Here is a 55,468-nt window from a genome sequence, read left to right as displayed (position 1 = left end):
AGCAACAATGGCAGCAGGCCAATATTGCTTTTATGGCATTGCAAACTATGTATGGCGGGCGCAGGATTTACACGCTCTATCTTGAGCGCATCAACCATTTCAGCCGCCATGCGCCAGAAGCGGATTGGGATGGCGTATTCAACTTTGGAAGCAAGCGGGGGGAAGCATGATTGTCCAGGTATTGGGCTGCAGCGGCGGCATAGGCCAGGGCCTGCGTACGACATCTTTGCTTGTGGATGAAGATATCCTGGTCGATGCCGGCACTGGCGTGGGCGACCTCACCCTCGAGCAAATGTCGGCGATCGACCATGTGTTCCTCACCCATTCCCACCTCGACCATGTCGCTTTCCTGCCATTGCTGCTGGACGCCGTGCTGGGCAGGCGCGAACGGCCCGTGACAGTGCATGCGTTGCCGGAGACCATCGCCAGCCTCAAGACGCATATCTTCAATGGGCAAATCTGGCCCGACTTCAACCGGATTCCCACTCCCGAGCAACCGTTGCTGCAATATGCGCCTATAACGGTGAGAGACGAGGTTGAGATTGCCCGCCGCCGCATTGTGGCGCTCCCTGCCAACCATAGCGTGCCGGCAGTCGGCTATTTGCTCGATAGCGGCTCGGGCAGCCTTGCATTTACCGGCGATACCACCAGTTGCGACGAGTTCTGGCAAGTGCTGAACCAAGTAGACAATTTACGTCACCTGATCATCGAAGTGTCATTTACCGATGCCGAGATTGCCCTAGCTTTGATATCCCATCATTATTGCCCGGCATTGCTGCTGAATGGTTTAGATCGACTAAAGCCTCGTCCAGAAGTATGGGTTACGCACCTGAAGCCGGGCGAAGGGGAAGCTATCATGCAGGAGATTAGTGCAGTAATGCATGAACTGACACCACAAATGCTACAGCATGGACAAGTTCTAGAAGTTGATGCTTGATGCTGATGAAGATACGTAATTGTTGTGATTGGGACGAGTGAATTTTGAGACGTTAATGTTTTCGCACCATCATGAGTATGGGGTTAACCAATTCTTTTACATAAGCTAATGGAGAGTCTCCTTTAGCTGTAGTGGTTCCGAGGTCGCTAGTGCAAGGGCCGGGTAAGTAGTAAGTGCCAAACATCAAATCAAAAAAGGCAAACAAAGTAGCAAAATTGCTATTCATTCCCTTGCCATCCAAAGCATGATGCCAACGGTGCATTGCTGGCGAAACCAATACTTTTCCTAGTACAGGTCCAAATGTCCATGGCAGGTCTGCATGAATGAACATACCGTAGTAATGGCGTATCAGTCCATTGATGATCAATGCCCATGCAGGAAATCCTAGAACTAGCAGGAATGCATTATCAATAATTAAGGTGTTAAGTCGATTGGCTGGGTGAAAGCGAAAAATGGTCATCCAGTTCATGTGCTTATCGCTATGATGCATGACATGAATTGGCCATAGGGCTCGATGGTGTTCAATGCGATGACGACAATAGCCGATAAAGTCTCCAAGAATCAAGATGACGAATATCGTTACATATTCGGGTAACGTTGAAAAAATCGTAGATGAAGGTAGCATAATCTGGTGGGTGGTAATGCTGTTATGCAGCCACTGATAAATAACTACCAAGATGGGCGCAACCAGAAGCGCGTCCATGAAATAAGATGAGAGGTTAAAACCGAGGTTGCGGGGAAAGCATTTTTCTAACACCACAATAGGATACCGATAATGTAGAAATATCGAGACGATGAGAAAAATAAGGGCGGGAACGGAAAGCCCGGTCAAGGTGTTATATAGTAATTCAATCATCCGGATTGGATCTTATTTGTAAAAAAAGCTTACTGAGATCAGTAAGCTTTTTTATTACGCAATATTGCTTATTTTTGAATAATTAGGGTGTTGTAGGAGCAGTAGCACCTTGACAAGATTTTGGTGAATATTTAGTTTTTGCATCACCGGTTAAATCACTATCACAACTCCAAACACCTGTTGCTGATGCACGGGTAAGTGTGATTTTTTTACCATTTACTTGGGACGGAGCGTTAAGAATGGTACATTCGAGGCCAGTTGCAGCAACGGCAATAGTGCAGTTAGATGTGGTTGTCGCTGGAATGTTCAAGTTAGCTGTAGAAGGTGTTTCACCGTCATTTGAAACAAGCTCAAATGCAGTTTTATACCCTGATATTTCGGATAAACCAGCAGTAAATTTTGCTTTTGCTTGATAGTCAGAATAAGCCGGAATCGCCACTGCCGCCAAAATACCAATGATCGCCACTACGATCATCAGTTCGATCAACGTAAAACCTTGTTGTACTTTTTTCATCATGAACCCCTTTAGTTGAGTTGAGTGTTTGCTGCGGTTGGAGGAGTACCGCATGCATTGCTTATTGCAATGGCTGTGCCAGCTTTAGGTGATGATGGGTTATGTATTGAATTTTAAGGATTTTGTCAGATGGAAAATAAAAAAGCGGAGTTGTTGCTCCGCTTTTTGTTCACCTTTAACTGACAATTTTTGTCACGATGTGACAAGCATTGTTAGGTTTGCAAGTAAATTACTTGCCTTCGGCAACCTTTTTCAGGTTGGCAAGGCCGGCGTCATATACGCCATTGATCGCATCCAGAGCGGACTTGTCATCCTGGCCTGGAGGGATGGGCGGGTTGAGCTTGTACACGCGGTAGAAGCGGCCCATCCACTTGACTTCGGTCTTGCCGCCTTCGGCTTCCTTCACGGTGATGGTGGAGTAGTAGTCGGAGACGGGCAGCGCGCCTTCAATGATGCCGTACTTGAGCTGCTTGCTGTCCTCGTCGATGCTCTTGAGGTTTTCCAGGATGGTGCCGCCGCCCTTGAGGGTGAGCAGGCGTACGGTTTCTTCCGTACCGTCTACCGTGCGCTTGTCGAGCTTGGTGCTTTCAACCGCGGGGTGCCATTTCTGCATGTTGCCGAAGTCCTTGACCAAGGCCCAGACTTTGTCCGGGCTGGCGTCGATGACGACAGTCTTTTCAACTTTCTGCGGTGAAGGGCCGTGGGCGGCGGCAGTGAGCGGCAGCAGGCCGATGGCAAGTAATGCGAGGATTTTCTTCATCTATGTTTCTCCATGTTTTTGCAAGTTATAAAAGTGGAACCGTCAATGTGCTGTCCTGCTGCTAGGTTGTAGCGGGACAGCATACCTGGAAACCTCAGAACAAATCACCGTGCCGCAAGCATCTGCGGAATCGGGTGGGCTGCTTCGTTGCAAATCCTCGCGATAGCTATGGCTATCACTGTGGTTTGCGCCTCGCATCACATCCCGATCCGCAGTGCTTGCTGGCTACTCGATTTGTTTTGAGGTTCCCGGCAGCTCCCAATCAATGCGACGTCTTGTTGAGTATAAACTGTCCGAACGCCCGGCTTTGCTTGCCGGTGGAAATGTCCTGGATATGTTTATGGCTGCTGGCGTCTATCACTGAAACCGAGTTGTCAAACCAATTGGCAACGTAAATTTTGTTGGTGGAAGCATCGTAGTTGATGCCTTCCGGGAAACCGCCGACGCGGATCTTGGCGGTTTCCTTGTTCTGTTCGAGGTCGATCACGGAGACCGTGTCCGCCTGGGTGTTGGTGACGTAGGCGTAACGGCTGTCCGGGCTCACCGTAACGCAATATGGGTGTTCCCCCACGGCAATGGTGCGTGTTTCAAGGCTTTCCAAATTGATGACCGACAGGCTGTTGGCATAGACATTGACGGCAAAAATCTGCTTGCCATCCGGCCCGAGGGTGATACCGAACGGGTGCTCGCCGGTGGCGATGCGCTGCAGCACTTTGAGGGAGTGCGTGTCGATCACCGCCAAATCGTTGCTGTCGCGATTGGCGACATAAAGCTTGCTGCCGTCGTGGCTGACGATGAGCCCCGCAGGCGCTTTGCCGATGCTGACTTCGCGGCGCTGGCTGGGATCGGCAGTATCGATTGCCAGGACGCGGTCATCGCCCCAGTCTGCAACGTAGAGTGTTTTGCTGTCCGGCGAGAGGGCAATGCCGACTGGCGAGCCGGATATCTCGATGGTGTCGATGACTTCATGTTTTTTGCTGTCTATCACCGATACCGAGTGGCTATCGACATTGCTGATATAGACTTTGCCCAGGCTGGCGGAGGCGGCAACGCCTACGGGGGCCTTGCCTACGGCAATGGTGGCGATGACGCTCTGATCGGCAAGGTTGAGAACGGAAACGGTGTTTTCACCCTGGTTGGTGATGTAGGCCTCATCTGCCAGAGCCGGGAAGACAAATGCCAGAAGAAGCAGGAAGCTGCTGAGGATACGGATGTTGTGTTTCACTGTCGATGACGTTTTTGCGATCGGGTTTTGCCAGTTGGTTAAGGTAACGCGTCAACGTTGCTGCAGGTTGACCCGGCAGTATACGGGGGCGTTGCAAACAGCGTCAAGGCTGGATTTCTCCTGTGTTTTCCGGGATTTTGATCGTGGCGTTGCAGCTTGCCCAGCTTTCAATATCTGGCGAAATATGGAAAAATGACGACAAACTATAGAGGTATGTTGTCATGATAGATCGGGATGGATATCGCCCGAATGTCGGCATTATTTTATGTAATGCCCGCAATCAGGTGTTTTGGGGTAAGCGCATCCGCGAACACTCTTGGCAGTTTCCGCAAGGCGGGATTAAATATGGCGAGAGCCCTGAGCAAGCCATGTACCGCGAATTGATGGAGGAGGTTGGGCTGCGTCCCGAGCATGTCAAAATCCTGGGCCGCACCCGGGATTGGCTGCGTTACGACGTGCCCACCAACTGGATCAAGCGCGAATGGCGTGGCAGTTACAAGGGGCAGAAGCAGATATGGTTCCTGCTCCGGCTGGTAGGACGTGATAGCGACGTGTCATTGCGTGCCAGCACGCATCCGGAATTCGATGCCTGGCGCTGGAGCGATTACTGGGTAGCGATGGATTCCGTCATTGAGTTCAAGCGCGATGTCTATCGCCTGGCGTTGAAGGAGCTGTCCTCCCATTTGGCGGATCGCCGGCGCGCACGCGCGGCGGAGAAGCTGGATCAGCCAGTGCGTTGATTTTCCTATGGAGATTCCGGCGTCGGGCCGGAATCTCCTTTTCAGTTTCATTTCAATCTTGTTGCGCCATTGCCTCGCCCAGGGATACGGCCTTCAATGGATGCCAGCCGGCCTGGAACTTAAGTCCTGCCGCTTCCGGGTAGAGTAGCACCACTGTCGACCCTAGCAGGAAGCGTCCCATTTCCTCACCTTGTTTCAAGTGAATGTCCTGGTCATGATAGTGCCAGGCCTGGATTTTCCCCGGACGCGGCGGGTTGACGATGCCGTGCCATACGGTCGCCATGCTGCCCACAATGGTGGCGCCCACCAGTACCAGCACGAACTTGCCTTCGCCATGCGCGAATTCGCATACCACCCGCTCATTGCGGGCGAATAGCCCGGGGACGTGCTCGGCAGTCACGGGGTTGACGGAAAACAGGTCGCCGGGCACATAGGTCATGGAAAGCAGTTTGCCGTCGCAGGGCATATGAATACGGTGGTAGTCGCGGGGGCTGAGATAGATGGTGGCGAAGTAGCCGTTTTCATAATGCTGTGCCATCGAAGCATTGCCGGCCAGTAGGGCGGTGGTGGAGTACTGGTGGCCTTTGGCCTGGAAAATCTGGTCCTTGTCTATGCGGCCGAACTGGCTGATGGCGCCATCGACAGGGCAGATTTGCGCCGCATCGGCCAGCGGCCGTGCACCGGGCTTCAATGCACGGGTAAAGAAGTCGTTGAAGCTGGCATAGCTGGCAATGTCGGGATTCACCGCTTCCAGCATGTTGACCCGGTAATGCTTGGCAAACCAGCGGATGACGGCGGTGGTCAACCGGCCTGCCCGCAAGTGGGCGAGTTTGCCCGCCAATGCGGTCAGTGCGATTTTTGGGGTCAGGTATTGCAGTTTGACGGAACAGGGTTTTGACACACAAACCTCTTCATAGGGGACTGGATGTAAAAAAGAGGCTGGACGACGTCCAGCCTCTTTCTATTTTAACGTAGACTTTGATCGCTTAGTTCTTGGATTGAGACTAAGTGCGATCAATCTACCAAAAACTAATTAGTTCTTGGATTGATCTACCAGCTTGTTCTTGGCAATCCAAGGCATCATGGCGCGCAGTTGGCTGCCGACTTGCTCAATCGGGTGGGCGGCGGTCAGGCGGCGGCGTGCAGTCATGGATGGATAGTTGGTACGGCCTTCCAGGATGAATTGCTTGGCGTAATCGCCGTTCTGGATGTTGGTCAGGCATTCCTTCATCGCGGCGCGGGCTTGGTCGGCAATCACGCGCGGGCCGGTGACGTACTCGCCGTACTCGGCATTGTTGGAAATGGAGTAGTTCATGTTGGCGATGCCGCCTTCGTACATGAGGTCCACGATCAGCTTCAGTTCGTGCAGGCACTCGAAGTAGGCCATTTCCGGGGCGTAGCCAGCTTCGACCAGTGTCTCGAAGCCTGCTTTGACCAGTTCGACCGCGCCTCCACAGAGCACGGCCTGTTCGCCGAACAAATCGGTTTCGGTTTCTTCGCGGAAGTTGGTCTCGATCACGCCGCCCTTGGTGCCGCCGTTGGCTGCAGCGTAGGACAGTGCAATGTCCTTGGCCTTGCCGGAGGCGTCTTGGTAAACCGCGATCAGGGATGGCACGCCGCCGCCCTTGAGGTATTCGGAACGCACGGTGTGGCCTGGGCCCTTAGGCGCGATCATGATCACGTCCAGGTCCTTGCTCGGCACGATCTGGTTGTAATGCACGTTGAAACCGTGAGCAAAGGCCAGCGCAGCGCCCTTCTTCAGGTTGGGCTCGATTTCAGCGTGATAGATTTCTGCCATGGTTTCGTCAGGCAGCAAGACCATGACGACATCCGCGCCAGTGACGGCATCCTTGATTTCCTTGACGTCATGGCCTGCGTTCACGGCCTTGGCAAAGGAGCTGCCGTCCTTGCGGGCGCCGATGGTGACGGTCACGCCGGAGTCCTTCAGGTTTTGCGCGTGGGCATGGCCTTGGGAGCCGTAGCCGACGATGGTCACCTTCAGTTTCTTGATCAGGGATAGGTCAGCGTCCTTGTCGTAATAGACTTTCATTTTTTACCTTTCAATACAAATGGATTCTGTTGCCCGGTGCGATGGGCAACTTGAGTGTTTAAAGTTTGAGTATCCTGTCGCCGCGGCCTATGCCGGAAGCGCCGGTGCGCACGGTTTCCAGGATGACGGCCTTGTCCAGCGCTTCCAGGAAGGCGTCCAGCTTGGAGCCGGAGCCGGTCAACTCAATGGTGTAGCTGCCGTCTGCTACATCGATGATGCGGCCGCGGAAAATGTCGCACATGCGCTTCATTTCGTCGCGGAAGGAGCCGGTAGCCTTTACCTTCACCAACATCAGCTCGCGCTCGATAAAGCGGCCATCGTTGAGGTCCAGTACCTTGACCACATCAATCAGCTTGTTGAGCTGCTTGATGATCTGCTCGATCACATCATCCGATCCGGAGGTGACGATGGTCATGCGTGACAGCGTGGCGTCCTCGGTGGGCGCCACGGTCAGGGATTCGATATTGTATGCACGCGCGGAAAACAGGCCGGCAACGCGGGAGAGGGCGCCGGCTTCGTTTTCCATCAATATGGAGATGATATGTTTCATGGTTCTTCTTACAGGTCTTCAGCCAGGATGATTTCAGACAACCCCTTGCCGTTCGGCACCATCGGGAACACGTTTTCGTTCTGGTCGGTGATGAAGTTCATGAAGACGAACCTGTCGGTGAGGTTGAACGCCTCGGTCAAGGCGCCTTCAACGTCAGCGGGCTTTTCGATGTTCATGCCGACATGGCCGTACGACTCCGCGAGCTTGACGAAATCCGGCAGGCTGTCCATATAGGATTCGGAGTAACGGTTTTCATAGAAGAACTGCTGCCACTGGCGCACCATGCCCAGATAGCGGTTGTTGAGCAGGATCACCTTGATCGGCAGGTGGAACTGCTTACAGGTGGACAGCTCCTGGATGTTCATCTGGATGCTGCCCTCGCCGGTGATGCAGGCCACCTTGGCCTTGGGGTCGGCAAACTGCACGCCCATGGCATAGGGCAGGCCGACGCCCATGGTGCCCAGGCCGCCGGAGTTGATCCAGCGGCGCGGCTTGTCGAACTTGTAGTATTGCGCGGCCCACATCTGGTGCTGGCCGACGTCGGAGGTCACATAGGCTTCGCCCTTGGTGACTTCCCAGAGCTTCTCGATGACGAACTGCGGCTTGATGATCTCGCTGTTGCGGTTGTAGCCGAGACAGTTGCGTCCGCGCCATTCCTCGATCTGCGTCCACCAGGCCTTGAGCGCGGCAGCGTCCGGCGTGCGGGTTTCCGCATCGAGTAACTCGTTCATCTCGGCGAGCACGGACTGCACATGGCCGACGATGGGTACGTCCACCTTGACGCGCTTGGAGATAGAGGAAGGATCGACGTCGATATGGACGATGGTGCGGTCCTTGTTGTAGAAATGCTGCGGGTTGCCGATCACGCGGTCGTCAAAACGCGCGCCTACGGCCACCAGCACGTCACAGTTCTGCATCGCCATATTGGCTTCCAGCGTGCCGTGCATGCCGAGCATGCCGACAAACTGCCTGTCCGTCGCAGGATAGCCTCCCAGGCCCATCAGGGTGTTGGTCACAGGGAAGCCCAGCCTGTGGGCGAGCTTGATCAATTGATCTGCCGCATCGCCCAACACCACGCCGCCGCCGGTATACAGCATGGGGCGCTTGGCTTCGAGCATGAGCTTGATGGCCTTCTTGATCTGGCCGGAGTGTCCTTTGAGGATAGGCGTGTAGGAGCGCATCTCCACGCTTTTCGGGTATTCGTAATGGCCGAGGTGCGCGGTAATGTCCTTGGGGATATCGACGACCACGGGGCCGGGGCGTCCGGTCGCGGCGATGAAGAACGCTTTCTTGATGGTGGGCGCTATGTCCTTGACATCCTTGACCAGGAAGTTGTGCTTCACGCAGGGGCGCGAGATGCCGATCATGTCCACTTCCTGGAAAGCATCCAGGCCGATGGCAGGCGTCGGCGCCTGGCCGCTGATGACGACCATGGGGATGGAATCCATGTGGGCGGTGGCAATGCCGGTAATGGCGTTGGTGGCGCCCGGGCCGGACGTCACCAGGGCGACCCCGACTTCACCTGTGGCGCGGGAATAGGCGTCCGCTGCATGGACAGCAGCTTGCTCATGACGGACCAGGATATGCTTGAACTTATCCTGTTTGAATATTTCATCGTAAATATTGAGCACTGCGCCGCCAGGATAGCCGAAAACGTATTTGACGTTCTCTTCCTGCAAACAGCGAATGACGATTTCTGCGCCAGATAATTCCATAGATATTGCTTGTTATGCCGAGAATTTGGGAAACTTAGAACACTAACGGTTTGCGCCATTTTGGTCAAGGAAGATTACGTGAGCCTCGGCTTTAAGCCAGTGATTTTAAGTGGCTTGTGGCAAAGCCTGCTGGGCAGTTTGCCGGTGTTCTGCATCGTTATTCAAACGGCGGCGGCGCGACCTTGAGCAGTTCTTCTATGGTGGTCAGGCCCGCGGCAATTTTCTCGGCGCCGTTGATCAATAATGGCTGCATGCCTTGCTGGTAAGCCAGCTTTTTGATGCTGGCGAGATCGGCGTCGTGAGTAATGAGTTTCTTGAGTTCCGGCGTCAGAGACAGCATCTCGTAAATGCCGCTGCGGCCGCGATAGCCGGTCATGCGGCATTCCAGGCAGCCGTTGGCGGCATAGATTTGCGCGGGCTTGGGCAGTTTCCATGCGCCCACCAGTTCACTCCACTGCTCCTGGCTGATATCGGCAGGCGTCTTGCAGTGCGGGCACAAGGTGCGCACCAGCCGCTGCGCCATGATGCCGATCAGCGAGGAGTGGATCAGGTACGGTGGAATGCCCAGGTCCAGCAGGCGGGTTACCGCGGCAGGCGCGTCATTGGTATGCAGGGTCGAGAGTACCAGGTGGCCGGTCAATGCGGCCTGGATCGCCATTTCACCGGTTTCCACGTCGCGGATTTCGCCCACCATGATGATGTCCGGGTCCTGGCGCAGCAGGGTGCGTACGCCGTCGGCGAACGTCAGCCCGATGTTGTGCTGCACCTGCATCTGGTTGAAGGCGGGTTCCACCATCTCGATGGGGTCTTCCACGGTGCAGACGTTGACTTCCGGCGTTGCGAGCAGCTTAAGCGTGGAATAGAGCGTGGTAGTTTTGCCGGAACCGGTCGGCCCGGTGACGAGGACGATGCCGTTCGGGCTTTGCGTCCACTGCGTCCATTTTTGCGCCTGCTCGCTGGAAAACCCCAGCTCGACGAAATCCTTGACCAGGATTTCCGGCGTGAAAATACGCATCACCAGTTTTTCGCCGAATGCCGTGGGCATGGTGGACAGGCGCAGCTCGATTTCCTCGCCCTCGTCCGTCAGCGTCTTGATGCGGCCATCCTGGGGGCGGCGCTTCTCCACCATGTCCATGCGGCCCAGCAGCTTGATGCGGTTGGTGATCGCATTCATGATGGCGCTGGGCAGTTGATACACCTGGTGCAGCACGCCGTCGATGCGGAAGCGCAAGATGCCCATATTGCGGCGCGGCTCGAGATGGATGTCGCTCGCGCGCTGCTCGAAGGCGTACTTGAACAGCCAGTCGACGATGTTGACGACATGCTGCTCGTTGGCATCGAGATTCTTGTTCTTGCCTAATTCAACTAGTTGTTCCAGGTTTTGCACGCCAATGACCTGGCCGGCTTTTGCCGTGTTGGCGAGATTGATGGAGTTGGCGAGGTTGTAGACTTCCGGCAGGTAGCGGCTGATTTCGCGCGGGTTCGCGACCACGAGCCGGATGCTGAGCTTCAGGATGCGTTCGAGGTCGGGTATCCAGTCGGTGAAGAACGGCTCGGCGGTCGCGATGACGGCTTCCTGGCCGCTGACCTTGACCGGCATGATCTTCAGGCGCTCGGCATAAGCCTTGGAAATGACCTGGGCCACGGCGCTGAAATCCAGCTTGAGCGGGTCTACATGAAAGTGTTCCAGGTTGGCCCGTTTCGCCAGCCAGGCGGTGAGCATTTCGAGGGAAAGCTGCTTGTTCGGGGACTGCAGGCTTTTCCATTTCTGCTCGCTGATGATGATCAGCGGATGCAGGTTGGAGCTGTCCAGTCTGCGGTCCTTGAACAATTGCTCCGCCTGCAGCTTGTGCACCAGCCCGTCATTGACCAGCATGCGCAAGGTATCGCCCAGTGACAGGCGGCCGGGAGCAGGGTGGAAAATGGCGCTAGGTTGACTCATGTGAGGAATACTAAAGATTCGCGCAGCAAAAGTCGATGCAATGCAACGTGTCCGTCAAGCCGTTTCCGGCTGGAAGCGCATGGAAAGGTCGATCGCGTGCACATGCTTGGTCAGGCTGCCGATGGAAATGCGGTCGACCCCGGTCAGGGCGATTTCGCGCACATTGTGGATGTCGATGCCGCCGGACGCTTCGAGGATGGCTTGTCCGCGGTTGATCCTGACGGCTTCGGCAAGTGCCGGAATATCGAAATTGTCGAGCAGGATCAGCTTGGCGCGTGCTTTCAGCGCGATCCTCAGTTGTTCGAGGGTTTCCACCTCGATCTGGATAGGCACGCCCGCATCCAGTGCGCGGGCGTTTGTTAACACGGCCTCGATACTCCCGGCGGCGGCGATGTGGTTTTCCTTGATTAATATTCCGTCGTAAAGCCCGATGCGCTGGTTGAGCCCGCCGCCGATGCGCACGGCGTATTTTTGCGCGATGCGCAGCCCGGGCAATGTCTTGCGCGTGTCGAGGATATGGGCGCTTGTCCCGGCGATGGCGTCGACGTATTGCCGCGTGGCGGTTGCGGTCGCTGAAAGCGTCTGCAGGAAGTTGAGCGCGCAACGTTCGGCGGTCAGCAAGGCGCGGGCGGGGCCGGATAAGGTGCAGATCGTGCTGCCGGCCTTGACCAGGTCGCCTTCCTGAACCAGCCATTCGATCGCAATCTCCCTGGAGACGTGGCGGAACGCTGCGCTTGCCCAGGGGATGCCGCAAACTACGGCATCTTCGCGTGAGAGGATGGTGGCGGTTGCCAATTGGCCTGCGGGCACCAGCTGGGCAGTGATGTCTCCGGCGCCGACATCCTCTTCCAATGCGCGCAGGATATCCGCCTCGATGACTTTTTGCAGGGCGTTGGGGAGCAGTGCTTGCTGTGATGTGGAGTCCATGATTTACATTATAATGCAGTCATCCATCTCTCAAGTCTTATTCAAGATGAAGCTCCTATACTCCAACACCAGCCCATATGCGCGCAAGGTGCGCGTGGTGGCCGCAGAAAAGCGCATCGACGTGGATATGGTGCAGGTTGTGCTCGCCGACCCGGACTGTCCGGTCAACGACCATAATCCGCTGGGCAAGATCCCGGTGCTGATCCTGCCGGATGGCGACAGCCTCTATGACTCGCGCGTGATCGTGGAATACCTGGATCATCGCACGCCGGTGGCGCACCTGATTCCGCAAGACCATACGGCCAAGATTGCTGTCCGGCGATGGGAGGCGCTGGCTGACGGCGTGACGGATGCGGCCATCGCGGCCGTGATCGAGGGACGCCGCCCGGAAGAGGCGCAGGACCCGGCAGTGATTGTCAAGCAGCTAGGCAAGGTGGAGCGCGGCCTCAAGACCCTGGATCAAGACCTTGAAAAGAAAAAATGGTGCGTCAATGAAAGCTTCAGCCTCGCTGACATTGCCGTGGGATGCATGCTGGGCTATCTGGAGCTGCGCTACCAGCATCTGGACTGGAAGCAGCAGTATCCCAGCCTGGCCAAGCACTATGCGGCCATGATGAAGCGGGCTTCATTCAAGGATACTGCGCCAGCCGCGACCTGATTGGAGGCGGCAGGAAGCGAATATAGACAGCCCTGAAGCCGAGCGCGTTAAAGGGCTGACGTGATGATGCCGCCGCCCAGGCAGACATTGCTTTCATAGACCACGACCGACTGCCCCGGCGTGATGGCCCATTGCTTCTGGCCGAAGCGGATGTCCGCGCTCTCGCTTGTCAGCTTGTCGATTTCGCAAGGCGCATCCGGCTGGCGGTAGCGTGTCTTGGCGGCATAGACCCAATGGGTTTTCGGCTCTTCTCCCGCGATCCAGTGCAGGTTGCCTGCGACCAATCCGTCATTGAGCAGCAACGGGTGGTCGTGCCCCTGTACCACGACCAGCACGTTGTGCTGCATGTCCTTGCCCGCGACGAACCAAGGCTCGCCGTTGCTTTCCTTCGAGCCGCCGATTCCCAACCCCTGGCGCTGCCCCATGGTGTAGTACATCAGGCCGTTGTGCTGGCCGACGACCTTGCCTTCCGGCGTCTGGATTTCCCCGGGCGCGCGCGGCAGGTAGCGGCTGAGGAATTCCTGGAACGGGCGTTCGCCGATGAAGCAGATGCCGGTGGAATCCTTCTTCTCGCTGGTGGGCAGGCCGGCGCGGCGCGCAATCTCGCGGATTTCGCGCTTGAGCAGGTGGCCTAGCGGGAACAGGGTCTTGGAGAGCTGCGCCTGGTTGAGGCGGTAAAGAAAATAGCTCTGGTCCTTGGTGCCGTCGTCCGCCTTCATGAGTTGGAACAGGCCATTCTTCTCGCGCACCTGGGCATAATGGCCCGTAGCCATGAGGTCGCCGCCCAGCGCCATGGCATGGTCGAGGAAGGCCTTGAACTTGATCTCGGAATTGCAAAGGATATCCGGGTTGGGAGTGCGGCCGGCGCTGTACTCTTCCAGGAAATTGGCGAACACGCGCTCCTTGTATTCCTTGCTGAAGTTCACTGCCTCGATCTCGATGCCGATCTTGTCGGCGACGGCGGCTGCATCGATCAAGTCCTGCTTGGCCGGGCAGTATTCGTCGGTATCGTCGTCCTCCCAATTCTTCATGAACAGGCCGACGACTTCGTAGCCTTGTTCCTTGAGCAATAGTGCTGCGACGGAGGAGTCGACGCCGCCGGACATGCCGACGATGACTTTTTTCTTCATGATGGATGTTCTATCTGCTAAATGGCAACGCTATAAATGGGTAATCACATTGAGCGGGAAACGCTGTCCCGCCAGGTAGTGCTCGACGCAAGTGAGTACTTGCGGGCTGCGGTGCCTTGCCTGGCTGGCGCGGATCTCGTCCGGGGTCATCCAGATTGCGCGGATGATGCCGTCGTCCAAGGGCAAGCCTGGCTGATGGTCGTCAACATGGCCGATAAAGGCGAACCGCAGGTAGGTAATGTCCTTGAGCGGGTGGCGCCAATGGTAGATGCCCAGCAGGCTTTGCGGCGTGAAACGGTAGGCGGTTTCCTCGCGGGCTTCCCTGACGACGGCTTCCAGCAGGCTTTCGCCATTCTCCACATGCCCGGCAGGCTGGTTGAGGCGGATGCCGTCCGCGGTTTCTTCCTCCACCAGGAGGAAACGGCCGTCCTGCTCTACGATGGCGGCGACAGTGGTATGGGGTTTCCAGATCATGGACTTCTTCACCAGGCGACTGGCCACATCCGCAGCCAGATAACGTAAACCCATAATTTTACAGCGGGATTGATCGTGAAGCCAGCATTGCCGTCGGCGTGCTGCTGTAACTTTCTTGTTGGAGGCGAAGGCTATCGGGTAGTATCGTCGCCCAATATCAACCTATTACAGGCCATGTGCATCAAATATGACACGCATTTATCTCGCTTCCCGCTCACCTAGGCGCGCAGAGCTGTTGCAGCAAATCGGCGTGGAGTTTGTCGTCATCCCTTCCGATATAGACGAGTCTGTATATAATGCGGAGTCGGCTGCCGATTACGTCTTGCGTCTCGCGCGCGAGAAAGCCCATGCCGGCGCGGCCAGCCTGCAAACGCTGGATATGCCGGTGCTGGCTGCGGATACCACGGTATGCGTCGATGGCGCCATTCTCGGCAAGCCGGCAAGCGACGAGGAAGCCTATGCCATGCTGGCGTCCATGTCGGGCCGCTGGCATGAGGTGCATACGGGGGTCGCGCTGGCAAGCAACCGCGGCGTGGAGGTCGCGTTGTCAACGACGCGCGTGAAGATGGCGACATTGAGTCATGACCTGATCGCTGCCTATGTGTCCAGCGGTGAGCCGCGGGACAAGGCTGGCGCTTACGGCATACAAGGCCTGGGGGGGACATTGATAGAACGCATTGAGGGTAGCTATACCGGCGTGATGGGATTGCCATTGTTCGAGACGGCGAACCTGCTGAGAAATTGCGGATTTGCCATTCCACGCCAGGCAGCCTGAGTTGAAACCGGCCTAGGTTAACCATCCAGAGATCGAGAATCCAAGAACAATCAACATGAGTGAAGAAATACTGATCAATGTCACCCCGCAGGAAACCCGCGTTGCGATCGTCGAACAGGGTGTATTGCAGGAGCTGCACGTAGAGCGCGCCACCTCGCTGGGGCTGGTGGGCAACATCTATCGCGGCAAAGTGTGCCGCGTACTGCCGGGAATGCAGTCGGCCTTCGTCGAGATCGGCCTGCAGCGTGCCGCCTTCCTGCATGTGGCAGATATCCTGGAGTGCTGTAGCCCGGAGAAGGAAAAAGCCATCCAGGAAGTGCTGCATGAAGGCCAGCCGGTCATGGTGCAGGTGATCAAGGAGCCGATCGGCACCAAGGGCGCGCGCCTGACCACGCAGATCAGCATTGCGGGCCGCTTCCTCGTGTATCTGCCGCAACAGCAGCATATCGGCGTATCGCAGCGTATCGAGGACGAGGCTGAGCGCGAACTGCTGCGCGAGCGCCTGCTGCGCCTGCTGCCGGAAAAGCGCGAGGGCGGCTACATCATCCGCACCATGTCGGAAGCGGCGACCGATGAAGAGCTGTTGGCGGATATCGATTACCTGCAAAAGGTCTGGAGCAATATCCAGGCGGCCAGCCATGGGGCTGCCGACCGTTCCTTGGTGTTCCAGGACCTGGATTTGCCCATGCGCGTGCTGCGCGACGTGGTCAATGAAGAAACGGAGCGCATCCTGGTGGATTCGCGCGAGACTTATCAAAAGCTGCTGGATTTCGCCAGCCACTATGCGGTGGGGGCGGTGAAGCGCATCGAGCATTACCAAGGCGCCCGCCCGTTGTTCGACATGTACAACGTCGAGCACGAGATCAACAAGGCCATGTCGCGCAAGGTGGAGCTCAAGTCGGGCGGCTACCTGATCTTCGACCAGACCGAGGCGCTGACCACCGTGGACGTGAACACGGGCGGCTTCGTCACCGGGCGCAGCCTGTCAGACACTATCTTCAAGACCAATCTCGAGGCCGCGCAATGCATCGCGCGCCAGCTGCGCGTGCGCAACCTCGGCGGCATCATCATCATCGACTTCATCGACATGGATGAGGAAGAGCAGCAAAACGCCGTGCTCGCCGAGCTGAAAAAGACCGTGGCCAAGGACAGGGCGCGTACCGGCGTGAACGGGTTTTCCACGCTCGGCTTGGTCGAGATGACGCGCAAGCGCACGCGCGAAAGCCTGGCGCACCTGCTGTGCGAGCCTTGCCCGTCCTGCAAGGGGCGCGGCGAGGTCAAAACCGCGCAAACCGTTTGCTATGAAATTTTCCGCGAACTGCTGCGCAACGCCAAGCAGTTCACCGCCCGCGAGTTCCGCATCCTGGCCGCGCCCAAGGTGATTGACCTGCTGCTGGACGAGGAGTCCCAGAGCCTGGCCAATCTCTCGGATTTCATCGGCAAGCCGATTTCGCTGCAGGCGGAAACGCATTATGCGCAGGAAACCTACGATATCGTGCTGATGTAGGTTTAGAGCCTGTTCATGATCTTTTCATAGGACACGTTGTCCCGGCAGGGTAGCCGCTGCTGCGTTACGTATCGGCTCTGAGTACGGGCATCCGCGCCCATGCCGGCTTACTTCCGCTTACATTCTTTTGCGCAAGCTTTACCTTGAGCTTTGTCATGGTCTTGTTTCTGGATTTATACTCGAATAGGACCATGTTTTGATCAAGGAGAAATGCCATGCGCAACATATCCCGAAGACAGCTCCTGCAGCTTGGAGGAGGCCTGGGCCTGTTGGCCGTTCTGCCCTTAGTTGGACATGCCGCCTTCGCGGCTGAAGGGCAGCCCCTGAAAATCGGCACTATCGGCGCCGGGAACCTGGGTGGCGCGGTCGGTGCTTTATGGGTGAAGGCAGGGCACGAAGTTCTGTTTTCCTCACGTGATCCTTCAAGCCTGAAATCGTTGGTCGATAGATTGGGTCCCAAGGCGCGCGCCGGCACTGTGGAAGAGGCGATTGCATTCGGCGATGCCATTTTGCTGGCCGTGCCTTATGAGGCTTATCCGCAAATCGGCCGCGACTACGGCGCAGCGCTTAAGGGCAAGATTGTGATCGACGCAGGCAACGCCAACCGTAGTTCGCTATATCCAGAGACGCAAGCCAACGGCATCGGCGTGACCACGGCCAAATACCTGCCCGGCGCACGCATCGTGCGCGCCTTCAATGCCGCAAACAACCGCGTATTCACCGACAATGCGGGCCACACGCCGCGCATCGCCATCCCGATTGCCGGCGACGACCAGCAGGCGCTGGAGGTTGCCAAGGCATTGATCTCCTTGGCCGGTTTCGATCCCCTGGTCGTAGGCGGGTTGAAGGATGCGGACAAGTTCGCCATGGGAACCGATGGCTTCGGGCATATCCTGACGGCTGACGAACTGGCAAAAAAGCTCGGCGTTGCACGTTGATCCTTGCAGGACCGAAGACCCCAAACAGCTGGCTGTTTGGGGTGAGTCTTAGGCAGTTTGGAATACGCTCTTAGAACAAGCGCAGCAATTGCTGCTCCATCGGCGTGACGAATACGATCAGGACCAGTTGCGCGACGATGAACACGACCAAAGGGCTTAGGTCGAAACCGCCGGCTGTGGGGATGCGGTTGCGCAATGGGCGCAACAGCGGCCGGGTAAGCGCATCCAGCACAGGCGTAAGGATGGTGTGGGGATTGATCCAGCTGAGAATGGCTTGAAGCAGCACTGCATAAAGGAAGATGTAGATGCTGAGCTTCAACAAGCCGACAAATGCCAGGCCCAGCAAGGCGATCCAGATGGTGTTGTCCGCCACGAGCAAGGGAAAGTCGCGTATCCACAACGAGCCCACTTGCAGCAGGAACTGCGCAATGAATGCCAGCAGCAGGGTAGAAGTGTCGAGGCCGCCGATTCCCGGGATAAAGCGCCGGACGGGCCTGACCGCGAAGTTGGTCACTGCGACCATGGCCTGGGAAACGGGATTGTGGAAAGGCGCGCGGGTCAGCTGCAGGTAAAAGCGCAGCAACAATGCCAAGGTAAACAAACCGAGGATGGTATGCAGCAGAAACTGCAAGGCGTTATTGATCATGCAAGCCCCCGGCATGAAATAGTATTGAGCATGGTTAGTCCTTTCCTAGCTGTTCGCCCAGTTCGCGAGCGCGCTCAGCGGCGGCATGCGCTGCCTGGATAATGGCTTGTTTGATGTTGGCCTGCTCCATGGAGAGGATCGCGCGTTCGGTAGTGCCGCCCTTGGAGGTCACCTGGGCGCGCAGCGCAGCGGCGGGCGTATCGCTCTGGCTGGCCAGCCGGCTGGCTCCCAGGAAAGTCTGCAGGCTTAAGGCGCGCGCCTGGTCGGGAGCGAAGCCCAGGTCCAGGGCCGCCTGTTCCAAAGCCTCGATGAAATAAAATACATAGGCCGGGCCGCTGCCTGAAATCGCGGTCACCGCATCTATCTTGCCCTCGTCATCGACCCATAATGTGCTGCCCGCCGCAGACAACAGCAGGTCGGCCTGTTCGCGCTGTTCTATGCTGACGCCATCCGTCGCATAAAGGCCGGATACGCCGGCCTGGATCTGGGCCGGCGTATTGGGCATGACGCGCACGATGGCGCTGTAGCCGTTCAGCCAGCGGCTGAGCGCGTCGCAGGTGATGCCGGCCGCAATCGAGATGACGAGCTGCTGGTTGAGGAAGCTGGCGAGAAAGATCGCCATGTCGCGTAATTGCTGTGGCTTGACAGCCAGCACGATGATGTCTGAGTTGGCGACGCTGGGCAGGTGCTCGGTGGCGTGAATGCCGAATTCTTCCGTCAATTGCTCCCGCTTTGCAGCATCAAGCTCAATGACATTGATGGCGGCCATGTTGTAGCCTTTTTGCTTGAGGCCGCCGATAATCGCGCGCGCCATGTTGCCGCCGCCGATAAAGCTGATTTTCATGTTGATTGTTCTGTGGTTGGTTTGATCCGGGCCCCGAAAATGGCGGAGCCCACTCTCACTATTGTCGCACCCTCTTGAACGGCTGCGGGAAAATCTTCGGACATGCCCATGGATAACGTATCCAAGTGGTGTCCGGCCGATTGCAGGCTGTCGTAGATGTCACGTACGGCGCGAAACTGCGACTGTTGTTCCTGCGGGTCATGGGTAGGGGCCGGAATCGCCATCAGCCCGCGCAGGCGCAGTTTGGGCAATTGCCTGATATGGTCTGCCAGGGCAATCGCGTCGGCAGCGCTGGTGCCGCTTTTGCTGTCTTCGCCGCTGACGTTGACCTGGATGCACACCTGCAGCGCCGCTTGGCCGGGGCCGCGGGCGGCATTGAGCCTGTCTGCGATCTTGGCGCGGTCCACGCTGTGCACCCAGTCGAAATGCCTGGCGATTGGCTGCGTCTTGTTGCTCTGGATCGGGCCGATGAAATGCCACTCTATCGCTAGGTCCTGGAGTTCCTCCTGCTTGGCGAGCGCTTCCTGCAGGTAGTTCTCGCCAAACTGGCGTTGCCCAAGCGTATAAACTTCGCGGATGGCGCTGGCAGGATGCGCCTTGCTCACCGCGAGCAGGCGGACGGAATCCGGCGCCCGGCCGGCATCAAGCGCAGCGGCCCCGATACGGGCCTTGATTGCTTGCCAGCGCTTGCCAATTGTGTCCATAATCCGTCCATTCTTCATGATTGCAACCATCCCGGCACCTGCGTGCCAGGTGCGGAATTATAACAGGAGCCTGTTTTGGATATTTCTGATTTGCTGGCGTTCTCGGTCAAAAACAAGGCTTCCGACTTGCACCTTTCGGCGGGTATGCCGCCATTGATCCGGGTGCATGGCGACGTGCGCAAGATCAACGTGCCGCCGCTGGACCACAGCGCAGTGCACGACATGGTGTACGACATCATGAACGACGGCCAGCGCAAGGTGTACGAGGAAACGCTGGAGTGCGATTTTTCCTTCGAGATTCCCAACCTCGCGCGTTTCCGCGTCAATGCCTTCAACCAGAACCGCGGCGCGGGCGCGGTATTCCGTACCATTCCCTCCAAGGTGCTGACCATGGAGCAGCTCGGCTGTCCGCCTATCTTCCGCGAGATTGCGCAGAACCCGCGCGGCATCGTGCTGGTGACCGGGCCGACCGGTTCCGGCAAATCCACCACGCTGGCGGCGATGATCGACTTCATCAATGAAAACGAGTTCGGCCATATCCTCACCGTGGAAGACCCGATCGAATTCGTGCATACCTCGAAAAAATGCCTGATCAACCAGCGCGAGGTCGGGCCGCACACCCTGTCTTTCGCCAATGCCTTGCGTTCCGCCCTGCGCGAGGACCCGGACGTGATCCTGGTCGGCGAAATGCGCGACCTGGAAACCATCCGCCTCGCACTCAGCGCCGCCGAGACCGGCCACTTGGTGTTCGGCACTTTGCATACCAGTTCCGCGGCCAAGACCATAGACCGTATCGTCGACGTGTTTCCCGCGGCGGAGAAGGAAATGGTGCGCTCCATGCTCTCCGAGTCGCTGCGCGCCGTGATCTCGCAGACCCTGTGCAAGACCAAGGATGAGCAAGGCCGCGTGGCGGCGCACGAGATCATGATCGGCACGCCCGCGATCCGCAACCTGATCCGCGAGAACAAGATCGCGCAGATGTATTCCGCGATCCAGACCGGGCAGAACGTCGGCATGCAGACACTGGACCAGAATCTGCAGGACCTGGTGCGACGCAACGTGATTTCCCTGGCCGAGGCAAGAACCAAGGCTGCCAACAAGGATGCCTTCGTCGGCTAACCGGGATTAAGGAATAGCATGGATCAGGGGCAAGCGGAGAAGTTTGTATTCGACCTGTTGCGGTTGATGCTGGGCAAGAAGGCATCCGACCTTTTCATTACGGCCGCCTATCCGCCCGCGATGAAGATCGACGGCAAGATGACGCCGGTGACGCAGCAGGCATTGACGCCGCAGCAGGCGCGCGAGATCGCGCGTGCGATCATGAACGACAAGCAGGCTGCGGAATTCGAGGCGACGCGCGAGTGCAACTTCGCCATCGGCATGCCCGGCGTGGCGCGTTTCCGCGTCAATGCCTTCGTGCAGCGCGGCAGCGTCGGGCTGGTGTTCCGCACCATCACCACCAAGATTCCGCGCCTTGAGGAACTGGGGCTGCCCGAAGTGCTCAAGGACGTGGCGCAGTCCAAGCGCGGGCTGGTGATCTTCGTCGGCGGCACCGGTTCGGGCAAGTCCACATCGCTGGCCGCGATGGTCGGTTACCGCAATGAAAACAGCCACGGCCACATCATCACCATCGAAGACCCGATCGAGTTCGTGCACGAGCACAAGAACTGCATCATCACCCAGCGCGAGATCGGCGTCGACACCGACAACTGGCATACCGCGCTCAAGAACACCTTGCGCCAGGCGCCCGACGTGATCCTGATCGGCGAAATCCGCGACCGCGAAACCATGGATTACGCGATCGCCTTCGCCGAGACCGGCCACCTATGCATGGCGACTCTGCATGCGAACAGCACCAACCAGGCGCTGGACCGCATCATCAACTTTTTCCCCGAGGAGCGTCGGCACCAGCTGCTCATGGATTTGTCGCTCAACGTGAAGGCTTTTGTCTCCCAGCGCCTGATTGCCCGAAAAGACAGCACGGGGCGGGTGGCTGCCATGGAAATCATGATCAACTCGCCCCTGATTTCCGACCTGATCTTCAAGGGGGATGTGCACGAGATCAAGGACATTATCGCCAAGTCTCGCGAACTGGGCATGCAGACGTTCGACCAGTCGCTGTTCGACCTGCACGAGGCTGGCCTCATCACCTATGAGGATGCCTTGCGCAATGCGGATTCGGTCAACGACCTCAGGCTCAGGATCAAGCTGGAAGGCAAGGATGCAAAAGACCGTGACCTCTCCGCAGGATTGGATAATCTCGGTATAGTGTAACCTGCCATGCCGGCATGGTTGCTGGCAATTCACAATTTCTTTTCTGAAAGCTTGATATGCTGGAATGGTTGGCAAGCCCCGAAGCCTGGATCGCACTCGCAACGTTGACCGCCCTGGAAATCGTCCTAGGCATAGACAATATCATCTTCATCTCCATCCTGGTCGGCCGCCTGCCGGAAAAGCAGCGCAATACCGCCAGGCGGCTCGGGCTCAGCCTGGCGATGATCGCGCGCCTGGCGCTCCTGTTCTCCATTTCCTGGGTCATGGGGCTGACCAAGCCCTGGTTCGAGATCGCGGGCGTGGAAATTTCAGGCCGCGACTTGATCCTGATCGGCGGCGGCTTGTTCCTGCTCGCCAAGGCCACCCACGAAATCCATAACAGCCTCGAGGGCATGGATGGGCATGGGGACGGCCATGTCGCGGTCAACAGCATGGGCATGGTGCTGGTGCAGATCGCGGTGCTGGATATCGTCTTTTCACTGGATTCCGTGATTACCGCGGTCGGGCTTGCCGACCATGTCGGCATCATGGCGACGGCCATCATCATCGCGGTCGGCGTGATGCTGTTTGCCGCCAAGTCGATCGGCGATTTCGTCGACAACCATCCCACCATCAAGATTCTTGCCTTGTCGTTCCTGATCCTCGTGGGCGTCACGCTGATGGTGGAGGGGTTCGACGTTCACGTGCCCAAGGGCTACATCTATTTCGCGATGGCGTTCTCGGTGGCGGTGGAAATGCTCAACATCCGCATGCGCAAGCGCGTGAGTGAAAGAAAGCCGGTAAAGCTGCGCAAGAAACCGATGCAATAATGATTTGCCATGTGCCGCAATAGTGCACGGCGTTAAATCATGGTGCGCGGAGCAATATAAGAAAGCAAATTTATTTCAGCCTATCTTGCTGAGTAATATGTAATTTTATACATACACTCATTTGGTATCCATATTGCTTTGGCTCCTAATGATCTTTTCAATATCATGGGAGTTGGCCAAATGAGTGAGCATGTCTGTCAGCAAGGGTGCCGTCATCATTCACATGCAGCGGATAACCCGGAAATCCAGCAGGAGTTTCAGGAAGGCAGGCGCGATTTCATGCGCGACTTTGCCGTTGGCGGCGTGCTCGCCTCTGCGGCAAGCATGGGTATCAGTGCCAGTGCTTTTGGCCAGACTACGCCCAAGTCTGGTTCTTCCACAGGGCATGCTACCCATTACTATATTCCCGCCAACGATAAAACCGTGAATTGGGGGTTCTTCAGTAAATCCTTGAAACCCCTTGTGGAGCTTGAGTCGGGTGACTTCGCCACCATGGAGACATTGACCCACCATTCCAATGACGATGCATCGCTCATGGTCAAGGGCGACCCTGGCGCCGAAAGCGTGTTTTATTGGGACAGCAAGCGCAAGAATGTGGATCGGCGCGGCATAGGGCCGATGGACCACAAGCTGGGGGCCGGCGGCGGCCTGGGCGTGCATATCTGTACCGGGCCGGTTGCGGTCAAGGGCGCGCAGCCGGGTGACGTGCTGGAAGTGCGGATTGTCGATGTGGCCTTGCGCCCGAGCGCCAACCCCGAATTCAAGGGCAAGGCTTTCGGCTCCAATGTTGCCGCCAACTGGGGTTTTCATTATAACGACCTGATAGAAGAGCCGAAGAAGCGCGAAGTGGTGACGATCTATGAACTGGATGCCACAGGCGAGCGCAACTGGGCCCGGGCATTCTATAACTACCGCTGGACGCCGCAGACCGATCCTTTCGGCGTGGTGCACCCGATTGTCGATTACCCAGGCGTGCCTGTGGATCACAGCACCATCAGCAAGAATTACGACGTGCTGAAAAATATCCGCGTCCCGGTACGCCCGCATTTTGGCACCATGGGGTTGGCGCCAGTGGAAGCCGACATGGTGAACTCCATCCCGCCGAGCTATACCGGCGGCAATATCGACAATTGGCGCATCGGCAAGGGCGCGACCATGTATTACCCGGTTTCAGTGCCGGGCGGCATGTTCTCTGTAGGCGACCCGCATGCCTCGCAGGGCGATTCCGAAATGTGCGGCACCGCGATCGAGTGCTCCTTGACCGGCACCTTCCAGTTCATCCTGCACAAGAAGGCCGACTTGGCGGGGACCGCACTGGAAAGCCTGCAGTATCCGTTGCTGGAAACCCAGGATGAATGGGTGCTGCACGGCTTCAGTTATGCCAACTACCTGGCCGAGCTTGGCGCTGACGCGCAAAACAGCATCTTCTCCAAATCCTCGCTGGATCTCGCGCTCAAGGACGCATTCCGCAAGATGCGGCATTTCCTCATGCATACCCAGCATTTGAGCGAGGACGAGGCGGTTTCACTGATGTCGATCGGCGTCGATTTCGGCGTCACCCAGGTGGTGGATGGCAACTGGGGCGTGCATGCCGTGGTGAAGAAAGGTATTTTCCCGGCACGCGATGTCTAAGTTTGGCTCGCTGGCGTGAGGCGTCCTGCTTGAGGCGGGGCGCCTGATGCTAGTCCTTGTAGGCAATCTCGCCCTTAACCAGCGTATAGCGTACCTTGCCTGCCAGCTCCAAGCCGTTAAATGGCGTGTTCTTTCCCTGGCTCAGCAGGTTTGCCGCTTTCACGTTCCAGTATTGCTGCGGGTCGAAAATGCAAATATCGGCTTGAGCGCCCAATTCCAGATGGCCTTGGCTGATCCCCAGGCTGGTGGCTGGCGCGCTGGTGATGCGCGCCAATGCGTCGACCAGGGCAACCTTCTGTTCCTCGGCCCATTTCAGCGTCAGCGGCAGCAGCAGTTCCAGACCTGTCGCGCCGGCCTCCGCTTCGCCGAACGGCACCAGCTTGGCGTCTTCATCTACCGGCGCATGGTCCGAGCATGCGAGGTCGATGGTGCCGTCGGCCAGGCCCTGGCGCAGGGCATCGCGGTCGCGCTGGCTGCGCAATGGAGGCCTCAGGTGGCAATTGGCGTCGAAGAAGCCGATGTCATGCTCAGTGAGGTGCAGGTGGTTGACGCTGACGTCGCAACTGATCTGCAGGCCTTGCTGCTTGGCTTCGCGCACCATGGCGACGCCTTCGGCGCTGGAAAGCCGGCACAGGTGCACCTTGGCCCCGGTTTCACGGACGATGTGCAGGATGGTGGCGAGCGCCAGGGTTTCAGCAGCCACTGGGATAGTCTTGAGGCCCAGGCGTGCGGCAACCTCTCCGTCATGCGCGACCCCGCCTTGCGCCAGGTAGGGCTCCTGCGGGCGCAGCCAGACGGTAAAGCCGAATGTGGCGGCGTACTGCAGGGCGCGCCATAGCACCAGGGTATCGACGATCGGCTCGTCTGCCTGGGAAAAGCCGACACAGCCTGCCTCGGTGAGCTCGCTCATTTCCGTGAGCTGCTTGCCGGCGAGTTGGCGGGTGAGCGCGCCCAAGGGATAGACATTGCTCAAATGGAGCTGCTTGGCGCGGTGCTTCAGCATTTCGACCAGGCCGGATTCGTCGAGCACCGGGTCGGTATCCGGCGGGCAGGCCACGCTGGTGACGCCGCCCGCAACCGCAGCATGAAGTTCGCTCTTCAGCGACGCCTTGTATTCGTTGCCGGGCTCGCGCAGGCGGACCGAGACGTCCACCAGGCCCGGGCAGACGATCAGCCCGTCGGCATCGATCACCTGGTCTGCCTTGAAGTCCGCCGGCATATCGCCCGTGCCTGCGATCTTGCCATTGCTGACGTAAAGGTCTTGTACCGCATCGACATGATGTCTTGGGTCGATCAGCCGCCCCTGCTTGATATGGATGTTCATTCGGAGTTTCCTGCGAGGATGCTCATGACGGCCATGCGTACCGCAATGCCGTAGGTAACCTGGGGAAGAATCACGGATTGCTTGCCATCGGCCACTGCGGAATCGATTTCCACGCCGCGGTTCATGGGACCCGGGTGCATGACGATGGCATCCGGCTTGGCAAAGGCAAGTTTTTCCGGCGTGAGCCCGTAACACTTGAAGTATTCCTGAGCGCTGGGCAGCAAGGCGCCGTTCATGCGTTCGTTCTGCAAGCGCAGCATCATGACGACGTCCACGTCTTTCAGGCCTTCGCGCATGTCATGGTGAACCTGCACTCCTAGTTTTTCCACGTGTTGCGGCAATAGCGTCTTGGGGGCGATGACGCGAACCTCGGGCACGCCCAGCGTAGTGAGCGCATGGATTTCGGAGCGTGCCACGCGCGAGTGCAGCACATCGCCTACCAGGGCCACGCGCAGGTTGTGCATGTCCGGCTTGTAGCGGCGGATGGTGAAGACATCGAGCAGGCCCTGGGTCGGGTGCGCATGTCGGCCGTCGCCGGCATTGATGACATGGATATGCGGGGCGACATGCTGCGCGATGAAATGGGCCGCGCCGGATTCCGCATGGCGTACGACGAACATGTCGGCATGCATGGCGGTCAGGTTGTCGATGGTATCGAGGATGGTTTCGCCCTTGGATTGCGAGGAAGTACCCACATTCAGCGTGATGACGTCCGCCGAAAGGCGCTTGGCTGCGATTTCGAATGTCGTCCGGGTGCGCGTGCTGTTCTCGAAGAAGATGTTACAGACGGTCTTGCCGCGCAGCAAAGGCACTTTCTTGACTTCGCGCTCGGCAACGCCGACGAAGGATTCGGCGGTATCCAGTATCTGGTTGAGGATGGTGCGGGGCAACCCTTCCGTCGTGAGCAGGTGCTTGAGCTTGCCGTCCTTGGTCAGTTGAGGGTTATGCATCAGGCACTGGCCTCCAGGCTGAATTGGAGTTGATGGTGTTCATCGCGGGATAATTGTAATTTCTGATCGGGTGGAATATCCAGTTGCAGCGCAGCCACCTGCGGGCAGATCGGCAATTCGCGGCCGCCGCGGTCCACCAGTACGGCCAGGCTGATGCTGGCGGGCCTGCCGTAATCAAACAGCTCGTTCATGGCGGCGCGAATGGTGCGTCCGGTGTAGAACACGTCGTCGAGCAGGATGATGTGGCGCTCTTCCACGTCGAATGGGATTTGCGATGGGCGCGTGTCCGCGTGCAGGCCGCGCTGGCTGTAATCGTCCCGGTAGAAAGAGCTGTCGAGCATGCCTAATTCCAGCGAGCAGCCGGGATGGGATGACTGCAGCCGGGGGAACAGGCGCTCCGCAATCCACGCGCCGCCGCTGTGGATGCCCACGATGGCGGTTTTCGGCTGGATGAATGGGGCGAGTTTCTGCTCCAGAGTCAGGAGGAGCACTTCTGCATCGGGTAATTGAATGTTCAATGTCATGGGGCAATTCCGTCAAAATAGGATTGCAGTATATGTTGCGCAGCCACCTGGTCCAGCATGGGTTTCTGCCTGCGGCCGGTGATGCCGCTTTGCTTGAGCGACTGGCTGGCTTCCGCTGAGCTTAAGCGCTCGTCGACCAATGCGACAGGCAGGTTGAAGCGACCCTCCAGGCGGCGTGCAAACCTGCGGCATAGCTGGGTCAACGCATGCTCGTCGCCATTGAGGTAGCTTGGCAGCCCGACCACCAGCGCCACCGGTTGCCATTCCTCGATGAGGTCGGCAATGGCGGCAAAACGTTTGTCATTGGCTTCGGTATCGATGGTCGCGAGCGGATGGGCAATGCCGAGCAGGTGTTCGCCGATTGCCACGCCGATGCGTTTTTCGCCGAAGTCGAATCCGAGCACGCAGCCTTGGTGGCCGGCTACCGGCTCAGGCATGCCCGGCTTCCTCCGCAAAGCGGGCGAAATCAAGCCCCAGCAGTGCCATGGTGGCCTGTACCTTTTCTTCCGCGGGCAAGCCGAACAATAAGTGATTGCGCTGTTCCGGCGTCGCCTCGACCGTCAGCCAGGCATTCTGCGCAAGCTCCTGTTCCAGTTGGCCTGCCGACCAGCCGGCATAGCCGAGACTGACCAGGAAGTTGTGCGGAATGTGGCCTTCGGCAACGGCTTGCAGGATGTCCTTGGAAGTGGTGAGGCCGGTATCGCCGTCGATGCTGAGGGTGGAGTCCCAGTCTTCCAGCGGTTGATGCAGGACGAAGCCGCGATCCAACTGTACCGGTCCGCCGAAATAGACGGGCTTATCCGTCAGTGGGCTGGAGAGCGGCAGGTTCAGTTGCTTGAACAATGCCTGCAGGGTCATGTCGATAGGACGATTGATGACGATGCCCATGGCGCCGTCGGCATTGTGTTCGCAGATGAAGGTCACCGACTTTGCAAAATAGGGGTCGGTCATGGCGGGCATGGCAACCAGAAACTGACCAGTGAGATTAACGTTTTCCACGCTGCTATTATCTCACATAACGATTCTCACATCATGGCTTGCATCAGCCGGTCAGGGCGTCTCGACGTAGCCGGTAATTTCCAGGCCGAAACCGACAATGCTCGGCATCTTGCGCGGCGCAGCCAATAGCTTCATTTTCTTCACGCCGAGATCCAGCAGGATTTGCGAGCCTATGCCGTAGTTGCGCAGGTCCTGGCGGGTGCGCACCGGCTCGTCGGCAAACTTGATGCGTTCCACCAGGTCTTCCGCATTCTCGCCATTGTGCAGCAAGACGACGACGCCAGCGTCGGCCTCCTGGATCTTGCGCATTGCCTGCAAGGTGTTCCACGAATGTGAGCGGCTACTTTCGTCGATGAGGTCAAACACGGAAAGCGGCTCATGAACGCGTACCAGGATTTCCTTGTTGGGAGTGATCTCACCCTTGACCAGCGCCAGGTGGGTTTCCTTGGCGATCATGTCGGCATAGGCAATCAGGCGCATCGGGCCGTACGGCGTAGTGACTTCACGTTCTGCGGCGCGCTTGACCAGGCACTCGTTCTCGTTGCGGTATTGGATCAGGTCGGCGATGGTGCCGATCTTGAGGTTGTGCTGCTTGGCGAACTTAATCAGGTCCGGCAGCCTGGCCATGCTGCCATCTTCCTTGAGAATCTCGCAGATGACGGACGCAGGGGTGAGGCCGGCCAGGGCAGAGAGGTCGCATCCTGCCTCGGTGTGGCCGGCACGCACCAGCACGCCGCCATTCTGCGCCGCCACCGGGAATATGTGACCAGGGCTGACAATGTCGGCGGGTTTCGCATTGGGCGCTACTGCGGCCTGTATCGTCCTGGCCCGGTCGCTGGCGGAGATCCCCGTCGTCACGCCCGTGGCGGCCTCGATGGATACCGTGAAATTGGTGCCCATGCCGCTGCCGTTCTTCTGCACCATTGCGGGCAGGTTGAGTTGCTTGCAGCGCTCTTCCGTCAAGGTCAGGCAGATCAGCCCGCGGCCATGCTTCGCCATGAAGTTGATATGTTCGGCAGTGGTGAACTGGGCGGCAAGCACGAGGTCGCCTTCGTTTTCGCGGTCTTCTTCGTCAACGAGGATTACCATGCGCCCCTGGCGCATTTCTTCAATGATTTCTATGGTTGGGCTGATCATGATGTGTGTAAGTGATGAATGCCGATGCGGAAAGTTCAGGCCGGAATGTCGCTCCATTGCGTCATACGGTCCACATAACGGGCAATGAGGTCTATTTCAAGATTGACCCGGCTGCCCACGCCCAGCCCTTTCAAGGTCGTGACTTCGACCGTGTGCGGAATGAGGTTGACGTTGAAGTCGTCGCCATCTACATGGTTGACAGTCAGGCTGACGCCGTCGACCGTGATGGAGCCCTTCACTGCAATGTAGCGCGACAATGGGTTCGGCGCCCGCACGGCCAGCAGCATACTTTCGCCGACCGGTTCAAAGCGGATGACCTGGCCTACGCCGTCTACATGCCCGCTGACCAGATGGCCGCCCAGGCGGTCGGAAAGCCGCAAGGCTTTTTCCAGGTTGACCTCGCGCAGGGTATCCAATCCAACGGTGCATGACAGGGTTTCCTTGGAAACATCCGCCTCAAACGTGTCCGTCCCCAATGTGACGACGGTCAGGCATACGCCATTGACCGCGATGCTGTCGCCAATCGCGACATCCTGCAGGTCGAGGTTGCCTGTATCGATCACGAGCCTGGCATCGTCGCCATGGGGGGTGATGGTCTTGATGTGGCCTTGGGCCTGAATAATGCCGGTAAACATAAGTGTGAATTCTAGCAGACCCACGGGCGGTGTTGGCGGAATTCTGTTCGGGAGCTAAACGCTTTTCATGTGCTGATTTTGAATTGTAAAGTCTCAATAAAATTAACTGCTTAATTTGATGAGCCGGAGATTAGTCCGATGGTACTAATTAGTCCAGATGTACTAAATGCAAAAAATGAAATCGACCGTATACTGCGCTCCAGTATCAAACGGGACAAATAAGTCCGTATCCATTTTCAAGAAGACTGTTTGTCGATTGCGGCGCAGTAAAAAATTTAGAGAAGGATGTAAGAATGTTGAATTTCAAGGGGACGATTGTAAGCGCACTGCTGATTGGTGCATCCATTATCAGTCAGGCTGCATTTGCAACACCATCTGCCGGTATTGAAGCTACGCTCACCGGCTACGAGTTTTCCAGCAAGAAGGACGTGGTTGACGTAAACGTCGACCTCAAGGGCTCAGGCTTGTTTGGCTGGTGGGGCCGCGCGTCGGGCGATGTGGCCGCAGGTGCGTATTCCGGTACCTGGAGCAATGGCGATTCTTTTGCCGCGTTCTGCGTCGAGTTGACGCAGAACTTCAGGGCGTTCGGCAAGTCCGCGACCTATACCGAAGGCACTTTCAGCTCGACTATAGAAAGCAGCCTGACCAACCTGGCCAACAAGTATTATTCCTTTGTCGATGACGCGATTTCTTCTGCTGCCTTCCAGGTGGCTGTATGGGAAATCGTCAGCGAAAAATCGAATAACCTCAACCTGGACAAAGGCAAGTTCGAGGCTGATCCGGTATGGAACGGCTTCTTGTGGTTCGGCAGCTACGATGCGGACTCGAAGGCAGCGATTGATCTTGCCAAGACCTGGCTCGCTGGCGTCAATGATGACAGCGTGCTGGCTACCGGCGACTATAGCCTGACCTATCTGAAGAACAAGAACTACCAGGATCTGGTTGTGTTCACTTCAATTGCGGCAGTACCTGAGCCAGCAACATATGGCATGCTGCTGCTTGGCATGGGCGTGGTAGCGTTCGTTGCGCGCCGCCGCCGTGCCAATACCATCCGCTTCTAAACAGCACTAGGCATCAACAAGAGCCCTTCCAATATGGAAGGGCTTTTTTATTGGCTTCAATCATGGTCAATGCTGTACTTGAGTCCCTTTCACGCTAGAATGCGGCATGGCATTTTTCAGACAACTTCCCTTCGAGCTTTTTGTCGGCTTGCGCTATACGCGGGCAAAAAGGCGTAATCACTTCATTTCCTTTATTTCCCTCACCAGCATGGTCGGCATCGGGCTGGGCGTGGCGGCCTTGATCGTGGTGCTCTCGGTCATGAATGGCTTCCAGGAAGAGTTGCGCAGCCGCATCCTCGGCGTGGCTTCGCATTTGCAGATCACGGGTTCGAACAATGTGCTGGAGGATTGGCGCGGTCTGGAGCAGAAGGTGGACGGGGCTCCGCATGTGCAGGCCGCAGCGCCATACGTCATGGCGCAGGGCATGCTCTCGTTCGGCCAGGCCGTGCAAGGGGCGATTATCCGCGGGGTGCTTCCCGATGCCGAGGATAAGGTGGCCGAGCTGGGCAGCCATATGCGGGCTGGGCGGTTAAGCGACCTCAAGCCCGGCGAGTTCGGCGTGGTGCTAGGCTCCGAGCTGGCCCAGTCCCTGGGCGTGGTGTTGGGCGACAAGGTAGTATTGATGGCGCCGCAGGGCCAGTTCACGCCGACCGGCGTAGTGCCGCGCATCAAGCAGTTCAAGGTGGTCGGCCTGTTCGAGATCGGCATGTTCGAATACGACTCCGGGCTGGCGCTGATCCATCTCGACGATGCGGCCAAGCTGTATCGCATGGGCGAGAATGTTTCCGGCGTGCGCCTCAAGCTGGACGATTTGTTTAACGCCCCCGCCGTCGCCCGGCAGCTGGGGGATCGCCTGATGGGGACCGGCAACTATTACATCAGCGATTGGACGCAGCAGCATGCGAACTTCTTCCGCGCCATCCAGATGGAAAAGCGCGTGATGTTCATCATCCTTGCCCTGATTGTCGCGGTCGCCGCCTTCAATATTGTGTCCACTCTGGTGATGGCGGTGACGGACAAGCGCGCGGATATCGCCATCATGCGCACCTTCGGCGCCAGCCCGCGCAGCATCATGCAAATATTTATCGTGCAGGGCGCGCTGATCGGCGTGATCGGGACAGTGGTCGGCGCATTCTTCGGCGTATTGATCGCATTCAATATCGACACGATCGTGCCATTTATCGAGCGCATGCTCGGGGTGCAGTTCCTGGCCAAAGATGTGTACTACATCAGCGACCTGCCATCCAGGCTGCTATGGTCCGACGTTATGGTGATCGTGGTCTTGTCTTTCGTGCTGAGCCTGCTGGCGACGCTTTACCCAAGCTGGCGCGCTGCCAGGGTCAACCCGGCGGAGGCGCTGCGTTATGAGTAATCCCACCATCCTGCAATGCGTTGATTTGCAGAAAACCTATACCGGCCTCGATGTCGCCGTGCTCAACGGCATCAGCCTGCAAGTGGATGCCGGGGAGCAGATCGCCATTGTCGGCACTTCAGGTTCCGGCAAAAGCACCTTGCTGCACTTGCTTGGCGGACTGGATGAACCAAGCGCGGGCAGCGTGCAGGTGATGGGCAAGCCGCTGGCGGCACTGAGCGAAGCCGAGCGGGGAGAGTTGCGCAATCAGGCGTTGGGCTTCGTCTACCAGTTCCACCACCTGTTGCCGGAATTCACCGCCCTGGAGAATGTGGCGCTGCCATTGATGATTCGCCGTCTGCCGCGGGATGAGGCATTGGAGCAGGCAAGGGACGTGCTGGTGAAGGTCGGGCTGGGCCACAGGCTGGAACACATGCCGGGCGAGCTTTCCGGCGGCGAGCGGCAGCGTGCCGCCGTGGCGCGTGCATTGGTGACGAATCCGCGATGCGTGCTTGCCGACGAGCCTACCGGCAACCTCGACCGGCATACGGCTGAGGGCGTGTTTGATCTTTTGCTGGAATTGAACCGCGAGCAGGGCGTGGGCCTGATCGTCGTCACCCACGATCTGGAACTGGCTGCGCGCATGCAGCGGCAATATCGTCTTCAAGATGGCAGGTTGCACGCCATCTGACTAGGTGACTGAAGATGCCCGCGTTTGCACTGACATTTGTAGCCGGTGCCTGGGTATTGCAGCAGTTGCCGTGGCTGCCATCCCTGTCCTGGGGAGGGAGCCTGGTTCCCTTGATTCTTCTCTTCTATTGGTTCCGCACGCAGCCGGTAATCCGTCACCTGCTGCTGGCGGTGCTGGGGCTGGCATTCGGCTTCTGCTGGGCGGCATGGCTGGCCCATGGCCGGATGGCGGATGAGCTGCCTCCCGAGTGGGAGGGGCGCGATATTGCCATCGTCGGCGTGGTGGCAAGCCTTCCCGCTATGCATGATCGCGGTGAGCGCTTTGATTTTGATGTCGAGCAGGTACAAACCCCTGGTGCGGTCGTGCCCGGACGAGTTTCCTTGATCCAGTATGCGGGCGGGTTTTCGATGGGTAGTTCTATTCCCATGACGCAGAATGCCGACATGCCGCGTTTCCATGCCGGTGAACGCTGGCAATTGACGGTGCGGCTGAAACGACCGCACAGCACATCCAATCCGCATGGATATGATTTCGAGCTATGGATGCTGGAGCGCAACATCCGCGCCAGTGGTTACGTACGGCAATCGCCCGCTGCGGTCCGCCTGGACGCGCGGGTGCATAGGCCGGCTTACTGGGTGGACATGGTGCGGGAGTCGGTCAGCCGGCGCATGGCGGATGTGTTGCAGGACCGGCCTTATGCCGGCGTGTTGAAGGCGTTGGCAATCGGCGAGGACGACGCCATCAGCCAGCAAGATTGGCAGGTATTCCGCCATACGGGCATTATCCACCTAGTCAGCATTTCCGGCCTGCACATCACCATGTTGTCGGGGATGGTGTATGCGCTGGTGTTCGGCATCTGGCGGCGGGTGCCGTACTGGACGCTGCGCTGGCCCGCACGCAAGGCCGGGCTGGCCGCGGGAGTGGTGACGGCGGTAGCATATTCGCTGGTGGCAGGGTTTTCCATCCCGACACAGCGTACCTTATATATGTTGTCGGTCATTGCATTGGCATTCTGGTCTGGCCGGCGGGTATCTATCGGCAGGGTCTTGCTGCTTTCCTTGCTTGTCGTGGTATTGATCGACCCCTGGGCCGTGCTTGCCACCGGGTTCTGGCTTTCGTTCGGTGCGGTGGCGGTGATGGCCTATGCGCTGGGCGGACGCCTGCAAAAGCCCCACTGGCTGCGGGATGCCATATTGACGCAATGGGCCGTGACCATAGGCTTGATGCCGGTCTTGCTCATATTTTTCGGACAAGTGTCCTTGATCTCCCCGCTTGCCAATGCGTTTGCCATCCCGCTGGTCAGCCTGGTGATTGTGCCATTGACCTTGCTTGGCAGTTTCCTGCCGCTGGATTCCTTATTGTGGCTCGCACATTGGATCATGCAGCTTGCCATGGCGCTATTGCTGTGGATGAGCGCATTGCCTTCTGCAATATGGCAGCAGCACATGCCGTCGATCCCTGCCATGCTATTGGCCGTGGCAGGCGTGGCCTACCTGTTGTTGCCGCGCGGGGTGCCGTTGCGCTGGCTGGGGCTGGTTGGCATATTGCCGTTGTTCCTCGGTGTGCCTCCTGTGCCTGCGCGGGGAGATATGCGGGTTGCCGTGCTGGACGTGGGGCAAGGTCTGGCGGTCGTGGTCAATACGCAGAACCATGTGCTGCTGTATGACACCGGCCCTAGGTTCTCCAGTGAAAGCGACAGCGGCAATAGAGTGGTCGTGCCCTACCTCAACGGTACGGGAGTTAAGCGCCTTGATGGCTTGGTCGTGAGCCATGACGACTTGGATCACACCGGAGGCATGGGCTCGGTGATTGCCGCCATGCCAATAGATTGGATGCTCAGTTCTTTGCCGCAGGAAAAGCCCGAGCTTGGCAAGCTACGGCATTCGCCCTGCCGGGCCGGGCAGAAATGGAGCTGGGATGGTGTCGGCTTTGAAATGCTTTATCCCGCCAATGCAGCCGATTTGCCTGCCGGAGTCAAAACCAACAACCGCAGTTGCGTGCTGCATATCCGCAGTGCCGCAGGGGCATTGTTGTTGCCGGGAGATATTGAGCGCTCCGCCGAGGCCGACCTGCTGGATGCGGCAGGACAAGGCATTGCCGCGGATGTGCTGGTGGCGCCGCATCATGGCAGCCGCACTTCTTCCACGCCCGGGTTTGTGGCGGCAGTCAAACCGCAGGCTGTGATTTTCACCGCGGGCTACCGCAACCGTTTCGGCCATCCCCGGCAGGATGTCGTGGCAAGGTATGCCGCTGCGGGAGCCAGTCTCTACCGCTCCGACCATGATGGTGCGGTACTGTTGGATTTCAAACAGCATCACGGGATTGAAATCACCCGCTGGCGGGAAAAGTCACAGCGCTACTGGTACAACCAACCTGCCGGTTTTACATCGCCTTCCCTTGCTGAAACCGGCAACGCGCGATAAAGTAACGCCACTTTACAGAACATCTTAGGGGCAATTTGTGTGGGAAATCATTAAAGCGGCAGGATGGCCGATCTGGCCGCTGATCTTTGCTTCAATCGTCGCAGTAGCCATTATCATCGAACGCCTGATCGCCTTGCGCGAACAGCAGATTGTCCCCAAGGCCTTGCTGCCGGAAGTGCAGAACTGGCTGGGGCAGGGCCGTGCGGGTGTGACGGCGGAAGCCCTGTCCAGGCTGGAGAAGCACTCCATGCTGGGCACCGTGTTCGCGAGCGCGCTGAAGAACCTGGGCGCGCCGCGCGAAGTGATGAAGGAAGCGGTCGAGGAATCCGGCCGCGCCGTGGCGCACAGGCTGGAGAAGTACCTGACTACCCTGGGAACGATTGCGACGGTGGCGCCATTGCTTGGCCTGCTCGGTACCGTAATCGGGATGGTGGAGCTGTTTGGCGCTTTTACTGCAACAGGGCATGACGTCGCTCAGTTCGCACGCGGCATTTCCGTCGCGCTCTACAATACTGCCGGCGGTATTGTGGTGGCAGTGCCGGCCATGATTTTCTACCGATATTTTCGTGGCAAGATTGACGGCTTCATCGTCGAGATGGAGCAGGAAGCAGTCAAGCTGGTAGAAATCATCCATGGTGAGCGCAAGGAATGAATTTCCAACGAGGTAAAAAGCACGAAGATTTGGAAATGAATCTCGTGCCGTTGATCGACGTGTTGCTGGTGATCATCATCTTCCTGGTGGTGAGTGCGACTTTCTCGCGCGTCACGGAGTTGCAAATCAACCTGCCGACCGCCGATGCGGAGAACCCGCAAGACAAGCCATTGGTCATCAATGTCGGGGTCGATGAGTCAGGCCACTATGTCATCAATAACCAGGACGTGGCAGATGACTCGGTAGCTGGTATCGCGGACGCCTTGAAAAAGGCTGTCGGCGACGGCAAGGATCCTACCATCATCATCAGTGCCGATGCCAAGAGCAGCCACCAGTCGGTGGTCAATGTGATGGAGGCTTCGCGCCAGGCCGGGTATAGCCAGATTACTTTTGCAACACAAGCACGTTCTGGTTCTTGAATTTTAAAAAGTATCCATCATGTCCAAACATGCACTTGGGAAGGCTGACGCCTCCGTGCAAAGTGCGCGGGTTCTGTACCTGCGCCTTCTCAAATATGCCGCGCGCTACTGGCTGGTATTCCTGATCAGCATCATCGCGCTGGTGACTTTCTCCGCGACGAATACCGGATTCCTCGCCACCATCAAGCTTGTCACCGACGAAGGTTTCGTCAACCAGGATTCCAACAAGCTGCAGCTCCTGCCATTCATGCTGTTTGGATTGCTGGCAATCCGGGCATTGGCCGGTTTCATCTCCAATTTTGCCATGCGCTGGGTGGCAAGGCGCGTGGTGGAGAATCTGCGCCAGGATACGTTCCGCCGCTTGATGGGCCTGCCGGTGAGTTTCTTTGACGCTGTTTCGGCCGGCGTGGTGACCTCCAAGCTGACCTATGACACCGAGCAGATGGCGGGGGCTGCGACCAAGGTCGCCATGAGCGCCGTGAGGGATACGCTGACCATTGTCGGCATGGTGGGCTACATGCTCTACCTGGATTGGCAGCTCACCCTGATTTTTGCCGTGGTGGCCCCGGCCATGGCATGGTACCTCAAGAGCATGACGCCAAGGTTGCGCAGCTCGGGCAAGGCGGTGCAGCAAACCATGGGGGAAATGACCCAGGCGGTCGAAGAAGCCGTTTCCGGCCAGCGCATGGTGAAAATATTCGGCGGCGGCGATTACGAATATCAGCGCTTCGCCAAAGTGGCGGGCAAGAACCGCCATATGCAGATCCGCCTGGCGCGTTTTTCCGGCATGAACAGCATGGTTATCGAGTTGCTGGCGGGCGTGGCTTTGGCCTTGGTGGTGTTTTATGCCGTGGGCAAATTCAGTGCGGGCGAGTTTGCGGCTTTCATCGGTGCCTTGCTGATGCTGATCGGGCCGGTCAAGACGCTGACCAGCCTGAATGAAGAGTTGCAGGTAGGCTTGGCGGCCGCGCATAGCGTGTTCGAGCTGATCGACAGCGTTCCGGAAGTCGATGAAGGCGGCGAGGAGATTGGCCGTGCCAAGGGCGGCATTGTGTTTGAGAACGTGACATTGCAGTATCCTTCCGCAAAACGCCCGGCCCTGCTTGATCTCAATTTCACGGTCAAGCCGGGCGAGAAAGTCGCCTTGGTAGGCCGCTCAGGCGGCGGCAAGACGACCCTGGTCAACCTGTTGCCTCGTTTCTATGAGGCGCAGCAGGGGCGCGTGCTGATCGACGGTATCGATATTCGCAAAATGAGCCTGAAAAGCCTGCGCCAGCAATTTTCCCTGGTCAGTCAGGACGTCATCCTCTTCAACGATAGCGTATTCAACAATATCGCCTACGGCGTGTTGCGCAATGCCAGCGAGGAGGAAGTGATCGCTGCCGCCAAGGCGGCGCATGCCTGGGATTTTATCCAGCAATTGCCTAACGGCCTGCAAAGCGAGATCGGCGATCGCGGCGTGCGCCTTTCCGGCGGCCAGCGTCAGCGCCTGGCCATTGCGCGTGCGATCCTCAAGAACGCCCCCATTCTGTTGCTGGATGAAGCGACATCCGCGCTGGATACCGAATCCGAGCGTCATGTGCAGGCGGCGCTGGACGAACTGATGCAGAACCGAACCTCAATTGTGATTGCCCACAGGTTGTCGACCATAGAAAACGCGGATCGTATCTTGGTGATGGAGCAGGGGCAGATTATCGAAGGGGGAAGTCATGAAGAATTATTGGCTTTGGGCGGGCATTACGCCAAGCTTTACCAGAAACAATTTCATTAATAGTCCCACTAGGAGTTGTTGACAATGGGCCAGTCATTCAGCCGATGGCTGGAGCGCCAGTGGTACCAACGTACCGGCTGGCAGCTTGTTCTCCGGCCGTTTTCTTGGCTTTTCTGCATCTTGATCGCGCTGCGTAGGCTGGCTTACCGGTTTCGCTTGCTCAAATCCCTGAAATTGCCGGTCCCCGTCATCATTGTCGGCAATATCAATGTCGGCGGTACGGGCAAGACCCCCTTTGTCATCTGGCTCGTACAGCAGTTGCGGCAAAACGGCTGGTATCCCGGCATTATCAGTCGCGGATACGGCGGCAAGTTGATCCATACCCATCAGGTCACGAAAGACAGCCTGCCCCAGGAAGTGGGCGACGAGCCTGTCTTGCTGGTTCAGCGGACCGGCCTGCCTTTATATGTTGGCCGTAAGCGCACCCGGGCCGCGCGTCATTTGCTAAGGGATTATCCAGAGTGCAACCTTATCATTAGCGACGATGGCCTGCAGCATTATGCGCTCGAGCGCGACATGGAAATCGTCATCATCGATGGCGAACGCATATTCGGCAACGGGCAGCTGTTGCCTGCGGGGCCGCTGAGGGAATCCAGCGCGCGCCTCGAGGGCGTGGATGCGGTCGTCTTCAATAGCGGGCCGCCTGCTGCCGGCGGTTATCTCATGCATCTTGTACCGGATGATCTCCGCAAGCTGAACGCTCCTGAGGAGCGCATGGCGGTGACCGAACTGATCGGCAAGCACGTGCATGCCGTAGCGGGAATCGGTAATCCACAAAGGTTCTTCGGTCAGCTGGAACAAATGGGCCTGATCGTTGAAGCGCACCCTTTCCCGGATCATCATGCCTATAGCGAGGATGATTTCCAGTTTGCCAAGGATGATATCGTCCTCATGACGGAAAAGGATGCGGTCAAGTGCACCGCGTTTGCAAGAGAGAACTGGTGGTTTATGCCCATCACGGCCGAGATAGACCGTGCGCTTGCAGAAAAAATACTAGCGCGCCTGACGCGACTTATAGAAAAGGAAATTTGATCGATGGATGCGAAACTGCTTGAAATCCTGGTATGCCCGATTTGCAAAGGGCCTCTGCATTACAAAAAAGCCGAGCAGGAACTGATCTGCAAGCCTTGCCGGCTGGCTTACCCCATACAGGACGGCATTCCTGTGATGCTGGAGGATGAAGCGCGCAAGCTGCCAGCCGAAGAAGAGGTTAAGTAATGCCGTTCAAGGTGGTGATCCCCGCCCGCTATGCCAGCAGCCGCTTGCCCGGCAAGCCGTTGCTTGATATTGCCGGCAAGCCGATGGTCGTGCGGGTTATCGAGCAGTCTCTCGCAAGCGGCGCTACCGAAGTCGTCGTTGCGACAGATCATGAGCGCATCCAAGAAGCCGTCTTGGGTTATGGTTATGAGGTGGCCATGACCAGGGGGGATCATGCATCCGGTACGGATCGAATTGCCGAAGTGGTCCAGCAGCGCGGCTGGAGCAATGACACGATCGTCGTCAATGTGCAAGGGGATGAGCCGCTGATTGATCCGCTATTGATCGGGGAAGTGGCCGGCAACCTCTCCGCCCACGCTGAAGCCTCCATGGCAACTGCGTGTCATGCTCTGCATGACACGCCATCCATCCTGAACCCCAACATTGTCAAAGTCGTCCTCGATCAACAAGGGCACGCACTCTACTTTAGCCGCGCCCCCATTCCTTATCCCAGGGATGCTTTTGCCACCAACCAGGATATTCCTGCCGATATGCCTATCTATCGGCATATAGGTATCTATGCGTACCGCGCCGGATTCTTGCAAGCCTATGCGGCGCTGGCGCCTTCCGCGATTGAGCATTTTGAATCTCTGGAACAATTGCGCGTGCTTTGGCACGGATACAAAATTAGCGTCGAAATCACAGAAAAGGCGCCGGCGAGCGGCGTAGATACGGAAGCTGACCTTGCTTACGTACGCTCTGTCGTGATCAGCAACGAAAATAAGTTGCTGTGATTTTGATGCTAAGCGATTGATTGCAAGAAAGAACGGCATTTGGCGCCCGAATGTCTTGCAGTGAATCCCCAAAAATACGTTGACATTGAAGTTTTGGGTTTGCTATAGTTTCACCTCTCGACGCAACACAAATCTAACGAAATGGGTTGCAACGACATCGGTCGCGGGGTGGAGCAGTCTGGCAGCTCGTCGGGCTCATAACCCGAAGGTCACAGGTTCGAATCCTGTCCCCGCAACCAAACAAAGCAAGTTTTACAAATTGGTGTTGACATATAAATCCTGATCTGTAAAATGCGCGGCTCGCTGAATGAGGCGGTGCAGAGAAGGTGGTAGCGAAATTGATTGAGTAAATAAATTTCGAAACTAGCTTGACCTGGTTTAAAAGGTCTGTATAATGCGCCCTCTCGCTGAATTCGAAACGAATCGGCGGCGAGTAAAAAGAAGTAACCTGCTCTTTAACAAAACGAACAACCGATAAGTGTGGGTGCTTGTAGGTGAGTGCAAAAGATACATAGTTAATTTGTATCCGAAGCTCAACAAACAAGTGCTTAACACTTAAATGAAATCTGTAACTTTTTAAGTTACACCTAAGATTCATTTGAGATTAAGCCAAGCGATATACCGACCTCGAAAGAGGTCACAAGTAATAGTCGGAATTAAACTGAAGAGTTTGATCCTGGCTCAGATTGAACGCTGGCGGCATGCTTTACACATGCAAGTCGAACGGCAGCACGGGGGGCTTGCTCCCTGGTGGCGAGTGGCGAACGGGTGAGTAATATATCGGAACGTGTCCAATAATGGGGGATAACTAGTCGAAAGATTAGCTAATACCGCATACGCCCTGAGGGGGAAAGTGGGGGATCTTCGGACCTCACGTTAATGGAGCGGCCGATATCTGATTAGCTAGTTGGTGGGGTAAAAGCCTACCAAGGCGACGATCAGTAGCTGGTCTGAGAGGATGATCAGCCACACTGGGACTGAGACACGGCCCAGACTCCTACGGGAGGCAGCAGTGGGGAATTTTGGACAATGGGCGAAAGCCTGATCCAGCCATGCCGCGTGAGTGAAGAAGGCCTTCGGGTTGTAAAGCTCTTTCGCAAGGAAAGAAAACTTATCTACTAATACTAGATGAGGATGACGGTACCTTGATAAGAAGCACCGGCTAACTACGTGCCAGCAGCCGCGGTAATACGTAGGGTGCGAGCGTTAATCGGAATTACTGGGCGTAAAGCGAGCGCAGGCGGTTTTGCAAGTCAGATGTGAAAGCCCCGGGCTCAACCTGGGAACTGCGTTTGAAACTGCAAGGCTAGAGTATGGGAGAGGGAGGTAGAATTCCACGTGTAGCAGTGAAATGCGTAGAGATGTGGAGGAATACCAATGGCGAAGGCAGCCTCCTGGCCTAATACTGACGCTCATGCTCGAAAGCGTGGGGAGCAAACAGGATTAGATACCCTGGTAGTCCACGCCCTAAACGATGTCAACTAGTTGTTGGTGGAGTAAAATCCATTAGTAACGCAGCTAACGCGTGAAGTTGACCGCCTGGGGAGTACGGTCGCAAGATTAAAACTCAAAGGAATTGACGGGGGCCCGCACAAGCGGTGGATTATGTGGATTAATTCGATGCAACGCGAAAAACCTTACCTGGCCTTGACATGCCACTAACGAAGCAGAGATGCATTAGGTGCCCGAAAGGGAAAGTGGACACAGGTGCTGCATGGCTGTCGTCAGCTCGTGTCGTGAGATGTTGGGTTAAGTCCCGCAACGAGCGCAACCCTTGCCAATAATTGCCATCATTCAGTTGGGCACTTTATTGGGACTGCCGGTGACAAACCGGAGGAAGGTGGGGATGACGTCAAGTCCTCATGGCCCTTATGGCCAGGGCTTCACACGTAATACAATGGTCGGTACAGAGGGTTGCCAACCCGCGAGGGGGAGCTAATCTCAGAAAGCCGATCGTAGTCCGGATTGCAGTCTGCAACTCGACTGCATGAAGTCGGAATCGCTAGTAATCGCGGATCAGCATGTCGCGGTGAATACGTTCCCGGGCCTTGTACACACCGCCCGTCACACCATGGGAGTGGGTTTCACCAGAAGTAGGTAGCCTAACCGCAAGGAGGGCGCTTACCACGGTGGGATTCATGACTGGGGTGAAGTCGTAACAAGGTAGCCGTATCGGAAGGTGCGGCTGGATCACCTCCTTTCTAGAGTATGCCTTGCTTGCAAGCATTCACACTTATCGGTTGTTTAAAGAGCGCAACAAAGATTGGCCTTAAGGGTCTGTAGCTCAGCTGGTTAGAGCACCGTCTTGATAAGGCGGGGGTCGTTGGTTCGAGCCCAACCAGACCCACCAACGCATTATCAAGTGGACGAGTAGTACGAGGCGCGAATCTTCGCCGCATACTTTGGTATGCAAGAAGATGAGTAACGAAGTAATGCGAAGTTCAGAGGGGGATTAGCTCAGCTGGGAGAGCACCTGCTTTGCAAGCAGGGGGTCGTCGGTTCGATCCCGTCATCCTCCACCAACTCTTTGTTGAAAAGTTAGACATAAGCGCAGCGTGCTGTCTTTATGTCTGGCTTTTACAAGCTAGATTGATCTTTAACAAAATGGAAGAAGTAAAGAGAATGAAGTAAGACTTTGTGATGAGGTCTGAAACATTCAATGGGTAATTTGATTGCAGAAATCAAAACATTGAACAGCGTTGTTTTTTAACGTGGTTCGATAGTGCTTTAGAAGCAGCCTATAACGGACTGACTACTACTCGTCAGTCATGTTCTTGAATTTAAAAGGGTTCAGGATTCAACGTTATAGGGTCAAGCGAATAAGTGCATGTGGTGGATGCCTTGGCGATTACAGGCGATGAAGGACGTGGTAGCCTGCGTAAAGTCTCGGGGAGCTGGCAAACAAGCTTTGATCCGGGAATGTCCGAATGGGGAAACCCACCCGCAAGGGTAACCCCCTCTGAATATATAGGAGGGCGGTGGCGAACCGAGTGAACTGAAACATCTAAGTAGCTCGAGGAAAAGAAATCAACCGAGATTCCGGAAGTAGTGGCGAGCGAACCCGGAAAAGCCTGTTACTTTTAGCATACGCGATAATAGAACGGAATGGAAAGTCCGGCCATAGTGGGTGATAGCCCCGTATATGAAATCCCGTATGTGGAACTAGGGTAACGACAAGTAGGGCGGGACACGTGAAATCCTGTCTGAACATGGGGGGACCATCCTCCAAGGCTAAATACTCGTAATCGACCGATAGTGAACCAGTACCGTGAGGGAAAGGCGAAAAGAACCCCGGGAGGGGAGTGAAATAGAACCTGAAACCGCATGCATACAAACAGTGGGAGCCTCGTAAGGGGTGACTGCGTACCTTTTGTATAATGGGTCAGCGACTTACATTCAGTAGCAAGCTTAACCGATAGGGGAGGCGTAGCGAAAGCGAGTCCGAATAGGGCGTTCAGTTGCTGGGTGTAGACCCGAAACCAAGTGATCTATCCATGGCCAGGATGAAGGTGCCGTAACAGGTACTGGAGGTCCGAACCCACTAATGTTGAAAAATTAGGGGATGAGCTGTGGATAGGGGTGAAAGGCTAAACAAACTTGGAGATAGCTGGTTCTCTCCGAAAGCTATTTAGGTAGTGCCTTGTGTCTCACTCTCGGGGGTAGAGCACTGTTATGGCTAGGGGGCTCATAAGAGCTTACCAAACCATGGCAAACTCCGAATACCGAGAAGTGCAATCACAGGAGACAGTCCATGGGTGCTAACGTCCGTGGACAAGAGGGAAACAACCCAGACCGCCAGCTAAGGTCCCTAATGACGTGCTAAGTGGAAAACGAAGTGGGAAGGCACAGACAGCCAGGAGGTTGGCTTAGAAGCAGCCATCCTTTAAAGAAAGCGTAATAGCTCACTGGTCGAGTCGTCCCGCGCGGAAGATGTAACGGGGCTAAGCACGTAACCGAAGCTGCGGATGCTAGTTTACTAGCATGGTAGGAGAGCGTTCTGTAGGCCTGCGAAGGTGTTCTGTGAGGAATGCTGGAGGTATCAGAAGTGCGAATGCTGACATGAGTAGCGATAAAGGGAGTGAAAAGCTCCCTCGCCGAAAGCCCAAGGTTTCCTGCGCAACGTTCATCGGCGCAGGGTGAGTCGGCCCCTAAGGTGAGGCAGAGATGCGTAGCTGATGGGAAACAGGTTAATATTCCTGTACTTACATATACTGCGATGTGGGGACGGAGAAGGTTAGGTCAGCCATCTGTTGGAATAGGTGGTTTAAGCGTGTAGGTTGATCTCTTAGGCAAATCCGGGAGGTTAAGACTGAGGCGTGATGACGAGTCTCCTTGTGAGACGAAGTGATTGATACCAAGCTTCCAAGAAAAGCCACTAAGCTTCAGGTATATGTGAACCGTACCGCAAACCGACACAGGTGGGCAGGATGAGAATTCTAAGGCGCTTGAGAGAACCCGGGAGAAGGAACTCGGCAAATTAGCACCGTAACTTCGGGAGAAGGTGCGCCCCGGTAGGGTGAAGGACCTCGCGTCCGGAGCTTGATGGGGTTGCAGTGAAAAGGTGGCTGCGACTGTTTAATAAAAACACAGCACTGTGCAAACACGAAAGTGGACGTATACGGTGTGACGCCTGCCCGGTGCCGGAAGGTTAAGTGATGGGGTGCAAGCTCTTGATCGAAGCCCCGGTAAACGGCGGCCGTAACTATAACGGTCCTAAGGTAGCGAAATTCCTTGTCGGGTAAGTTCCGACCCGCACGAATGGCGTAACGATGGCCACACTGTCTCCTCTCGGGACTCAGCGAAGTTGAAATGTTTGTGAAGATGCAATCTACCCGCGGCTAGACGGAAAGACCCCATGAACCTTTACTGTAGCTTTGCATTGGACTTTGACAAGATTTGTGTAGGATAGGTGGGAGGCTTTGAAGTAGGGACGCCAGTTCCTATGGAGCCATCCTTGAAATACCACCCTGATGTTGTTGAGGTTCTAACCTAGGTCCGTAATCCGGATCGGGGACCGTGCATGGTGGGCAGTTTGACTGGGGCGGTCTCCTCCCAAAGAGTAACGGAGGAGTGCGAAGGTAACCTAGGTACGGTCGGAAATCGTACTGATAGTGCAATGGCATAAGGTTGCTTGACTGCGAGACGGACAGGTCGAGCAGGTGCGAAAGCAGGTCATAGTGATCCGGTGGTTCTGTATGGAAGGGCCATCGCTCAACGGATAAAAGGTACTCTGGGGATAACAGGCTGATTCCTCCCAAGAGTTCATATCGACGGGGGAGTTTGGCACCTCGATGTCGGCTCATCACATCCTGGGGCTGTAGCCGGTCCCAAGGGTATGGCTGTTCGCCATTTAAAGTGGTACGTGAGCTGGGTTTAAAACGTCGTGAGACAGTTTGGTCCCTATCTGCCGTGGGCGTTGGAAGTTTGAGGGGGGCTGCTCCTAGTACGAGAGGACCGGAGTGGACACACCTCTGGTGGACCGGTTGTCACGCCAGTGGCATCGCCGGGTAGCTAAGTGTGGAAGAGATAAGCGCTGAAAGCATCTAAGCGCGAAACTTGCCTCAAGATGAGACTTCCCTTGTGCCTTGAGCACACTAAAGAGTCGTTCGAGACCAGGACGTTGATAGGTCGGGTGTGGAAGCGCAGTAATGCGTTAAGCTAACCGATACTAATTGCTCGTGAGGCTTGATCCTATAACCTTGAAACTTGAATCAAGGTCGCTCTAAAGCAGCAATCAAAATACCATCTTTACTTCTTCTGTTTGTTGAAGACGAATTTGCTAAGCAAATTCCATCAGATATCAGTGCATGTGCACCGCACACGCACTACCGGTTATGTCTGGCGGCCATAGCGAATTGGAACCACCCCTTCCCATCTCGAACAGGGCCGTGAAACGATTCCGCGCCAATGATAGTATGCACCTCGCATGCGAAAGTAGGTCACCGCCAGACTTTTATTCAAAAGCCCGCTAGTTTTCTAGCGGGCTTTTTCATTTTTAAACGTCGCTTTAATTCATGGGCCTGAGTGAGATCGCAAAGATCTTGTGACGTTCTGCAGGTGATTTTTAGGAGCTAGGTTTAGGCAGTAAATCTACAGGTGCTGCAGTAGGCTTTATATGAAGTATTGCGGTAGCTAACTTACTCTTTTGGCCATTTCTGCGCCAGTTCAATCAATAACGCCAAGTAGTTTTGAGCGCCGGTACTGTTGGGTTGGTGGCGGAATATGTCGACGCCGTGCTCGGGGCTTTCCGCCACTGCGACATTTTCTGAAATGACGGTGTCGAGCAGGTCATGCCCAAACAGTTCCTTGGCTTTTTTCTGTACTTCGAATGTCATGCTGCGCCTGCGGTCGAAGCGGGTCAGCAGGTAGCGGCGCTCTATCGGCCGCTTTAATACGGGCTCGATGGCAGCCAGGGTGTCGCCGACCTTCTTCGCGCCTCTGAGGGAAAGAAAGTCGGAAGAGATGGGAATAATGACGAGGTCGGCGGCAAATATGGCACTGAGCGACAGCGTGCCCAGGTAAGGGCAGCAATCAATCAATGTGTGGCGGTTCATATACAGTTTGTCTGCAATATCGAGCCCGTGGCGCAGCTTGTTGAGTATGGCCGGGCCTTTGCCGAAGGCGGAGTCTACCTTGATCAGTTCCTTGTGGGATGGGATGAGATAACCCAGCCCGGGCCATTGGACTTCCAGGTGATAAAGCGGTTTGTCATCTTGGTAGAATGCAAACAGGCTTTGCTTGGCGCTTTCCGGAGGATGGCCGTAAATCTGGGTCAGGTGCGCTTGCGGGTCCATGTCGATCAACAGCGCCTCCTTGCCCGTGCGTTGCAATGCTGCGGCAAGGTTGAGGGCCGTGGTGGTTTTTGCTACCCCACCTTTCTGGTTAAAAACTGCAATACGCGCCATAATATTTCTACTGATCTAGATAGTTTGCAGGATCCTAGCTCGCATTATCCTGTATCCGCCTCGCGTCCAATCCGAGGATTTGAGGCGGGAACATGCTACTTTTTACCGTTTGAACCGGTATTGAGATAAATGGAAGGGAATCTCGTGGCTGAATCAATAGCTATTTTTGCAGGGGGGTGCTTTTGGTGTCTCGAACCTGTGTTCTCGCAGCTGCGAGGAGTCAAGCAGGTGGTGTCAGGCTATATCGGCGGCCAGGTTGCGCATCCAACTTATGAAGAGGTCTGCACTGGGACGACAGGGCACGCCGAGGCGATCAAGATCGTCTTTGAGCCAGCGGAGATTGATTACGGGGTGTTGCTCGAGGTATTTTTCCTTGCGCACGATCCGACTACATTGAATCGACAAGGGCATGACGTAGGAACACAATATCGCTCAGCCGTGTTTTGTCAAAGCGGCGAGCAGCAGGCTGTGCTTGATCGACTGCTGGCAAAGTTCGCCAGCGAAAATACATTTGGGGCGCCAGTAGTGACAGAGGTAAATGCAGGCGGCGAGTTTTATGCTGCCGAGCAATATCACCAGCAATACTACGCCCAGCATCCGAACCAGCCTTATTGCCTGGCAGTGGCTGCACCCAAGATCGCGAAGATACGCGCCAAGTATGCTGAGCGTATCAAGCCGGAATGATGCTCAATGCCGGCTGAGCCATTGACGACGCCAGAAATGCAGTCCCATTCCTCCCGCCACCAATAGCATCATCGCAATCGCGATCCAAAATCCCCAATGATCCTTAAGCAAGGGCATGCTCTCGAAATTCATGCCGAAAATGCCGGAGATCAAGGTCGCTGGCATGAATAGCATGGTGACTACCGTGAGGATGCGCACTTCTTTGTTGACCTGGTTGCTGATGCTGGATAGGTAGATGTCCAGCATGCCTGCCAATAAATCCCGCAACGATTCCAGGGATTCGATGAAATGGATGCTGTGGTCGTAGACATCGCGCAGATAGAGGATGGTGTTTTCCTGGAAAAAGGCAAATTCATTGCGGATCAATGTATTGATGATTTCGCGCAATGGCCAGACGGCCCGGCGTAGGTCCATGGTCTCGCGTTTGAGCTTGTGTATGCTTTGCAGGACTGCATCACTTGGACGATGCAGGAGTTGGTCTTCCAGCTTTTCGCAATCGTCGCTGATCTGTTCGAGCATGACAAAGTATTTGTCCACGATCATGTCCAGCAGGGCATAGGCCAAAACATCGGCCCCCGATTTGCGCAACAGGCCCTTATTGGCGCGCAGACGTTCGCGCACGGGGTCAAATGAGCCTGTCGGGCGCTCCTGGAAGGAAAGGACAAAGCGGTTGCCGAGGATGATGCTGATTTGCTCGGAGTTGACCAGCATTTGCTCCGAGTCGTAGGCAAAAAAGCGCGTGACCAGATACAGGTAGTCGTCATAGGCATCGACTTTGGGGCGCTGATCGGTATTGAGGATATCCTCAAGCACCAGCGGGTGCAGCTTGAAGCGCTGGCCTATCTCAGCCATGAGCTTAGGGTCATGCAGTCCATGCACGTTAAGCCAGAGGATGCTGTCATCTGCGCTTGGCTGGATTTCATCCAGCGAGCTGATCGATTGTTCTTCGATATGTTCCGCGTTATAACGGAACAGGGTCAACGTAATCTGCGGCGTCTTGACATCCCCGGTATGCACCAAGGTGCCCGGAGGCAGGCCAGTTTTCTTGCTATGCGCATGGCGCCGTTTTTTCATCCTTGCTCCAGTGATTGATGGTACTGTGCCTAGCCTGCAATGGATTTCTTGGCTTTTCCTCAAAGGGATGAGAAAACGCCAGTTTAGACAATGCTAGGTTGATCGCATGCTGGGTTAGAATATCTGGACTGCAGATCAATGCTTTGATTGTCGAGCGTATCAAACCTCAACACAATGGGTAGAGTAATACAACTGCAACGGCACATACAACCAGGTGCCGCATGATAGTAACGGAGGAAAAATGCGATTTTACTTGTTCGCCGGATTGTTGAGTCTGGCATTCAGCTTGCATGCTGCAGAGTCCGGCAGCGATGCGCAAGTGGGCCTGATCGAGGACGACAGCTCCGAGTGCCTTGCCAATGACGGCAAGCTGATCCTGCTGAAGAGCGATGCGGCTGAGACCATGGTGGTATGGCTGGATCGCTGGTTCATGGGAGTGCAGACCGCAGACCATACCAAGCATATTATTCAGCCTGGCGATGAGCCGATTGCACTAGGTTGCTCGGTGACCCGCGACAAGGAAAAGCAATACTGGACTATTGCCAGCGCACAGCCGCAATAATCAATCTTGTCGAGTAGCGATGCCTTCACCCGGCGTGAAGAAAAATCCGCCTGACACGTGGTGTAGCGTACGCAAGTCATCATATCCGTCAAAATGCCAGCGTCCATTGCTGAATGCGCGGCTATCTGCATAGGCAGCGACAACTTCGGCGAGGAACAAATCATAAGCCTGCTGGATATGCGGCTCGGGAATGATGCGGCATTCCAGCCAGGCGACACACCCCTCCAGCAACGGGGCTTCAACCTGCGAGGCCGCGAAGGTTGGCAGGTTCAAGGCGGCCAACTTGTTGTCAGGCGTTTTTCCCAATAATTCCCTGCCTGAACTTGAGCCAACCTTGATGACCATGTCTGCCTGGGCGCGGCATGGCACATTGATAGCAAATGTGCCGCTGGCCTCCATCAATTCCCGCGTATAGGTCTTCTTGTCGATGACAATCGCAACCCTGGATGGATTAAAGTCGAGCGGCATGTTCCAGGCAGCGGCCATCACATTGGAGCGGCCGTTGCAAGAAGAGCTGACCAGTACGGTGGGGCCGTGGTTGAGCAGGCGGAACGCCTTATCCAGCGGGACGGGTTGGATGGTTGCGGCAGACTGAATAGGCGATGCCATATTATTTTTGCCAGGCATCGCGCAAGGTCACGGTACGATTGAATACCGGCTTGCCTGGCTGGCTATCCTTGCTGTCCGCGACGAAGTAGCCATGGCGCTCGAACTGGAAGCGGTCTTCCGGCCGGGCCTCCTTCAATGCCGGCTCCAGTTGCGCGCTGATGGTTTTCACCGAGTCCGGGTTGATGTCGTCCAGGTAGTCGCGGTCGGAGCCGTCTTCATGTTTGCCTTGGCCCGGATGGGCCTCCTTGAACAAGCGGTCGTACATGCGCACTTCGGCGGCGTAGGCATGCGCTGCCGATACCCAGTGGATGTTGCCCTTGACCTTGACGGAGTCTGCGCCTGGCGTGCCGGACTTGGTATCAGGCAGGTATTCGCAATGCACGACAGTGACGTTGCCAGCGGCATCCTTCTCGCAGCTTGTGCACTTGACGACATAGCCGTAGCGCAGGCGCACCATGTTGCCCGGGAACAGGCGGAAATAGCCTTTGACCGGCTCTTCCATGAAGTCTTCGCGCTCTATCCACAATTCGCGCGAAAGCGGCACCACCCGGTGGCCGAGTTCTGGTTTTTGCGGATGGTTGGGGGCATGGCAATCCTCTGACTGGTCTTCCGGATAGTTGTCAATCACGAGCTTGATGGGGTCGAGCACGGCAATGCGGCGTTCCGCCGACGCATTGAGCACTTCCCGCATGCAGTCTTCGAGGATGGTGTACTCGATCCAGGAGTCTGCCTTGGAAACGCCGATGCGCTCCGTAAACAGGCGGAAGCCTTCAGGCGCATAGCCGCGGCGGCGGGCGCCGACCAGGGTGGGCAGGCGGGGATCGTCCCAGCCGCTGACGAATTGCTTCTCCACCAGTTCGATCAGTTTGCGCTTGGAAAGCACGACATAGGTGAGGTTAAGGCGGGCAAATTCATACTGCTTGGGCAACGGGTGCGCGAGCAGGCCGCCTTCTGCCAGTTTTTCCAGCACCCAGTCGTAGAAGGGGCGTTGATCCTCGAATTCCAGCGTACAGATGGAATGGGTTACGCCCTCGTAGGCATCTTCCAGCGGATGGGCAAAGGTGTACATCGGGTAGATGCACCATTTGTCGCCAGTGTTGTGGTGATGCGCGCGCTTGATGCGGTAAATCGCCGGGTCGCGCAGGTTGATGTTGGGCGATGCCATGTCGATCTTGGCGCGCAGCACCATGCTGCCGTCTGCATGTTTGCCGTCGCGCATTTCTCGGAACAAGGCCAGGTTTTCCGCCACGGGGCGGTCACGCCATGGGGAGTTCTTGCCGGGCTCGGTCAGGGTGCCGCGATTGATGCGCATTTCCTCGGCGGATTGCTGGTCGACATAGGCGTTGCCCGATTCGATCAGGTATTCCGCAGCGCGGTACATGAAATCGAAGTAGTTGCTGGCATAGTACAGATGCGATTCGCCAAAGGCATCCCAGCCGAAGCCCAGCCATTTCACCGAGTCGGTGATGCTGTCGACGTATTCCTGCTCTTCCTTCTCCGGGTTGGTGTCGTCGAAACGCATATGGCATACGCCGCCGAAGTCGCGCGCCAGGCCGAAGTTGAGGCAGATGCTCTTGGCATGGCCTATATGCAGGTAACCGTTGGGCTCAGGCGGAAAGCGGGTACGGATTTTCGCCGGATCGGGCTCGCCGGCGGCTTGATGCGCGGCATCGCCGGGCGCGCGCGCCCATCGGCGGCTGGCATAGGTGCCTTGTTCAAGGTCGCGCTCGACAATATTGCGGATAAAGTTGGAAGCTGGAACAACAGGGTTTTTTTCAGACATGGTGGCAGTACGCTATTGATTTACGCCTATTTTACACCGTGTCATGTCCCAACGGACCGTCCTACGTGATGGCTGTGCCCAGAATATTCATTCGAGCACGATGGCTTGCGATATACTGCCTCAGCAATGAATAACTTGGTATTTCCCATATTGAGGTTGCTGGCAGACGGACGTTTTCACTCCGGTGAGGACATCGCCCGCCAGTTTTCCGTAACCCGCGCCTCGGTCTGGAATGCAATCCAGGCCGCGGAGGCATTGGGGGTCGAGATTTTTTCCGTGCGCGGGCGAGGGTATCGCCTGCCGGAACCGCTCCATTTGCTGAATGAACAGGCCGTACTGATGGCGTTGGGCAATCAGCAACAGCGTTTCAAACTGGCATTGTTCGACTCGATCGAATCCACGAACAGCTATCTGATGCAGCAGGCAGCCCTTGGCGCGCCCCATGGCACGGTGGCGGCAGCCTTGTTGCAGACCAAGGGGCGAGGCCGTCGCGGGCGGAGTTGGCAATCTGCTTTTGGGGCCAGCCTGACGTTTTCATTGCTATGGCGCTTCCAGATGGGGGCTTCCGCGTTATCCGGCTTGAGCTTGGCGGCGGGGCTGGCATTGGTGCGCACCCTGCATCAATATGGTTTGCGCAGTGCGCAATTGAAATGGCCTAACGATATCCTGGTTCGGGAGCGCAAGCTGGCCGGAATATTGATCGAGTTGCACGGGGATATGGACGGGCCGAGCGCGGCAGTGATCGGCATAGGCCTCAATCTCAGGCTACCCGCTGCCACGCGCGGGCAGATCGATCAACCGGTGACGGACATGGCGAGCCACCTGCCTGTCGAGATCAACCCGAACGACATACTGGGGCAGTTGTTGAGCCATTTGGCGCAGGTGCTGGATGAATTCGAGCAATCAGGCTTTGCCGCCATGCGCGAGGAGTGGCAATCCCATCACGCTTTCCAGGGCGAGACCGTCAAGTTACTGTTCCCGGACGGACGCGAACAATATAGCAATGTGGAGGGCATCGCCGATGATGGCGTATTGCTGGTGCGGAACGAGCATGGCATCCAGCGCTTTTCTTCCGGCGAGATCAGCGTGCGGGGAATGAACTAAATGAGTTATTTGCTGGCCATTGATGCGGGAAATACGCGCACCAAGTGGGCGGTGCTGCAATACGCAAGCGGGGAGATTTTGCAGCATGGCGTACTCAATGGCGATGACATGCCTGCTGCATGGCAACAGTGTGACCGGGTTGCTGTGGCCAATGTAGCCGGGCCGGATCGATACACTCTGCTTGATCAGCAACTCAAGCCGCTTGGCGTGCCTGTGCGTTGGCATGCCAGCACAATGCAGGCATGCGGCTTGAGCAATGGCTATGCGGTACCGGAGCAACTGGGCGTGGACCGTTGGGCGGCCATGATAGCGGCCTGGCAATATTATCAGCGCAGTTGTCTGGTAGTGAATGCAGGAACTGCTTTGACGGTTGATATGATTGAGAAAACTTCGCCCGGGCAGGCGCGTTTTATCGGTGGCATCATCATGCCTGGGATGCGGTTGATGCAGGCCAGCATCGCCAATGCGGCAGCCAATATCGGAGAGGGGCTGGGCGTATTCCAGGATTTTCCCTTGAACACGCAGGATGCGGTCTACAGTGGCAGCCTTTACGCTTCAGCCGGGGCAGTCGATAACTTGCTGCAAGTGCTCAGCGAGTATTGCGGGCATGTGGTGCCTTGCATGCTGAGCGGTGGCGACGCGGTTATTTTGCTGCCATTATTGCAAAGGCACGTGTTGGCAAGGGAATACAATCTAGAGGAAAACCTGGTGTTGCAGGGGTTGTGGTACATGGAAAGAGAATTGCCATGAAGTGGATAGTGGGCGGTTTGCTTGTATTGAATCTTGGCCTATGGATAGCCGTTGGCTGGTTTCATCCGCAACCCGCATCCAAGACGCATGTCCATGAGCCGCTGTCTGCCGACAAGATCAAGCTGCTGACGCAGGACGAGGTGGACGCATTGCCCAAGGCGGACGAGCCCGGCGACGCCAGGCAGGGCGAGGCGTATGCTTGTTACGAGTGGGGCAGTTTCTCCACGGAAGGGCTGCAACGCGCGCAAGTCATCCTCAGCCAGCACTCGTTGGTTGCAACGGTGCAGCAGAAAACCATGCAGGAGGCATTGCGCTATTGGGTATATATCCCGCCGTTGCCTTCGTTGCAGGCAGCGCAAAGCAAAGTGGGAGAGCTGAAAGCGCTCGGCGTGGACGTGAGCTTCATCATCCAGGAAGCGCCCTGGCGCAATGCAATTTCGCTCGGGGTCTTCAAGGATGAACGTTTAGCGAATAAACTACTCGAACAATTGCAGCGCCAAGGGGTTAGATCAGCGCAAAAAGGGGTGCGCAATCAGGAAAAGGGGCGTGTCAGTTTGCTTATCAATGATATGTCAGCCGAGATGGCGGGCGAGTTGAACAAACAAGGTGCAAACTTCCCTGGTAGTGAACTTAAACAGGTTATTTGCCAATAGGAGTCTGTATGGGAATTTTCAAGGATATCGTCAAGAAAGTTGCACTGGCCGCCGCAGTCATCGCAGGGAAGCGGATATTGAGCAAGGTGGTCACCGATGTGATCGACGGAGATAAAACCGCGACGGAACCGGTAGCGCCAACCCCGGCAGGCAAGCCCACGACATCCAGCAGGAGAAAGCCGGTAGCCAGCCGGGCCAAGCCTACAAGTGCAAAAACCGGACAGTCCAAGCCCAGAACTGACGCCAAGCCGAAAGCTGCCAAAATAGACGCCGCCAAACCAAGAGCCCGCAAACCACGCACAAGTTCAGCTGGGAAAACCAAGCCTGCACAGGCGGCCAAGGCCGAAATTGTGGGGAATGAAACTGCCAGCCAACCTGAAGCCGCAGAGAGTCCAAAAGCCGCAGAGTAGAATCGTCTGCTTGTGATTTTCCTGGTTTCTAGGGCAGGGATTTCCCCGCCTTTCTTTGTATGAATACTCGCGTTAGTCAGAGCTGGCTGCTTGATGCGGATTGCCAGGAGATACCGGATAGTTCTGGCATGACAGGGTGGCTAATATAAATTTCCGCCTGGTTTCGATTGCCCACTATCTTTCTTTGTGGGTGCTGGAGTGGGAGCGCCGGCAGGTGCCAGGTAAGACGTGATGAGCTCATCCACTTTCTGCTGGATTTCATCGGCAGAAAGTGGTGTTGTGGCTTCGGCGACTTAACTGGCGTATCGATGATTGGCATGAAGAGATTGTCCTTGTCCGGAGACCCGCGTAGCTGCAGTTTCTTATTGTTGTCTATCAATTGCTGCCATTTGGTAGCAT

The 55,468-nt window shown here is 56.6% G+C and carries 54 protein-coding genes, 3 tRNA genes and 3 rRNA genes (2 of these 60 only partly in view); 33 read left to right on the top strand and 27 right to left on the bottom strand.

Going from position 1 to position 55,468, the window contains the following annotated elements; translation table 11 throughout:
- Both ACWXTG_RS07715 and ACWXTG_RS07710 read left to right on the top strand, forming a co-directional pair.
- Window positions 1-170, top strand: the final stretch of a protein-coding gene (locus ACWXTG_RS07715) for a CHASE2 domain-containing protein (RefSeq protein ID WP_480219512.1). It extends 2,056 nt beyond the left edge of the window; 170 of the gene's 2,226 nt are visible here — the last part of the coding sequence; its start codon lies beyond the left edge, outside the window; the stop codon is at window positions 168-170.
- Window positions 167-937: a 3',5'-cyclic-nucleotide phosphodiesterase gene (locus tag ACWXTG_RS07710; RefSeq protein WP_309566360.1), complete on the top strand. Its 771-nt coding sequence runs from the start codon at window positions 167-169 to the stop codon at window positions 935-937. The genes ACWXTG_RS07715 and ACWXTG_RS07710 overlap by 4 nt, the downstream gene beginning before the upstream one ends.
- A 52-nt stretch (window positions 938-989) precedes the next feature.
- Here the strand turns inward: ACWXTG_RS07710 and ACWXTG_RS07705 are convergent, their stop codons facing one another.
- The 4 genes from ACWXTG_RS07705 to ACWXTG_RS07690 all read right to left on the bottom strand — a co-directional run bounded on the left by ACWXTG_RS07705 (window position 990) and on the right by ACWXTG_RS07690 (window position 4,292).
- Window positions 990-1,793 carry a sterol desaturase family protein gene (locus ACWXTG_RS07705; RefSeq protein ID WP_309566361.1) on the bottom strand — a complete coding sequence of 268 codons (804 nt, stop codon included), beginning with the start codon at window positions 1,791-1,793 and terminating at the stop codon, window positions 990-992.
- Between the two features lie 82 nt (window positions 1,794-1,875).
- Window positions 1,876-2,310, bottom strand: coding sequence for a pilin (locus ACWXTG_RS07700; protein ID WP_405029518.1), 435 nt, complete (start codon window positions 2,308-2,310; stop codon window positions 1,876-1,878).
- Between the two features lie 226 nt (window positions 2,311-2,536).
- Window positions 2,537-3,067: an SRPBCC family protein gene (locus tag ACWXTG_RS07695; RefSeq protein ID WP_309566362.1), complete on the bottom strand. Its 531-nt coding sequence runs from the start codon at window positions 3,065-3,067 to the stop codon at window positions 2,537-2,539.
- A gap of 262 nt (window positions 3,068-3,329) precedes the next feature.
- Window positions 3,330-4,292, bottom strand: a complete 963-nt coding sequence (locus ACWXTG_RS07690) for a YVTN family beta-propeller repeat protein (RefSeq protein ID WP_480219511.1) — start codon at window positions 4,290-4,292, stop codon at window positions 3,330-3,332.
- A 221-nt stretch (window positions 4,293-4,513) separates the two neighbouring features.
- Here ACWXTG_RS07690 and ACWXTG_RS07685 point away from each other — a divergent pair, with 221 nt between their 5' ends.
- Window positions 4,514-5,032 (top strand): RNA pyrophosphohydrolase, encoded by a 519-nt coding sequence (locus ACWXTG_RS07685; protein ID WP_309566364.1) that lies wholly within the window; start codon window positions 4,514-4,516, stop codon window positions 5,030-5,032.
- A 52-nt stretch (window positions 5,033-5,084) separates the two neighbouring features.
- On the opposite strand, the gene asd is transcribed toward ACWXTG_RS07685, so the two are convergent.
- The 6 genes from asd to nadC all read right to left on the bottom strand — a co-directional run bounded on the left by asd (window position 5,085) and on the right by nadC (window position 12,216).
- Entirely contained in the window at window positions 5,085-5,933 is an 849-nt protein-coding gene (asd, locus tag ACWXTG_RS07680; protein ID WP_480219510.1) for an archaetidylserine decarboxylase, read from the bottom strand.
- Between the two features lie 132 nt (window positions 5,934-6,065).
- Window positions 6,066-7,082, bottom strand: a complete 1,017-nt coding sequence (gene ilvC / locus ACWXTG_RS07675) for a ketol-acid reductoisomerase (RefSeq protein WP_309566367.1) — start codon at window positions 7,080-7,082, stop codon at window positions 6,066-6,068.
- A 58-nt stretch (window positions 7,083-7,140) separates the two neighbouring features.
- Window positions 7,141-7,632: an acetolactate synthase small subunit gene (gene ilvN / locus ACWXTG_RS07670; protein ID WP_230342326.1), complete on the bottom strand. Its 492-nt coding sequence runs from the start codon at window positions 7,630-7,632 to the stop codon at window positions 7,141-7,143.
- 8 nt (window positions 7,633-7,640) lie between these two features.
- The gene (locus ACWXTG_RS07665) at window positions 7,641-9,347 is read right to left on the bottom strand and encodes an acetolactate synthase 3 catalytic subunit (protein ID WP_480219509.1); all 1,707 of its coding nucleotides are present in this window, start codon (window positions 9,345-9,347) and stop codon (window positions 7,641-7,643) included.
- Window positions 9,348-9,504: 157 nt separating this feature from the next.
- Window positions 9,505-11,289, bottom strand: coding sequence for a type IV pilus assembly ATPase TfpB (gene tfpB / locus ACWXTG_RS07660; RefSeq protein WP_407997300.1), 1,785 nt, complete (start codon window positions 11,287-11,289; stop codon window positions 9,505-9,507).
- Between the two features lie 54 nt (window positions 11,290-11,343).
- Window positions 11,344-12,216 carry a carboxylating nicotinate-nucleotide diphosphorylase gene (gene nadC, locus ACWXTG_RS07655; protein WP_480219508.1) on the bottom strand — a complete coding sequence of 291 codons (873 nt, stop codon included), beginning with the start codon at window positions 12,214-12,216 and terminating at the stop codon, window positions 11,344-11,346.
- Between the two features lie 46 nt (window positions 12,217-12,262).
- Here nadC and ACWXTG_RS07650 point away from each other — a divergent pair, with 46 nt between their 5' ends.
- Window positions 12,263-12,874: a glutathione S-transferase family protein gene (locus ACWXTG_RS07650; protein ID WP_309566374.1), complete on the top strand. Its 612-nt coding sequence runs from the start codon at window positions 12,263-12,265 to the stop codon at window positions 12,872-12,874.
- A 47-nt stretch (window positions 12,875-12,921) separates the two neighbouring features.
- Here the strand turns inward: ACWXTG_RS07650 and mnmA are convergent, their stop codons facing one another.
- Window positions 12,922-14,004 (bottom strand): tRNA 2-thiouridine(34) synthase MnmA, encoded by a 1,083-nt coding sequence (mnmA, locus tag ACWXTG_RS07645; protein WP_309566376.1) that lies wholly within the window; start codon window positions 14,002-14,004, stop codon window positions 12,922-12,924.
- A 30-nt stretch (window positions 14,005-14,034) separates the two neighbouring features.
- Entirely contained in the window at window positions 14,035-14,478 is a 444-nt protein-coding gene (locus ACWXTG_RS07640; RefSeq protein WP_309566458.1) for an NUDIX hydrolase, read from the bottom strand.
- A gap of 187 nt (window positions 14,479-14,665) precedes the next feature.
- Between ACWXTG_RS07640 and ACWXTG_RS07635 the strand changes: the two genes are divergently transcribed.
- The 3 genes from ACWXTG_RS07635 to ACWXTG_RS07625 all read left to right on the top strand — a co-directional run bounded on the left by ACWXTG_RS07635 (window position 14,666) and on the right by ACWXTG_RS07625 (window position 17,698).
- Window positions 14,666-15,253 (top strand): Maf family protein, encoded by a 588-nt coding sequence (locus tag ACWXTG_RS07635; protein ID WP_309566377.1) that lies wholly within the window; start codon window positions 14,666-14,668, stop codon window positions 15,251-15,253.
- 55 nt (window positions 15,254-15,308) lie between these two features.
- The gene (rng, locus tag ACWXTG_RS07630; RefSeq protein ID WP_309566379.1) at window positions 15,309-16,760 is read left to right on the top strand and encodes a ribonuclease G; all 1,452 of its coding nucleotides are present in this window, start codon (window positions 15,309-15,311) and stop codon (window positions 16,758-16,760) included.
- A 215-nt stretch (window positions 16,761-16,975) separates the two neighbouring features.
- Complete coding sequence (locus tag ACWXTG_RS07625; RefSeq protein ID WP_309566381.1) at window positions 16,976-17,698, top strand: NADPH-dependent F420 reductase; 723 nt, start codon at window positions 16,976-16,978, stop codon at window positions 17,696-17,698.
- A gap of 70 nt (window positions 17,699-17,768) precedes the next feature.
- On the opposite strand, the gene ACWXTG_RS07620 is transcribed toward ACWXTG_RS07625, so the two are convergent.
- Genes ACWXTG_RS07620 through ACWXTG_RS07610 form a run of 3 tightly spaced genes read right to left on the bottom strand, consistent with a single transcriptional unit; the run spans window position 17,769 to window position 19,892 of the window.
- On the bottom strand, window positions 17,769-18,344 hold the full coding sequence (locus ACWXTG_RS07620) for a YggT family protein (RefSeq protein ID WP_309566382.1): 576 nt from the start codon (window positions 18,342-18,344) through the stop codon (window positions 17,769-17,771).
- Between the two features lie 34 nt (window positions 18,345-18,378).
- Window positions 18,379-19,188: a pyrroline-5-carboxylate reductase gene (gene proC / locus ACWXTG_RS07615; RefSeq protein WP_309566384.1), complete on the bottom strand. Its 810-nt coding sequence runs from the start codon at window positions 19,186-19,188 to the stop codon at window positions 18,379-18,381.
- Entirely contained in the window at window positions 19,185-19,892 is a 708-nt protein-coding gene (locus ACWXTG_RS07610) for a YggS family pyridoxal phosphate-dependent enzyme (RefSeq protein ID WP_309566385.1), read from the bottom strand. The genes proC and ACWXTG_RS07610 overlap by 4 nt, the downstream gene beginning before the upstream one ends.
- 75 nt (window positions 19,893-19,967) lie before the next feature.
- Between ACWXTG_RS07610 and ACWXTG_RS07605 the strand changes: the two genes are divergently transcribed.
- The 4 genes from ACWXTG_RS07605 (at window position 19,968) to ACWXTG_RS07590 (ending at window position 24,607) form a co-directional block, all read left to right on the top strand.
- Window positions 19,968-21,011, top strand: a complete 1,044-nt coding sequence (locus ACWXTG_RS07605) for a type IV pilus twitching motility protein PilT (RefSeq protein WP_309566387.1) — start codon at window positions 19,968-19,970, stop codon at window positions 21,009-21,011.
- Window positions 21,012-21,029: 18 nt separating this feature from the next.
- Window positions 21,030-22,166: a PilT/PilU family type 4a pilus ATPase gene (locus tag ACWXTG_RS07600; protein ID WP_309566389.1), complete on the top strand. Its 1,137-nt coding sequence runs from the start codon at window positions 21,030-21,032 to the stop codon at window positions 22,164-22,166.
- Between the two features lie 56 nt (window positions 22,167-22,222).
- Entirely contained in the window at window positions 22,223-22,975 is a 753-nt protein-coding gene (locus ACWXTG_RS07595) for a TerC family protein (protein ID WP_309566391.1), read from the top strand.
- A gap of 180 nt (window positions 22,976-23,155) precedes the next feature.
- Complete coding sequence (locus ACWXTG_RS07590) at window positions 23,156-24,607, top strand: acetamidase/formamidase family protein (protein WP_407992964.1); 1,452 nt, start codon at window positions 23,156-23,158, stop codon at window positions 24,605-24,607.
- Between the two features lie 49 nt (window positions 24,608-24,656).
- On the opposite strand, the gene ACWXTG_RS07585 is transcribed toward ACWXTG_RS07590, so the two are convergent.
- From ACWXTG_RS07585 to ACWXTG_RS07555, 7 genes are read right to left on the bottom strand one after another with little or no spacing between them, the layout of a single operon-like run.
- Complete coding sequence (locus ACWXTG_RS07585; protein ID WP_480219507.1) at window positions 24,657-25,931, bottom strand: dihydroorotase; 1,275 nt, start codon at window positions 25,929-25,931, stop codon at window positions 24,657-24,659.
- Entirely contained in the window at window positions 25,928-26,881 is a 954-nt protein-coding gene (locus ACWXTG_RS07580) for an aspartate carbamoyltransferase catalytic subunit (RefSeq protein WP_480219506.1), read from the bottom strand. The genes ACWXTG_RS07585 and ACWXTG_RS07580 overlap by 4 nt, the downstream gene beginning before the upstream one ends.
- Window positions 26,881-27,405, bottom strand: coding sequence for a bifunctional pyr operon transcriptional regulator/uracil phosphoribosyltransferase PyrR (gene pyrR / locus ACWXTG_RS07575; protein ID WP_480219505.1), 525 nt, complete (start codon window positions 27,403-27,405; stop codon window positions 26,881-26,883). Before pyrR ends, ACWXTG_RS07580 begins: the two co-directional genes overlap by 1 nt.
- The gene (gene ruvX, locus ACWXTG_RS07570; protein WP_480219504.1) at window positions 27,402-27,842 is read right to left on the bottom strand and encodes a Holliday junction resolvase RuvX; all 441 of its coding nucleotides are present in this window, start codon (window positions 27,840-27,842) and stop codon (window positions 27,402-27,404) included. The genes pyrR and ruvX overlap by 4 nt, the downstream gene beginning before the upstream one ends.
- Entirely contained in the window at window positions 27,835-28,404 is a 570-nt protein-coding gene (locus tag ACWXTG_RS07565; protein ID WP_309566402.1) for a YqgE/AlgH family protein, read from the bottom strand. Before ACWXTG_RS07565 ends, ruvX begins: the two co-directional genes overlap by 8 nt.
- Before the next feature lie 51 nt (window positions 28,405-28,455).
- A complete protein-coding gene (gene ribBA / locus ACWXTG_RS07560) occupies window positions 28,456-29,541 on the bottom strand; it encodes a bifunctional 3,4-dihydroxy-2-butanone-4-phosphate synthase/GTP cyclohydrolase II (protein ID WP_309566405.1) in 1,086 nt (361 codons plus the stop codon).
- Window positions 29,542-29,576: 35 nt separating this feature from the next.
- Window positions 29,577-30,176 carry a riboflavin synthase gene (locus ACWXTG_RS07555; RefSeq protein ID WP_309566407.1) on the bottom strand — a complete coding sequence of 200 codons (600 nt, stop codon included), beginning with the start codon at window positions 30,174-30,176 and terminating at the stop codon, window positions 29,577-29,579.
- Window positions 30,177-30,469: 293 nt separating this feature from the next.
- Between ACWXTG_RS07555 and ACWXTG_RS07550 the strand changes: the two genes are divergently transcribed.
- The 16 genes from ACWXTG_RS07550 to rrf all read left to right on the top strand — a co-directional run bounded on the left by ACWXTG_RS07550 (window position 30,470) and on the right by rrf (window position 46,486).
- Window positions 30,470-31,237: a PEP-CTERM sorting domain-containing protein gene (locus ACWXTG_RS07550; protein ID WP_309566409.1), complete on the top strand. Its 768-nt coding sequence runs from the start codon at window positions 30,470-30,472 to the stop codon at window positions 31,235-31,237.
- Window positions 31,238-31,343: 106 nt separating this feature from the next.
- Complete coding sequence (locus tag ACWXTG_RS07545) at window positions 31,344-32,609, top strand: lipoprotein-releasing ABC transporter permease subunit (RefSeq protein WP_309566410.1); 1,266 nt, start codon at window positions 31,344-31,346, stop codon at window positions 32,607-32,609.
- Window positions 32,602-33,279: a lipoprotein-releasing ABC transporter ATP-binding protein LolD gene (gene lolD / locus ACWXTG_RS07540; RefSeq protein WP_309566412.1), complete on the top strand. Its 678-nt coding sequence runs from the start codon at window positions 32,602-32,604 to the stop codon at window positions 33,277-33,279. The genes ACWXTG_RS07545 and lolD overlap by 8 nt, the downstream gene beginning before the upstream one ends.
- Before the next feature lie 14 nt (window positions 33,280-33,293).
- Window positions 33,294-35,702: a DNA internalization-related competence protein ComEC/Rec2 gene (locus tag ACWXTG_RS07535; RefSeq protein ID WP_309566414.1), complete on the top strand. Its 2,409-nt coding sequence runs from the start codon at window positions 33,294-33,296 to the stop codon at window positions 35,700-35,702.
- Window positions 35,703-35,739: 37 nt separating this feature from the next.
- Complete coding sequence (locus ACWXTG_RS07530) at window positions 35,740-36,354, top strand: MotA/TolQ/ExbB proton channel family protein (RefSeq protein WP_309566416.1); 615 nt, start codon at window positions 35,740-35,742, stop codon at window positions 36,352-36,354.
- Window positions 36,351-36,773, top strand: coding sequence for an ExbD/TolR family protein (locus tag ACWXTG_RS07525; protein ID WP_309566418.1), 423 nt, complete (start codon window positions 36,351-36,353; stop codon window positions 36,771-36,773). The genes ACWXTG_RS07530 and ACWXTG_RS07525 overlap by 4 nt, the downstream gene beginning before the upstream one ends.
- 19 nt (window positions 36,774-36,792) lie before the next feature.
- A complete protein-coding gene (gene msbA / locus ACWXTG_RS07520) occupies window positions 36,793-38,544 on the top strand; it encodes a lipid A export permease/ATP-binding protein MsbA (RefSeq protein WP_480219503.1) in 1,752 nt (583 codons plus the stop codon).
- Window positions 38,545-38,568: 24 nt separating this feature from the next.
- Window positions 38,569-39,576 (top strand): tetraacyldisaccharide 4'-kinase, encoded by a 1,008-nt coding sequence (gene lpxK, locus ACWXTG_RS07515; protein ID WP_407997321.1) that lies wholly within the window; start codon window positions 38,569-38,571, stop codon window positions 39,574-39,576.
- Between the two features lie 3 nt (window positions 39,577-39,579).
- Window positions 39,580-39,762 carry a Trm112 family protein gene (locus ACWXTG_RS07510; RefSeq protein WP_309566424.1) on the top strand — a complete coding sequence of 61 codons (183 nt, stop codon included), beginning with the start codon at window positions 39,580-39,582 and terminating at the stop codon, window positions 39,760-39,762.
- On the top strand, window positions 39,762-40,535 hold the full coding sequence (gene kdsB / locus ACWXTG_RS07505; protein WP_480219502.1) for a 3-deoxy-manno-octulosonate cytidylyltransferase: 774 nt from the start codon (window positions 39,762-39,764) through the stop codon (window positions 40,533-40,535). The genes ACWXTG_RS07510 and kdsB overlap by 1 nt, the downstream gene beginning before the upstream one ends.
- Window positions 40,536-40,697: 162 nt before the next feature.
- Window positions 40,698-40,774 (top strand) — tRNA-Met (locus ACWXTG_RS07500).
- 419 nt (window positions 40,775-41,193) lie between these two features.
- Window positions 41,194-42,736 (top strand): 16S ribosomal RNA (locus tag ACWXTG_RS07495).
- 72 nt (window positions 42,737-42,808) lie between these two features.
- A tRNA-Ile gene (locus ACWXTG_RS07490) sits at window positions 42,809-42,885 on the top strand.
- A 96-nt stretch (window positions 42,886-42,981) separates the two neighbouring features.
- A tRNA-Ala gene (locus ACWXTG_RS07485) sits at window positions 42,982-43,057 on the top strand.
- Between the two features lie 287 nt (window positions 43,058-43,344).
- Window positions 43,345-46,228 (top strand): 23S ribosomal RNA (locus ACWXTG_RS07480).
- A 144-nt stretch (window positions 46,229-46,372) separates the two neighbouring features.
- A 5S ribosomal RNA gene (gene rrf, locus ACWXTG_RS07475) occupies window positions 46,373-46,486 on the top strand.
- Together the 16S, 23S and 5S rRNA genes with 3 tRNA genes alongside form the textbook arrangement of a ribosomal RNA operon.
- Window positions 46,487-46,672: 186 nt before the next feature.
- On the opposite strand, the gene ACWXTG_RS07470 is transcribed toward rrf, so the two are convergent.
- On the bottom strand, window positions 46,673-47,440 hold the full coding sequence (locus ACWXTG_RS07470; protein WP_309566724.1) for a ParA family protein: 768 nt from the start codon (window positions 47,438-47,440) through the stop codon (window positions 46,673-46,675).
- 129 nt (window positions 47,441-47,569) lie between these two features.
- On the opposite strand from ACWXTG_RS07470, the gene msrA reads away from it, so the two are divergent.
- Window positions 47,570-48,124, top strand: a complete 555-nt coding sequence (gene msrA / locus ACWXTG_RS07465; RefSeq protein WP_480219501.1) for a peptide-methionine (S)-S-oxide reductase MsrA — start codon at window positions 47,570-47,572, stop codon at window positions 48,122-48,124.
- 3 nt (window positions 48,125-48,127) lie between these two features.
- On the opposite strand, the gene corA is transcribed toward msrA, so the two are convergent.
- Window positions 48,128-49,198 (bottom strand): magnesium/cobalt transporter CorA, encoded by a 1,071-nt coding sequence (gene corA / locus ACWXTG_RS07460; protein ID WP_407993998.1) that lies wholly within the window; start codon window positions 49,196-49,198, stop codon window positions 48,128-48,130.
- Window positions 49,199-49,439: 241 nt separating this feature from the next.
- Between corA and ACWXTG_RS07455 the strand changes: the two genes are divergently transcribed.
- The gene (locus tag ACWXTG_RS07455; RefSeq protein WP_309566720.1) at window positions 49,440-49,760 is read left to right on the top strand and encodes a hypothetical protein; all 321 of its coding nucleotides are present in this window, start codon (window positions 49,440-49,442) and stop codon (window positions 49,758-49,760) included.
- Here the strand turns inward: ACWXTG_RS07455 and ACWXTG_RS07450 are convergent, their stop codons facing one another.
- Window positions 49,761-50,369, bottom strand: a complete 609-nt coding sequence (locus ACWXTG_RS07450) for a flavin reductase family protein (RefSeq protein WP_480219500.1) — start codon at window positions 50,367-50,369, stop codon at window positions 49,761-49,763.
- 1 nt (window position 50,370) lies between these two features.
- A complete protein-coding gene (locus ACWXTG_RS07445) occupies window positions 50,371-52,152 on the bottom strand; it encodes a glutamine--tRNA ligase/YqeY domain fusion protein (RefSeq protein ID WP_480219499.1) in 1,782 nt (593 codons plus the stop codon).
- Between the two features lie 126 nt (window positions 52,153-52,278).
- Between ACWXTG_RS07445 and birA the strand changes: the two genes are divergently transcribed.
- The 4 genes from birA to ACWXTG_RS07425 are packed head-to-tail and all read left to right on the top strand — an operon-like array spanning window position 52,279 to window position 55,069.
- Window positions 52,279-53,256 carry a bifunctional biotin--[acetyl-CoA-carboxylase] ligase/biotin operon repressor BirA gene (birA, locus tag ACWXTG_RS07440; RefSeq protein ID WP_407996808.1) on the top strand — a complete coding sequence of 326 codons (978 nt, stop codon included), beginning with the start codon at window positions 52,279-52,281 and terminating at the stop codon, window positions 53,254-53,256.
- On the top strand, window positions 53,257-54,006 hold the full coding sequence (locus ACWXTG_RS07435; RefSeq protein ID WP_407996809.1) for a type III pantothenate kinase: 750 nt from the start codon (window positions 53,257-53,259) through the stop codon (window positions 54,004-54,006).
- Window positions 54,003-54,659, top strand: coding sequence for an SPOR domain-containing protein (locus ACWXTG_RS07430; protein WP_407996810.1), 657 nt, complete (start codon window positions 54,003-54,005; stop codon window positions 54,657-54,659). Before ACWXTG_RS07435 ends, ACWXTG_RS07430 begins: the two co-directional genes overlap by 4 nt.
- 8 nt (window positions 54,660-54,667) lie before the next feature.
- Window positions 54,668-55,069, top strand: a complete 402-nt coding sequence (locus tag ACWXTG_RS07425) for a hypothetical protein (protein ID WP_407996811.1) — start codon at window positions 54,668-54,670, stop codon at window positions 55,067-55,069.
- A gap of 375 nt (window positions 55,070-55,444) precedes the next feature.
- On the opposite strand, the gene ACWXTG_RS07420 is transcribed toward ACWXTG_RS07425, so the two are convergent.
- On the bottom strand, window positions 55,445-55,468 hold the 3' end of the coding sequence (locus tag ACWXTG_RS07420) for a DUF6607 family protein (protein WP_407996812.1). Its footprint extends 570 nt past the window's final position; the window shows 24 of its 594 coding nt (coding positions 571-594); its start codon lies off the right edge, out of view — the gene reads right to left on this strand; it ends in the stop codon at window positions 55,445-55,447.

The sequence above is a fragment of the Methylobacillus sp. DLP286 genome (genome assembly GCF_056636515.1).
Note: the sequence above shows the minus strand (reverse complement) of the source record. Positions and strands in the feature narration are given on the sequence as shown.

What these genes read in the sequence shown, in the direction of transcription:
- ACWXTG_RS07710 (WP_309566360.1), top strand. Translation starts at nt 167, where the DNA reads ATGATTGTCCAGGTATTGGGCTGCAGCGGCGGCATAGGCCAGGGCCTG.
- ACWXTG_RS07705 (WP_309566361.1), bottom strand. Translation starts at nt 1,793, where the DNA reads ATGATTGAATTACTATATAACACCTTGACCGGGCTTTCCGTTCCCGCC.
- ACWXTG_RS07700 (WP_405029518.1), bottom strand. Translation starts at nt 2,310, where the DNA reads ATGATGAAAAAAGTACAACAAGGTTTTACGTTGATCGAACTGATGATC.
- ACWXTG_RS07695 (WP_309566362.1), bottom strand. Translation starts at nt 3,067, where the DNA reads ATGAAGAAAATCCTCGCATTACTTGCCATCGGCCTGCTGCCGCTCACT.
- ACWXTG_RS07685 (WP_309566364.1), top strand. Translation starts at nt 4,514, where the DNA reads ATGATAGATCGGGATGGATATCGCCCGAATGTCGGCATTATTTTATGT.
- ilvC (WP_309566367.1), bottom strand. Translation starts at nt 7,082, where the DNA reads ATGAAAGTCTATTACGACAAGGACGCTGACCTATCCCTGATCAAGAAA.
- ilvN (WP_230342326.1), bottom strand. Translation starts at nt 7,632, where the DNA reads ATGAAACATATCATCTCCATATTGATGGAAAACGAAGCCGGCGCCCTC.
- ACWXTG_RS07665 (WP_480219509.1), bottom strand. Translation starts at nt 9,347, where the DNA reads ATGGAATTATCTGGCGCAGAAATCGTCATTCGCTGTTTGCAGGAAGAG.
- tfpB (WP_407997300.1), bottom strand. Translation starts at nt 11,289, where the DNA reads ATGAGTCAACCTAGCGCCATTTTCCACCCTGCTCCCGGCCGCCTGTCA.
- nadC (WP_480219508.1), bottom strand. Translation starts at nt 12,216, where the DNA reads ATGGACTCCACATCACAGCAAGCACTGCTCCCCAACGCCCTGCAAAAA.
- ACWXTG_RS07650 (WP_309566374.1), top strand. Translation starts at nt 12,263, where the DNA reads ATGAAGCTCCTATACTCCAACACCAGCCCATATGCGCGCAAGGTGCGC.
- mnmA (WP_309566376.1), bottom strand. Translation starts at nt 14,004, where the DNA reads ATGAAGAAAAAAGTCATCGTCGGCATGTCCGGCGGCGTCGACTCCTCC.
- ACWXTG_RS07640 (WP_309566458.1), bottom strand. Translation starts at nt 14,478, where the DNA reads ATGATCTGGAAACCCCATACCACTGTCGCCGCCATCGTAGAGCAGGAC.
- ACWXTG_RS07635 (WP_309566377.1), top strand. Translation starts at nt 14,666, where the DNA reads ATGACACGCATTTATCTCGCTTCCCGCTCACCTAGGCGCGCAGAGCTG.
- rng (WP_309566379.1), top strand. Translation starts at nt 15,309, where the DNA reads ATGAGTGAAGAAATACTGATCAATGTCACCCCGCAGGAAACCCGCGTT.
- ACWXTG_RS07625 (WP_309566381.1), top strand. Translation starts at nt 16,976, where the DNA reads ATGCGCAACATATCCCGAAGACAGCTCCTGCAGCTTGGAGGAGGCCTG.
- ACWXTG_RS07620 (WP_309566382.1), bottom strand. Translation starts at nt 18,344, where the DNA reads ATGATCAATAACGCCTTGCAGTTTCTGCTGCATACCATCCTCGGTTTG.
- proC (WP_309566384.1), bottom strand. Translation starts at nt 19,188, where the DNA reads ATGAAAATCAGCTTTATCGGCGGCGGCAACATGGCGCGCGCGATTATC.
- ACWXTG_RS07610 (WP_309566385.1), bottom strand. Translation starts at nt 19,892, where the DNA reads ATGGACACAATTGGCAAGCGCTGGCAAGCAATCAAGGCCCGTATCGGG.
- ACWXTG_RS07600 (WP_309566389.1), top strand. Translation starts at nt 21,030, where the DNA reads ATGGATCAGGGGCAAGCGGAGAAGTTTGTATTCGACCTGTTGCGGTTG.
- ACWXTG_RS07595 (WP_309566391.1), top strand. Translation starts at nt 22,223, where the DNA reads ATGCTGGAATGGTTGGCAAGCCCCGAAGCCTGGATCGCACTCGCAACG.
- ACWXTG_RS07590 (WP_407992964.1), top strand. Translation starts at nt 23,156, where the DNA reads ATGAGTGAGCATGTCTGTCAGCAAGGGTGCCGTCATCATTCACATGCA.
- ACWXTG_RS07585 (WP_480219507.1), bottom strand. Translation starts at nt 25,931, where the DNA reads ATGAACATCCATATCAAGCAGGGGCGGCTGATCGACCCAAGACATCAT.
- ACWXTG_RS07580 (WP_480219506.1), bottom strand. Translation starts at nt 26,881, where the DNA reads ATGCATAACCCTCAACTGACCAAGGACGGCAAGCTCAAGCACCTGCTC.
- pyrR (WP_480219505.1), bottom strand. Translation starts at nt 27,405, where the DNA reads ATGACATTGAACATTCAATTACCCGATGCAGAAGTGCTCCTCCTGACT.
- ruvX (WP_480219504.1), bottom strand. Translation starts at nt 27,842, where the DNA reads ATGCCTGAGCCGGTAGCCGGCCACCAAGGCTGCGTGCTCGGATTCGAC.
- ribBA (WP_309566405.1), bottom strand. Translation starts at nt 29,541, where the DNA reads ATGATCAGCCCAACCATAGAAATCATTGAAGAAATGCGCCAGGGGCGC.
- ACWXTG_RS07555 (WP_309566407.1), bottom strand. Translation starts at nt 30,176, where the DNA reads ATGTTTACCGGCATTATTCAGGCCCAAGGCCACATCAAGACCATCACC.
- ACWXTG_RS07550 (WP_309566409.1), top strand. Translation starts at nt 30,470, where the DNA reads ATGTTGAATTTCAAGGGGACGATTGTAAGCGCACTGCTGATTGGTGCA.
- ACWXTG_RS07545 (WP_309566410.1), top strand. Translation starts at nt 31,344, where the DNA reads ATGGCATTTTTCAGACAACTTCCCTTCGAGCTTTTTGTCGGCTTGCGC.
- lolD (WP_309566412.1), top strand. Translation starts at nt 32,602, where the DNA reads ATGAGTAATCCCACCATCCTGCAATGCGTTGATTTGCAGAAAACCTAT.
- ACWXTG_RS07535 (WP_309566414.1), top strand. Translation starts at nt 33,294, where the DNA reads ATGCCCGCGTTTGCACTGACATTTGTAGCCGGTGCCTGGGTATTGCAG.
- ACWXTG_RS07525 (WP_309566418.1), top strand. Translation starts at nt 36,351, where the DNA reads ATGAATTTCCAACGAGGTAAAAAGCACGAAGATTTGGAAATGAATCTC.
- msbA (WP_480219503.1), top strand. Translation starts at nt 36,793, where the DNA reads ATGTCCAAACATGCACTTGGGAAGGCTGACGCCTCCGTGCAAAGTGCG.
- lpxK (WP_407997321.1), top strand. Translation starts at nt 38,569, where the DNA reads ATGGGCCAGTCATTCAGCCGATGGCTGGAGCGCCAGTGGTACCAACGT.
- ACWXTG_RS07510 (WP_309566424.1), top strand. Translation starts at nt 39,580, where the DNA reads ATGGATGCGAAACTGCTTGAAATCCTGGTATGCCCGATTTGCAAAGGG.
- kdsB (WP_480219502.1), top strand. Translation starts at nt 39,762, where the DNA reads ATGCCGTTCAAGGTGGTGATCCCCGCCCGCTATGCCAGCAGCCGCTTG.
- ACWXTG_RS07470 (WP_309566724.1), bottom strand. Translation starts at nt 47,440, where the DNA reads ATGGCGCGTATTGCAGTTTTTAACCAGAAAGGTGGGGTAGCAAAAACC.
- msrA (WP_480219501.1), top strand. Translation starts at nt 47,570, where the DNA reads ATGGAAGGGAATCTCGTGGCTGAATCAATAGCTATTTTTGCAGGGGGG.
- corA (WP_407993998.1), bottom strand. Translation starts at nt 49,198, where the DNA reads ATGAAAAAACGGCGCCATGCGCATAGCAAGAAAACTGGCCTGCCTCCG.
- ACWXTG_RS07455 (WP_309566720.1), top strand. Translation starts at nt 49,440, where the DNA reads ATGCGATTTTACTTGTTCGCCGGATTGTTGAGTCTGGCATTCAGCTTG.
- ACWXTG_RS07450 (WP_480219500.1), bottom strand. Translation starts at nt 50,369, where the DNA reads ATGGCATCGCCTATTCAGTCTGCCGCAACCATCCAACCCGTCCCGCTG.
- ACWXTG_RS07445 (WP_480219499.1), bottom strand. Translation starts at nt 52,152, where the DNA reads ATGTCTGAAAAAAACCCTGTTGTTCCAGCTTCCAACTTTATCCGCAAT.
- birA (WP_407996808.1), top strand. Translation starts at nt 52,279, where the DNA reads ATGAATAACTTGGTATTTCCCATATTGAGGTTGCTGGCAGACGGACGT.
- ACWXTG_RS07435 (WP_407996809.1), top strand. Translation starts at nt 53,257, where the DNA reads ATGAGTTATTTGCTGGCCATTGATGCGGGAAATACGCGCACCAAGTGG.
- ACWXTG_RS07430 (WP_407996810.1), top strand. Translation starts at nt 54,003, where the DNA reads ATGAAGTGGATAGTGGGCGGTTTGCTTGTATTGAATCTTGGCCTATGG.
- ACWXTG_RS07425 (WP_407996811.1), top strand. Translation starts at nt 54,668, where the DNA reads ATGGGAATTTTCAAGGATATCGTCAAGAAAGTTGCACTGGCCGCCGCA.